This window comes from Humitalea rosea (genome assembly GCF_003253705.1).
Taxonomy (GTDB): domain Bacteria; phylum Pseudomonadota; class Alphaproteobacteria; order Acetobacterales; family Acetobacteraceae; genus Humitalea; species Humitalea rosea.
On sequence record NZ_QKYU01000028.1, the window covers coordinates 1 to 57189 of the forward strand.

50 protein-coding genes and 4 pseudogenes (1 of these 54 only partly in view) are annotated in these 57189 nt (G+C 67.5%); 21 read left to right on the forward strand and 33 right to left on the reverse strand.

All coding sequences use genetic code 11. From position 1 onward, the window contains the following. Positions 1-95: 95 nt before the first annotated feature. The 4 genes and pseudogenes from C8P66_RS24525 to C8P66_RS19600 form a co-directional block, all read left to right on the forward strand. A pseudogene (locus C8P66_RS24525) lies at positions 96-500 on the forward strand (molybdopterin cofactor-binding domain-containing protein); the annotation flags it as partial. A gap of 358 nt (positions 501-858) precedes the next feature. Continuing rightward, the gene (locus C8P66_RS24150) at positions 859-2211 is read left to right on the forward strand and encodes a molybdopterin cofactor-binding domain-containing protein (protein WP_211314208.1); all 1353 of its coding nucleotides are present in this window, start codon (positions 859-861) and stop codon (positions 2209-2211) included. 11 nt (positions 2212-2222) lie between these two features. Beyond that, on the forward strand, positions 2223-3149 hold the full coding sequence (locus tag C8P66_RS19595) for a tripartite tricarboxylate transporter substrate-binding protein (RefSeq protein ID WP_111399982.1): 927 nt from the start codon (positions 2223-2225) through the stop codon (positions 3147-3149). Positions 3150-3168: 19 nt separating this feature from the next. Next, positions 3169-4152 (forward strand): Bug family tripartite tricarboxylate transporter substrate binding protein, encoded by a 984-nt coding sequence (locus C8P66_RS19600; protein WP_111399983.1) that lies wholly within the window; start codon positions 3169-3171, stop codon positions 4150-4152. Between the two features lie 29 nt (positions 4153-4181). On the opposite strand, the gene C8P66_RS19605 is transcribed toward C8P66_RS19600, so the two are convergent. Then, positions 4182-4634, reverse strand: coding sequence for a MarR family winged helix-turn-helix transcriptional regulator (locus tag C8P66_RS19605; protein ID WP_245903686.1), 453 nt, complete (start codon positions 4632-4634; stop codon positions 4182-4184). Positions 4635-4903: 269 nt separating this feature from the next. Between C8P66_RS19605 and hmgA the strand changes: the two genes are divergently transcribed. Together hmgA and fahA are read left to right on the forward strand one after the other, a co-directional pair. Beyond that, positions 4904-6241: a homogentisate 1,2-dioxygenase gene (hmgA, locus tag C8P66_RS19610; RefSeq protein WP_111399985.1), complete on the forward strand. Its 1338-nt coding sequence runs from the start codon at positions 4904-4906 to the stop codon at positions 6239-6241. Positions 6242-6246: 5 nt separating this feature from the next. Beyond that, positions 6247-7530 carry a fumarylacetoacetase gene (gene fahA / locus C8P66_RS19615; RefSeq protein ID WP_211314209.1) on the forward strand — a complete coding sequence of 428 codons (1284 nt, stop codon included), beginning with the start codon at positions 6247-6249 and terminating at the stop codon, positions 7528-7530. A gap of 8 nt (positions 7531-7538) precedes the next feature. On the opposite strand, the gene C8P66_RS19620 is transcribed toward fahA, so the two are convergent. Next, a complete protein-coding gene (locus C8P66_RS19620; RefSeq protein WP_245903687.1) occupies positions 7539-8546 on the reverse strand; it encodes an asparaginase in 1008 nt (335 codons plus the stop codon). 391 nt (positions 8547-8937) lie between these two features. On the opposite strand from C8P66_RS19620, the gene C8P66_RS19625 reads away from it, so the two are divergent. The 4 genes from C8P66_RS19625 to C8P66_RS19640 all read left to right on the forward strand — a co-directional run bounded on the left by C8P66_RS19625 (position 8938) and on the right by C8P66_RS19640 (position 13220). After that, positions 8938-9354: an OsmC family protein gene (locus tag C8P66_RS19625; protein ID WP_111399987.1), complete on the forward strand. Its 417-nt coding sequence runs from the start codon at positions 8938-8940 to the stop codon at positions 9352-9354. 131 nt (positions 9355-9485) lie between these two features. Then, positions 9486-10529 carry a permease gene (locus C8P66_RS19630; protein ID WP_111399988.1) on the forward strand — a complete coding sequence of 348 codons (1044 nt, stop codon included), beginning with the start codon at positions 9486-9488 and terminating at the stop codon, positions 10527-10529. A 12-nt stretch (positions 10530-10541) separates the two neighbouring features. Further along, the gene (locus C8P66_RS19635) at positions 10542-10778 is read left to right on the forward strand and encodes a thioredoxin family protein (protein ID WP_111399989.1); all 237 of its coding nucleotides are present in this window, start codon (positions 10542-10544) and stop codon (positions 10776-10778) included. A gap of 21 nt (positions 10779-10799) precedes the next feature. Continuing rightward, a complete protein-coding gene (locus tag C8P66_RS19640; RefSeq protein ID WP_111399990.1) occupies positions 10800-13220 on the forward strand; it encodes a heavy metal translocating P-type ATPase in 2421 nt (806 codons plus the stop codon). A gap of 167 nt (positions 13221-13387) precedes the next feature. Here the strand turns inward: C8P66_RS19640 and C8P66_RS19645 are convergent, their stop codons facing one another. The 6 genes and pseudogenes from C8P66_RS19645 to C8P66_RS19670 form a co-directional block, all read right to left on the reverse strand. Beyond that, the gene (locus C8P66_RS19645) at positions 13388-15643 is read right to left on the reverse strand and encodes an alginate O-acetyltransferase AlgX-related protein (RefSeq protein ID WP_146422979.1); all 2256 of its coding nucleotides are present in this window, start codon (positions 15641-15643) and stop codon (positions 13388-13390) included. A gap of 263 nt (positions 15644-15906) precedes the next feature. Next, on the reverse strand, positions 15907-16845 hold the full coding sequence (locus C8P66_RS19650) for an FkbM family methyltransferase (RefSeq protein WP_111399992.1): 939 nt from the start codon (positions 16843-16845) through the stop codon (positions 15907-15909). Then, a complete protein-coding gene (locus C8P66_RS19655; protein ID WP_111399993.1) occupies positions 16842-17666 on the reverse strand; it encodes a hypothetical protein in 825 nt (274 codons plus the stop codon). Before C8P66_RS19655 ends, C8P66_RS19650 begins: the two co-directional genes overlap by 4 nt. A 13-nt stretch (positions 17667-17679) precedes the next feature. Further along, on the reverse strand, positions 17680-18615 hold the full coding sequence (locus tag C8P66_RS19660) for a class I SAM-dependent methyltransferase (RefSeq protein WP_111399994.1): 936 nt from the start codon (positions 18613-18615) through the stop codon (positions 17680-17682). Positions 18616-18617: 2 nt separating this feature from the next. Next, positions 18618-21641, reverse strand: a complete 3024-nt coding sequence (locus tag C8P66_RS19665) for a glycosyltransferase (RefSeq protein ID WP_111399995.1) — start codon at positions 21639-21641, stop codon at positions 18618-18620. A gap of 383 nt (positions 21642-22024) precedes the next feature. Beyond that, a pseudogene (locus C8P66_RS19670) lies at positions 22025-22306 on the reverse strand (IS3 family transposase); the annotation flags it as partial. Here C8P66_RS19670 and C8P66_RS19675 point away from each other — a divergent pair. Beyond that, positions 22268-22417, forward strand: a pseudogene (locus C8P66_RS19675) (transposase); the annotation flags it as partial. The pseudogenes C8P66_RS19670 and C8P66_RS19675 sit on opposite strands and share 39 nt — an antisense overlap. 213 nt (positions 22418-22630) lie before the next feature. Here C8P66_RS19675 and C8P66_RS19680 read toward each other — a convergent pair. The 6 genes from C8P66_RS19680 to C8P66_RS19705 all read right to left on the reverse strand — a co-directional run bounded on the left by C8P66_RS19680 (position 22631) and on the right by C8P66_RS19705 (position 29444). Next, entirely contained in the window at positions 22631-24280 is a 1650-nt protein-coding gene (locus tag C8P66_RS19680; protein ID WP_111399996.1) for an ABC transporter substrate-binding protein, read from the reverse strand. A gap of 95 nt (positions 24281-24375) precedes the next feature. Further along, on the reverse strand, positions 24376-25419 hold the full coding sequence (locus C8P66_RS19685; protein ID WP_111399997.1) for an ABC transporter ATP-binding protein: 1044 nt from the start codon (positions 25417-25419) through the stop codon (positions 24376-24378). After that, the gene (locus tag C8P66_RS19690) at positions 25416-26216 is read right to left on the reverse strand and encodes an ABC transporter ATP-binding protein (protein WP_158537324.1); all 801 of its coding nucleotides are present in this window, start codon (positions 26214-26216) and stop codon (positions 25416-25418) included. The genes C8P66_RS19685 and C8P66_RS19690 overlap by 4 nt, the downstream gene beginning before the upstream one ends. Then, a complete protein-coding gene (locus C8P66_RS19695; protein WP_111399999.1) occupies positions 26213-27136 on the reverse strand; it encodes an ABC transporter permease in 924 nt (307 codons plus the stop codon). Before C8P66_RS19695 ends, C8P66_RS19690 begins: the two co-directional genes overlap by 4 nt. Then, complete coding sequence (locus C8P66_RS19700; RefSeq protein ID WP_245903688.1) at positions 27133-28149, reverse strand: ABC transporter permease; 1017 nt, start codon at positions 28147-28149, stop codon at positions 27133-27135. The genes C8P66_RS19695 and C8P66_RS19700 overlap by 4 nt, the downstream gene beginning before the upstream one ends. Before the next feature lie 2 nt (positions 28150-28151). Beyond that, positions 28152-29444 (reverse strand): NtaA/DmoA family FMN-dependent monooxygenase, encoded by a 1293-nt coding sequence (locus C8P66_RS19705; protein WP_111400000.1) that lies wholly within the window; start codon positions 29442-29444, stop codon positions 28152-28154. A gap of 232 nt (positions 29445-29676) precedes the next feature. On the opposite strand from C8P66_RS19705, the gene C8P66_RS19710 reads away from it, so the two are divergent. The 3 genes from C8P66_RS19710 (at position 29677) to C8P66_RS19720 (ending at position 31465) form a co-directional block, all read left to right on the forward strand. Continuing rightward, a complete protein-coding gene (locus C8P66_RS19710) occupies positions 29677-30642 on the forward strand; it encodes an allantoinase PuuE (RefSeq protein WP_111400001.1) in 966 nt (321 codons plus the stop codon). After that, complete coding sequence (locus C8P66_RS19715) at positions 30639-31115, forward strand: ureidoglycolate lyase (protein WP_111400002.1); 477 nt, start codon at positions 30639-30641, stop codon at positions 31113-31115. The genes C8P66_RS19710 and C8P66_RS19715 overlap by 4 nt, the downstream gene beginning before the upstream one ends. 116 nt (positions 31116-31231) lie before the next feature. Next, positions 31232-31465, forward strand: a complete 234-nt coding sequence (locus C8P66_RS19720; RefSeq protein WP_111400003.1) for a hypothetical protein — start codon at positions 31232-31234, stop codon at positions 31463-31465. A 34-nt stretch (positions 31466-31499) separates the two neighbouring features. Here the strand turns inward: C8P66_RS19720 and C8P66_RS19725 are convergent, their stop codons facing one another. The 15 genes from C8P66_RS19725 to C8P66_RS19795 all read right to left on the reverse strand — a co-directional run bounded on the left by C8P66_RS19725 (position 31500) and on the right by C8P66_RS19795 (position 46805). After that, positions 31500-32825: an MFS transporter gene (locus C8P66_RS19725; protein WP_111400004.1), complete on the reverse strand. Its 1326-nt coding sequence runs from the start codon at positions 32823-32825 to the stop codon at positions 31500-31502. A gap of 22 nt (positions 32826-32847) precedes the next feature. Continuing rightward, on the reverse strand, positions 32848-35139 hold the full coding sequence (locus C8P66_RS19730) for a heavy metal translocating P-type ATPase (RefSeq protein ID WP_281271364.1): 2292 nt from the start codon (positions 35137-35139) through the stop codon (positions 32848-32850). 92 nt (positions 35140-35231) lie between these two features. Beyond that, positions 35232-35669, reverse strand: a complete 438-nt coding sequence (locus C8P66_RS19735) for a hypothetical protein (protein WP_211314210.1) — start codon at positions 35667-35669, stop codon at positions 35232-35234. Between the two features lie 29 nt (positions 35670-35698). Beyond that, a complete protein-coding gene (locus tag C8P66_RS19740; protein WP_111400007.1) occupies positions 35699-35980 on the reverse strand; it encodes a DUF2933 domain-containing protein in 282 nt (93 codons plus the stop codon). A 1-nt stretch (position 35981) separates the two neighbouring features. Further along, the gene (gene copM, locus C8P66_RS19745; protein ID WP_245903689.1) at positions 35982-36527 is read right to left on the reverse strand and encodes a CopM family metallochaperone; all 546 of its coding nucleotides are present in this window, start codon (positions 36525-36527) and stop codon (positions 35982-35984) included. Between the two features lie 92 nt (positions 36528-36619). After that, positions 36620-36823 (reverse strand): heavy-metal-associated domain-containing protein, encoded by a 204-nt coding sequence (locus C8P66_RS19750; protein ID WP_111400008.1) that lies wholly within the window; start codon positions 36821-36823, stop codon positions 36620-36622. Between the two features lie 94 nt (positions 36824-36917). Next, positions 36918-37250: a DUF411 domain-containing protein gene (locus tag C8P66_RS19755; RefSeq protein WP_245903690.1), complete on the reverse strand. Its 333-nt coding sequence runs from the start codon at positions 37248-37250 to the stop codon at positions 36918-36920. Positions 37251-37402: 152 nt separating this feature from the next. After that, on the reverse strand, positions 37403-38749 hold the full coding sequence (locus tag C8P66_RS19760; protein WP_111400009.1) for an ATP-binding protein: 1347 nt from the start codon (positions 38747-38749) through the stop codon (positions 37403-37405). Then, a complete protein-coding gene (locus C8P66_RS19765; RefSeq protein ID WP_456303651.1) occupies positions 38746-39501 on the reverse strand; it encodes a response regulator transcription factor in 756 nt (251 codons plus the stop codon). Before C8P66_RS19765 ends, C8P66_RS19760 begins: the two co-directional genes overlap by 4 nt. Beyond that, positions 39494-40027, reverse strand: a complete 534-nt coding sequence (locus tag C8P66_RS19770) for a hypothetical protein (protein ID WP_146422981.1) — start codon at positions 40025-40027, stop codon at positions 39494-39496. Before C8P66_RS19770 ends, C8P66_RS19765 begins: the two co-directional genes overlap by 8 nt. 10 nt (positions 40028-40037) lie before the next feature. Beyond that, the gene (locus C8P66_RS19775; protein ID WP_111400011.1) at positions 40038-40430 is read right to left on the reverse strand and encodes a hypothetical protein; all 393 of its coding nucleotides are present in this window, start codon (positions 40428-40430) and stop codon (positions 40038-40040) included. Positions 40431-40448: 18 nt separating this feature from the next. Next, a complete protein-coding gene (locus tag C8P66_RS19780; protein WP_111400012.1) occupies positions 40449-43562 on the reverse strand; it encodes an efflux RND transporter permease subunit in 3114 nt (1037 codons plus the stop codon). Position 43563: 1 nt separating this feature from the next. Beyond that, a complete protein-coding gene (locus C8P66_RS19785) occupies positions 43564-45261 on the reverse strand; it encodes an efflux RND transporter periplasmic adaptor subunit (protein WP_146422983.1) in 1698 nt (565 codons plus the stop codon). 22 nt (positions 45262-45283) lie between these two features. Next, positions 45284-45526 carry a hypothetical protein gene (locus tag C8P66_RS24530; protein ID WP_245903691.1) on the reverse strand — a complete coding sequence of 81 codons (243 nt, stop codon included), beginning with the start codon at positions 45524-45526 and terminating at the stop codon, positions 45284-45286. Positions 45527-46529: 1003 nt separating this feature from the next. Beyond that, positions 46530-46805 carry a PepSY domain-containing protein gene (locus C8P66_RS19795; protein WP_111400014.1) on the reverse strand — a complete coding sequence of 92 codons (276 nt, stop codon included), beginning with the start codon at positions 46803-46805 and terminating at the stop codon, positions 46530-46532. Positions 46806-46950: 145 nt separating this feature from the next. Between C8P66_RS19795 and C8P66_RS19800 the strand changes: the two genes are divergently transcribed. Genes C8P66_RS19800 through C8P66_RS19820 form a run of 5 tightly spaced genes read left to right on the forward strand, consistent with a single transcriptional unit; the run spans position 46951 to position 52703 of the window. Continuing rightward, the gene (locus tag C8P66_RS19800; protein WP_111400015.1) at positions 46951-47625 is read left to right on the forward strand and encodes a response regulator transcription factor; all 675 of its coding nucleotides are present in this window, start codon (positions 46951-46953) and stop codon (positions 47623-47625) included. A gap of 56 nt (positions 47626-47681) precedes the next feature. Then, complete coding sequence (locus C8P66_RS19805) at positions 47682-49079, forward strand: histidine kinase dimerization/phospho-acceptor domain-containing protein (RefSeq protein WP_211314212.1); 1398 nt, start codon at positions 47682-47684, stop codon at positions 49077-49079. Then, positions 49076-49561: a DUF2271 domain-containing protein gene (locus C8P66_RS19810; RefSeq protein WP_111400016.1), complete on the forward strand. Its 486-nt coding sequence runs from the start codon at positions 49076-49078 to the stop codon at positions 49559-49561. Before C8P66_RS19805 ends, C8P66_RS19810 begins: the two co-directional genes overlap by 4 nt. Positions 49562-49582: 21 nt before the next feature. Then, positions 49583-51781 carry a PepSY domain-containing protein gene (locus C8P66_RS19815; protein WP_111400017.1) on the forward strand — a complete coding sequence of 733 codons (2199 nt, stop codon included), beginning with the start codon at positions 49583-49585 and terminating at the stop codon, positions 51779-51781. Between the two features lie 40 nt (positions 51782-51821). Further along, on the forward strand, positions 51822-52703 hold the full coding sequence (locus C8P66_RS19820) for an FAD:protein FMN transferase (RefSeq protein WP_211314213.1): 882 nt from the start codon (positions 51822-51824) through the stop codon (positions 52701-52703). Positions 52704-52729: 26 nt separating this feature from the next. Here the strand turns inward: C8P66_RS19820 and C8P66_RS19825 are convergent, their stop codons facing one another. The 4 genes and pseudogenes from C8P66_RS19825 to C8P66_RS19840 form a co-directional block, all read right to left on the reverse strand. Then, on the reverse strand, positions 52730-53431 hold the full coding sequence (locus C8P66_RS19825; protein ID WP_111400019.1) for a VIT1/CCC1 transporter family protein: 702 nt from the start codon (positions 53429-53431) through the stop codon (positions 52730-52732). 69 nt (positions 53432-53500) lie between these two features. Then, positions 53501-54082: a cytochrome b/b6 domain-containing protein gene (locus C8P66_RS19830; RefSeq protein ID WP_111400020.1), complete on the reverse strand. Its 582-nt coding sequence runs from the start codon at positions 54080-54082 to the stop codon at positions 53501-53503. 225 nt (positions 54083-54307) lie between these two features. Further along, a pseudogene (locus C8P66_RS19835) lies at positions 54308-54619 on the reverse strand (IS256 family transposase); the annotation flags it as partial. Positions 54620-55099: 480 nt separating this feature from the next. Beyond that, a complete protein-coding gene (locus C8P66_RS19840) occupies positions 55100-55888 on the reverse strand; it encodes an NUDIX hydrolase (RefSeq protein WP_111400021.1) in 789 nt (262 codons plus the stop codon). 228 nt (positions 55889-56116) lie between these two features. On the opposite strand from C8P66_RS19840, the gene C8P66_RS19845 reads away from it, so the two are divergent. After that, a complete protein-coding gene (locus C8P66_RS19845) occupies positions 56117-56611 on the forward strand; it encodes a MarR family transcriptional regulator (RefSeq protein WP_111400022.1) in 495 nt (164 codons plus the stop codon). Between the two features lie 53 nt (positions 56612-56664). Continuing rightward, positions 56665-57189 carry the start of an HlyD family secretion protein gene (locus tag C8P66_RS19850; RefSeq protein WP_245903692.1) on the forward strand. It continues 561 nt past the right edge of the window, so only the first 525 of its 1086 coding nucleotides appear in the window; it begins with the start codon at positions 56665-56667; its stop codon lies off the right edge, out of view.

Sequence of the window (57189 nt, forward strand, 5' to 3'; positions counted from 1 at the left end):
AAAACCATCCCGACACCGCCGCCGCGCCGTGATCCTGGCATGCCAGGATCACGGCGTCAGGCACTGCAGAAGCAGCATCTGAACGGTAGGGCAGCATGACCGCGCCGGCAGGGCTGCCGGCGAGCCTGAATGCGAACCGCCGCCTCTCGCAATGGCTGCGCCTGCGGGCCGATGGCCGCGTCATCGTGACACCCGGCAAGGTGGAGATCGGCCAGGGTATCCTGACGGCGCTGGCGCAGATCGTCGCCGATGAGCTGGATGTGGCCTGGGAGCGGGTCGCGGTCGAGGCGGCCAGCACCGACACCAGCCCGAACGAGGGCGTCACCTCCGGCAGCCGCTCGGTCCAGGACAGCGGCCTGGCGCTGCGTCATGCCTGCGCCGCCGCCCGCGCCATCCATGTCGCCGTCATCGCCCAACGCAGCGGTGTGCCGCGAGAGGCCCTTCGCATCGAGGATGGGCGCTTCCTGGCGCCCGACGGGCGCATGGTCGGCTCCTACTGGGCGGAAGCTGCCTCGGGCCTGCTCGACTGCGATATCCCGGCGGAGGTAACGCCGAAGGCGCCCGCGGCCCGCCGCATCGCGGGCTGGGCGGCGCCGCGGCTGGACCTGCCGGACAAGGTCTTCGGCGCCCCGCGCTACATCCATGACCTGCGGCTGCCGGGCATGCGGTTCGCCCGCATGCTGCGACCGCCATCACGCGGCGCGCGGCTGGCGGCGGTGCCGGCCGCGCCGCCCGGGGCGCGGCTTGTGGTCGATGGCGACTTCCTCGCGATCGTCTGCGACAGCGAGGCGGCCGTCGCTGCGGCCGCCAGCCGCCTCGCGCCACGCATCGCCTGGCAGGAGCGGGACACGCTGCCCGATGCGGCGCGGCTCCCGGAGCGGTTCAAGGCCGGCCCGATCGAAACCGCCAACATCGCATCCCCCCCCCCCGCTCACCGACGCCCCGCCCGCGCGTCGCCTGAGCGCCGCGTTCTTCCGGCCCTATCTCGCCCATGCCTCGATCGGCCCAAGCTGCGCCGTGGCGCGCTGGTCGGAGCATGGCGGGCCCGGTCTGGAGGTGTGGTCGCACTCCCAGAGCATCTTTGGTCTGCGCCGCGATCTCGCCATGACCCTTGGCCTGGAGCCCGCGCAAGTGATCGTGCATCACCGCGAAGGCGCAGGCTGCTACGGCCACAATGGGGCCGATGACGTGGCACTGGATGCCGCTTTGGTGGCGCGCGCCCTACCCGGCACGCCGGTGCGCCTGCAATGGAACCGGGAGGATGAGCTCGGCTGGGCGCCCTTCGCGCCGGCAATGCTGATCGAGGTCGAGGCCAAGGTGGCCGCGGATGGCAGCTTGCTGGGCTGGCGGCAGGACATCTACGGCAATGGCCATCTCAGCCGCCCTGGCTTTGCCGCTCAGCCCTCGCTGCTGGCGGCGAGCCAGCTCGCGACGCCCTTCGCCGTGCCGCCCGCGCTGAACCCGCCGCATGCGGGCGGCGGCGGTGCCGATCGCAACGCGGTGCCGGCCTATGCGACCGGCGGCCTTTCCGTGCAGGTGCATCGCTGGCTGGAGATGCCGCTGCGGACGTCCTCCCTCCGCGCGCTCGGCGCCATGGCCAATGTGCTGGCCATCGAGAGCGTCATGGATGAGTTGGCCCTGTCCGCCGGCCGTGATCCGGTGGAATACCGGCTCGCCCATTTGGCCGATCCGCGTGGGCGCGCGGTGATCGAGGCGGTGGTGGCCATGGCCGATGCCGTGCCGAGGGTCCCGCATGAGGGCATCGGCCGCGGCCTGGCTTTCGCGCGGTACAAGGGCAGCGGTGCCTGGTGCGCCATCATCGCCGAGATCGAGGCCGAGGCCGAGGTCCGGGTGCGCCATCTGTGGATCGCCGCCGATGCCGGCGAGGTCGTGAACCCGGAAGGCGCCGCGCATCAGATCGAAGGCGGTGCGGTGCAGGCCGTCAGCTTCGCGCTGAAGGAGGCGGTGACCTTCGATGCGCGCAGCATCACCAGCAACGGCTGGGAGGCCTATCCGATCCTGCGCTTCTCCGAGGTTCCGGCGGTTCGCGTCCAGCTCATGCCGCGGGCCGAGCAGCCCCCGCTCGGTGTCGGCGAATGCGCGACCGGGCCGACTGTCGCGGCCATCGCCAATGCGATCCATGACGCGCTCGGCGTCCGCGTCCGCAGCCTGCCCTTCACCGCCGACGCCATCGCCGCGTCGATAGCCTGAGCGGAGACCAAATGGCCCAAACAACCTGGCACCCTGAACGGGACATTGTGCTGCTGGCCGGAACCCCGGCCGGTGGCGGGCAGGACCGGCCTGCGCGCGCGCTGCTCGGCATCCTGCGGGAGCAGGGGCTGGTGCCGACGCCGATGACCCTGGTCAACATCCCCGGCCGCGGCGGCGGCAATGCCTGGGACGACCTTGCACGCCACGGCGGCGACGCACACCGGCTGGCCATCAACTCACCGACCATCCTGAGCAACCACGCGCTTGGCGTCAGCGCCCTGGAGTGGACCGCGCTCACGCCGCTTTGCAATCTCTACACGGAGTACCTCGCCTTCATCGTGCGGCCGGACTCGTCCATCCGCGATGCGGATGTGCTGCTGCGCAGGCTGGGTGACGACACGGCCGGGCTGCCGATCGCGCTGGCCACGGCCATCGGCAACGCCAACCACATCGCGCTGTCGGAGATCACCCGCCATGCGGGCGGCGCGGTTGCGGCGCTGGATATCGCGGTGTTCGACAGCGCGCGCGACGCGACGGCGCATGTGCTGTCCGGCAAGGCCGAGCTTGGCGTCATCACCGCCGCGAGCCCGGTGCCCGAGATGGCCGCGGGCACGGTGCGCTGCGTGGCGGTCTCGGCGCCGGCGCGGTTGGATGGCGTCTATGCGAGCAGCCCGACCTGGCGTGAGCATGCGGTGGACTGCGTCGCCGGTCCCTGGCGCGGCGTCATCGGTCCGGCCGCGCTCGACACGGCGCAGATCGGCTTCTGGGAAGAGGCGCTGCGCGCCGCGACGCGGACGCCGGCCTGGCGCGAGGAACTCGCCCGGCAATACTGGTCCGATACCTATGCGTCGGGCGAGGCGCTGCACGCATTCCTGCGCCACGAGGAGGCGACGATGGCCGCGGCACTCCGCGCCCTGGGATTGCTGCCATCGAGTTGAGACTTTTGGGGAGGGAACAATGAAGAACAACATTCTGACGCGTCGCGCCGGGCTCGGCGCGCTTTGCGGCCTCGCGGCCATGCCGGCGCTGGCGCAGCCGGCCGCCTATCCGAACCGTCCTGTCCGGATCGTCGTGCCCTTTCCGCCTGGTGGCACATCCGACATCCTCGCCCGTCTCGCGGCGGCGCAGTTGAGCGCGGAGTTGGGGCAGCCCTTCGTGGTCGACAACCGGGCCGGCGGTGCCGCCAACATCGGTGCCGACGTTGTCGCCAAGGCGGCGCCCGATGGCTACACGCTGCTGCTGATCTCCACCGTGCATTTCATCAACGCGAGCCTGTTCGAGGGGCGGCTAAGCTATGACGTGTTGCGGGACTTCGCGCCGATCGGCCTGATCGCCGGGGTGTCGCAAGTGCTGCTGGTCAACCCCGCGCTGCCGGTCCACAGCCTCCCGGAGCTGATTGACTATGTGAAGGCGCGGCCCGGCCAGCTCAACTACAGCTCGCCCGGAAATGGCAGCCAGCCGCATCTGACGGCGGAGCTGTTCGCGACCAGGACTGGAACCCGGATGGTGCATGTGCCCTACCGCGGCGCACCACAGGCGGTCATGGATGTGGTCAGCGGCCAGGTACAACTGACCTTCGCCACCTCACCAACGGCCGTGCCGCTGGTGCGGGGTGGGCAGGTTCGGGCGCTGGCGGTCACCTCCGCCGATCGTATCGCAGCACTTCCGGAGGTGCCGACCGCCTCGGAAAGCGGCCTCCCCGGCTTCGAGAGCGTCGGCGGCAACGGCCTGGCCGCCCCGGCGGGGACGCCCGCCGCGATCATCGACCGGCTCGGCGATGTGGTGATGCGCATGCTGGCGCAGCCCGCGATGCGACGCGCGCTGACCGAACAAGGCGCCGATGCGAAGGCGACGACGCCCGCCGAATTCGCCGCCTATATCCGCGCAGAGGTAGCCGGCTGGGGCGAAGCTGTGCGGCTTTCGGGCGCGCGGCCGGACTGAGCGCCCCGCCGCCTTGAAGTGATCATGCGTCAGCGGGGCGCCGGCGCAACGCCCGACATCTCCAGCGCCCGCTGTCCGATCTTGGTGAGGATGCCGTCGAGCTGGGCAACCTCGGCGGCCGTCAACGCGCTGGCCAGCGCCGCCTGCATCTCACGCGCCAGCGGCACGATCTGCTGATAGACGGCTTGGCCACTGCGTGTGAGCTGCAGGATCTGGGCGCGATGGTCGCGATGATGGACCATGCGGTCCAGCAACCCCTTGTCGGCCAGCCGGATCACGGCGCGGCTGACGCGCACGCGGTCCATACCCGTGCGCTCGATCACCTGCTGCGTCGTCTGGGAGGTGTTCTCGCCCACCACCGCCATTACGCGCCATTCGGGAATGGTCAGGCCGAACCGCTCCTGATACCGCGCGGCGAAGAGGTTGCTCACCGCCTCCGCCACCACGGAGATGCGGTAGGGCAGGAACTCGTGCAGCGCCAACGGCGGCTCGGCCGGGGCGGGCCGGGATGCAACCCTTCGCCGGGGGGTCACCGTGCTTATCGACTTCACTCTCATCTGCGATGTGATTGATCCTGTGCCACCCGCGCCGGGCAGCTTCCCCTGATGTTCCTAGAGCATATCGGTGTCGGCTGGAATCACCTCAATTACGGCTTCCGCCCGGCGTGAGGCCTTGACTTGATTTCATATGAGACGATTTATGTCGTGACGACGACGGCGCGGAGCCGCTCGCCTTCGGCCAGGAGCCAGCGATGAACGAACACGCCCCGCTCTCCCTGCGCACGGCCGCGCCCGGTTATATGTCGGGGTTCGGCAATGGTTTCGAAACCGAGGCGCTCCCCGGCGCCCTGCCGGTCGGGCGCAATTCGCCGCAACGCTGCGCCTATGGGCTTTATGCCGAACAGCTGAGCGGCTCGCCCTTCACCGCGCCGCGCGCAAGCAATGAACGCTCCTGGCTCTATCGCATCCGCCCGACGGTGCAGCACTGGGGCCGGTTCGAGAAGGTGGATGCCGGCTCCTGGCGCAGCGCGCCCTGCGCCGAGATCGAAATGCCGATCGCCCCGCTGCGCTGGGATCCGCTGCCGATGCCGGAGCGTAGCCTGTCCTTCCTGGACGGCATCTTCACCATCACCACCGCGGGCGACGCGGCCGCGCAATCTGGCATGGCGGCGAGCATCTATCTCATCACCCGCAGCATGGTCAATGAGGCCTTCTACAACGCCGATGCGGAGATGATGTTCCTTCCGCAAGAGGGCGCGCTGCGTCTGGTCACCGAATTCGGCGTCATCGATATCGCTCCCGGCGAGATCGCCGTGATCCCGCGCGGCGTGAAGCTGCGCGTGGAACTCGCGGGCATCTCGGCGCGCGGCTACCTCTGCGAGAATTACGGCGGCGGCTTCACCTTGCCTGAACGTGGCCCGATTGGTGCCAACTGCCTCGCGAACCAGCGCGACTTCCTCACCCCCAACGCGCAGTATGAGGATCGCGACGAGCCCTGCGCGATGTATGTGAAATGGGGCGGAACCCTGTGGCGCACCGAGCTTGGGCATTCGCCGCTGGATGTCGTCGCCTGGCACGGCAATTACGCGCCGTACAAATATGATCTGCGCCGCTTCTCGCCGGTCGGGCCGCTGTTGTTCGACCATGCCGATCCGTCGATCTTCACCGTGCTGACCTCGCCGACCGAGGCGCCCGGCACCGCCAACATCGACTTCGCCATCTTCCCGGATCGGTGGGCCGTGGCCGAGAACACCTTCCGCCCGCCATGGTACCACATGAACATCATGAGCGAGTTCATGGGCCTCATCTACGGGCGATACGATGCCAAGCCCGAGGGCTTCCAGCCCGGCGGTTTCAGCCTGCACAATTGCATGCTGCCGCATGGGCCGGATACGCTGGCCTTCACCGGCGCCAGCACCGCCACGCTACAGCCACGAAAGCTGGAGGGCACCATGGCGTTCATGTTCGAAACGCGACTTCCCCAGCGTGTCACCGCCTTTGCCGCGGGCCTCGCGCAGTTGCAGCACGATTATGCGGATTGCTGGGCAGGACTGCAGAAACGCTTCGACCCTACCAATCGGGACGCCTGATCTCCATGCTCGATCACACCCATGCGCCAGGTCTCCGCAGCTTTGTCACCTCGGCCAATGGGCATGAGGATTTTCCCATCCAGAACCTGCCGCTCGGTGTCTTCTCCACCGAGGCCGGGGCGCCCCGCCTCGGGGTCGCCATCGGTGACATGGTGCTGGATCTGGCCAGGCTCTCGAGCACCGGGCTGATCAACAGGGCGGCAACCGGGGGCGCGGCGTTGAACGCGTTCTTCGCGCTTGGTTCAGGGCCACGGCGGATGCTACGGGCGACGCTGTCCGACCTGCTGGCGGAGCACAGCCCGCATCAGCAGGCCGTGCAGGACTGTCTGCACCCGGCCGCGGACTGCGACATGCATCTGCCGGCGCATATCGGCGACTACACCGATTTCTACGCGGGCATTCAGCACGCGGAAAATGTCGGGCGGCAGTTCCGCCCCGACAACCCTCTGCTACCCAACTACAAATATGTCCCCATCGGCTATCACGGCCGCGCGTCGTCGATCGTGCCAAGCGGCACCGCGTTGCACCGGCCCAATGGCCAGCGCAAGCCCGCGACAGAGACGGTGCCGAGCCTAGGCCCAAGCCGCAACCTCGACTACGAACTTGAACTCGGCATCTGGATCGGGCCGGGCAATGCCCTCGGCGAGACCATCCCGATCGCCAACGCCGCCGATCACATTGCCGGCTATTGCCTGCTGAACGACTGGTCGGCGCGGGATATCCAGGGCTGGGAGTACCAGCCGCTGGGCCCGTTCCTGGCGAAGAATTTCGGCTCATCCATCTCGCCCTGGGTCATCACGCCCGAGGCTCTGGCGCCCTTCCGTATCGCCCAGGCAAAGCGCCCGAGCGGCGACCCGGCCCCCCTGCCCTATTTGTGGGACGAGGCGGACCAGGCCGAGGGCGCGCTCTCCATCCGGCTCGACGTGCTGCTGATGACGCCGGGGCTGCGCGAGAAGGGGCTGCCGCCACACCGCCTCGGCCGCAGCGATGCACGGCATCTGTATTGGACCCCGGCGCAACTCGTCACGCATCACGCCAGCGGCGGCTGCAATCTGCGCCCCGGCGATCTGTTCGGCACGGGCACCATCTCCGGCCCGATCGAGACCAGCTTCGGCAGCCTGTTGGAGGTGACCAACGGCGGCCGCCGCCCGGTCACGTTGGAGTCCGGTGAAACCCGGCGTTTCCTTGAGGACGGCGACGAAATCACACTGATCGCGCGGGCCGAACGCGAGGGTGCCGTGAGCATCGGCTTCGGACCGTGCCAGGGGAGCATCCTCCCGGCACGGTGACGCGCCGGTCAGTAGGTAAGGAACATCCGCGCGATCTCATCCGGATCGGATGTCTGTGTCAGGGCAAGGGCCAAAAGCAGCCGCGCCTTCTGCGGATTGAGGTTGTCGCCGGCGATGATCCCGGCCTCAACCAGACGCTTGCCGCGGAAGATGCGGCCCGATCCGGCGCGCGAGGACTGCACCACGATGATCCCCTGCGCCGCGGCCTCCGTCAGCGCCTTGAGGTCGCCGGGCGGCGGCGATCCCGGCGCAAATCCGGCCGAGACGATGCCCCTCGCGCCCGCCGCGATGAAGGCCCGCACAGCCGCGCCATCAGCGCCGGCATAGGCATAGGCGATATCGACGCGAGGCAGGGTCGCGACTTCAGTCAGGTCGAACTCGGTGTCGGGCATGTGGCGGCGTTCGGGCTTGCGGTAGTAAGCGATGCGGTCTGCATCCGCGTGGCCCAGGATGCCGAAATCGGGCGTGCGAAAGGTCTGCATCCGCCAGTTCGAGGTTTTGGTGACCTCCCGCGCCGCCTGGATCTCGTCGTTCAGCAGCACCAGCACGCCGCGCCCGCGGCTGTCCGGATGGCCTGCCGTCCGCACCGCGTTCACGAGGTTCATGCCCGCATCGGTCGATAGCCCCGAGGCCGGCCGCTGCGAGCCGACCATGACGACCGGAATGGAAACCTTCAGCACGAGGTTCATGACATAGGCCGTCTCCTCCAGCGTCGCCGTGCCATGGCCGATGACGATGCCGTCCAGGTCGAGATGCTTCTCCACCAAATCGCTGCACAGCGCGGCCAACTCCTTCCACTCCGGGAAGTAGACCTCGGTTGACGGCACGTTGCGGAAGTCGACGGGGATGATCTCGGCGACCTCGTTCACCTCCGGGAAGCGGGCGACGATCTGGCTGGCGTGCATGCGGTTGTCGTGCACACCATAGTCCTGGATCTCCAGCGGGTGGATGCCGAGAGAGGCGATGGTGCCCCCCGTGCCGATGAAGGCGACCTTGGGCTTGGATGTGGTGCTCACCGGCAGGGTCCTCGCGCAGGGATTGCGATCTCGTCGGCAGCTTGCACGCAAGACCTGTGCCGGACCAGAGGTGCCGCTTGGGCGATGGGTGGTCCCCGAGAGGCAGGGATGCCGTGGGGCCATGGCCCACGGCACTCGTGAAACACCCCCCCCCTGTGGCCGCCCGTCGCAAACACGCTGCACAATCCGGAGCCTCCCGATGTGACCCTCGCATGAGGCGCGCGTTGACCCTCGCGGAGCACTGGGCCGATCGGCTGCGCGGGAGCGTGCCGGCTTGACCCGGATCAACGCGCCGCTGTCGGCAGGCGCGCATAGAGATCACAAGGCCCCCCAGGACCACGTCGCGATCCTGACTCTGGCGGGTGCCTGACCCTCGACGGAAGGCAAACCGATGCAGGCCTATTCGGTCACGGCGACACGGCTGGACGGCCATGGCACGCGCATGACCTGCAAATCGGCGGCGTTCGTCGCCGACACCGATCCTGCCGGCCGTGCCGACGCCTTCAATCCGGCAGAGCTGCTGCTCGCGGCGGTCGCCGCTTGCATGCTCAAGGGTATCGAGCGCGTCACCCCGATGCTGGGCTTCGCGCTGCGCGGCGTGACGATCCACATGGCCGGGGAGCGGCAGGACGCCCCGCCACGCATGACCCGCATCGACTACGAGATCCTGGTGGACACCGACGAGACCGATCGCCGGCTCGCGTTGCTGCACGAGAACGTCCGCAAATACGGCACGATCTCCAACACCATCGCCCTTGCCGTGCCGTTGAACGGCAGGCTGGAGCGCGCGCCCGCCACGGCGGGCTGACCCCACCGAAGCGAAAGGCACGTCAACATGGCCCAGCGCGCGATCATCCTCGGCTCCCCGGCGCGCACAGCGATGCCCCCGGCTGCACGCCGTCCTCTGGAGCTTCCCCTCCGCCAGGAAAGCCCTGCCGCATGAGTGCCTCCACCCTCCGCCAGCCCTCATCGACCCCTTGGCTGGCCGGCACCCTGGCCGGGCTTCTGGTCTGGGCCGCGCTCTACAGCCAGCTGATCCCCTTCTCCGACTGGGCGGTGTCGCTGCTGCCGGTTGCTCCGCAGAGCCACCTCGGCCAGTCGCTGGCCTTCTTCCTCTATGACACGCCGAAGGTGCTGCTGCTGCTGACCCTGGTGGTCTTCGCCATGGGCGTGGTGCGGTCCTTCTTCTCACCGGAACGCACCCGCGCCCTGCTCGCCGGGCGGCGCGAGGGTGTGGGCAATGCGATGGCGGCCTCGCTCGGCATCCTCACGCCCTTCTGCTCCTGCTCCGCGATCCCGCTGTTCATCGGCTTCGTCTCGGCTGGCGTGCCGCTCGGCGTGACCTTCTCCTTCCTGATCGCGGCACCGATGGTGAATGAGGTCGCGCTTGGCCTGCTCTTCGCGCTGCTCGGCTGGAAGGTGGCGCTGACCTACCTCGGCTTCGGGCTTGCCATCGCCATCACGGCGGGCTGGGTCATCGGCCAGCTCAGGTTGGAGAGCTGGCTGGAGCCCTGGGTGCTGAAGATCCATGCCGGCACCGCCGATATCCCGGAGGTGGCGGTCACCTGGCCCGACCGCATCCGTGCGGGCCTGGACTCGGTGAGGGATATCGTCGGCCGGGTCTGGTACTGGATCATCGCGGGCATCGCGATGGGAGCGCTGATCCATGGCTATGCGCCGGAGGATCTGCTCGCTTCCATCATGGGCAAGGACGCCTGGTGGTCGGTCCCGGCCGCCGTGCTGATCGGCATCCCGATGTATTCCAACGCCGCCGGCATCATTCCCGTGGTCGAGGCGTTGTTGGGCAAGGGCGCGGCGCTTGGCACCGTGCTGGCCTTCATGATGTCCGTGACCGCACTGTCGCTGCCGGAGATGATCATCCTGCGGAAGGTGCTGTCGGTGAAGCTGATCGCCGTCTTTGTCAGCGTGGTGGCGACCGGCATCCTTGCCGTGGGCTTTTTGTTCAACCTGCTTTTTTCCTGAGGGGCCGCTGCCATGAAAAACGTGAAGGTACTCGGACCGGGCTGCAAACGCTGCGAAGCCATGGCGCAGATGGTCAATGACGCCGCCGCCAAACTCGGTGTCGAGGTTTCGGTGGAGAAGGTCAGCGACTATGCCGAGATCGCCGGCTTCGGCGTCGTCTCGACGCCGGGGCTGGTGGTGGATGGCAAGGTCGTCCACGCCGGCGGCCTGCCGAAGCCTGAGGATGTGGCACGCTGGATCGGCGCCTAGCGAAGCCGGCGCACATAACCGGTGCCGCGCCTCAAACTCGATCTCGGCATCCTGCTGCCCGACGCTCCCGGCGAGGCTGATGCCTGCGTCTGGCGGCTGATCAACGACCTCAACGGCCGTGACGGCATTGGGCAGGTGCATGTCCTGCCCGCATCCGGCGACAAGCCCGCGCAGCTTTGCATCCACTACGACCCCGCCGTGGCCAGCCTTGTCCGCGTCCGCGAGATCGCCGAGGCCGCCGGCGCACAGCTGACCGAACGCTTCGGCCATGTGCTGTGGGAGGTCGAAGGGCTGCAGGATGCACGACGCGCCCGCACTGTCACCGACCTGCTGTCCCGGCTGCCCGGGGTCATGGAGGCGGATGCCTCGGTGGCCGGGCTGGTTCGCATCGAGTTCGATCGGGCAGCGACATCCGAAGCCGCCCTGCGCAGCGCGCTCGGCGACATGGGCGTGGGGCTGCGCGGCGAGGCGCATGAAGAGGCCGGACATGAGCATGGCGGCCCCTTCGGCGCCAACTCGGAGCTGATCTTCGCGCTGCTCAGCGGTGCGCTGCTGGTCGCGGGCTTTTTGGTCTCCTGGCTGGCCGCGGCCCCTGCCTGGCTGCCTGTGGCGCTGTATGTCGGCGCCTATTGCTTCGGCGGCTACTACACGCTGCGCGAGGCGGTCGACACCATCCGCCTCGGCCGCTTCGAGATCGATACGCTGATGCTGGTCGCGGCCGCGGGTGCCGCCGCACTGGACAAATGGGCCGAGGGCGCACTGCTGCTTTTCCTGTTCAGCATTGGCCATGCACTGGAACACTACGCCATGGGCCGCGCCCGGCGGGCGATCGAAGCGCTGGGCGAGCTTGCCCCGCCAACCGCGGAGCTCCGTCGTGACGGTGTCGTGCGCGAGGTTCCGGTCGCCGAACTGGTGGTTGGCGATACCATCCTGGTGCGGCCAAACACACGCATCCCGGCCGATGGCTTCGTGATCCTCGGCGAAAGCAGCGTGGACCAGGCGGCCATCACCGGCGAGAGCGTGCCGGTGGACAAGCGCGCGGTCGAGGACTCCGCCCGGGCGGCGCTGCGCCCGGAGGGGCTATTGGCGGAGAACCGCGTCTATGCCGGCACCATCAATGGTGCCGGTGCGCTGGAGGTGCAGGTCATCCGGCTGGCCGCCGATACCTCGCTCGCGCGGCTGGTACGGATGGTGAATGAGGCGGAGGCCCAGAAGTCCCCCACGCAACGCTTCACCGATCGGTTTGAGCGTGTCTTCGTGCCGGTCGTGCTGGCCTCGGTCGTCGTGCTGCTGTTCGCCTGGATCATCATCGATGAGAGTTTTGGCGTGAGCTTCTACCGCGCCATGGCGGTGCTGGTTGCCGCCAGCCCCTGCGCGCTGGCGATCTCGACACCGAGCGCGGTGCTGTCAGGCGTCGCGCGTGCCGCACGCGGGGGCGTGCTGGTGAAGGGCGGCGGCCCCTTGGAGAACCTCGGCAAGCTGGGCGCCATCGCCTTCGACAAGACCGGCACGCTGACGGAGGGCAAGCCGCGGGTGACGGAGGTGCTGCCGGCGTCCGGTGTTGAGGAGCGCGATCTGCTGCTCGTCGCCATCGCCGTCGAGGCGCTGAGCGACCACCCGCTCGCCGCCGCCGTGGCGCGTGATGGGCAGGCGCGGCTGGGCGAGGGCATCGCGGTGCCGGAGGCCACGGAGTTGCAGAGCATTACCGGCCGCGGCCTGTCCGCCAGGATCGGTGCCGATCCGGTCTTCGTCGGCAAGGCGGCGCTGTTCGCGGAAATCGATGGGCCGCCGCTGACGGCGGAACTCCAGGCCATGATCGCCGATCTTGAGGCGCGTGGCCGCACCACCATGATCGTGCGGCGGGGCGGGCAGTATCTCGGCGCGATAGGCCTGATGGACACGCCGCGCGAGGCGGCCTCAGGGGTGATCCTGCGCCTGCGCAAGCTCGGCATTTCCCGCATGGTGATGATGTCGGGCGACAACCGTCGCGTTGCCGAGGCGGTGGCGCAGCAGGTCGGGCTGGACGAGGCCTGGGGTGACCTGATGCCCGAGGACAAGGTCGCGGCGATCCAGCGCTTCCGGGCCGAGCAGGAGGTCGCCATGGTCGGCGATGGCGTGAACGACGCGCCCGCCATGGCCCATGCCACCGTTGGCATCGCCATGGGTGCCGCGGGATCGGATGTGGCGCTGGAGACCGCCGATGTGGCCTTGATGGGAGACGACCTGACGCACCTGCCCTTCGTGATCGGGCTGAGCCGTGGCACCAACCGGATCATCCGGCAGAACCTTTGGATCAGCCTGGGCATGGTGGCCTTGCTGGTGCCGGCGACACTGTTCGGCCTGCAACTCGGCGCGGCGGTGGTCTTCCATGAAGGGTCCACCCTGCTGGTCGTGGCCAATGCCTTGCGGCTCCTGGCCTACCGCGATCCGACGGAGACGTAAGCGCGTATCTGTGAGTTGTTCGCCCTATCGGGCAGCATGGCGACGTGCACGCCCCTCTCGCTCGGGCCGCTCGGTCATGGCCGGGCATCGGTAAAGCAGATCAGAAGCGGGTTGGAACGACGCATTCCCGCCGCCGGTTAAGAGCCGACCGGCGAAACAGTATCTCCTTATTCAGCCAGCCTGATCGACGCGCGTTCAAATCCAAGGCGGAAGCGGCAGCCATTGGCTTGCGTGCCGTCGAACACGGCAACAAGCATCATTTCGACGCTGCCCAAAGTGGCGGAGGGCGCCAGTAGACGCGGCGTGCGGAGGACCAGGCGCTGTACGGTCCCGACTGGCCAAAACCCCACCTCGGGCGGATCGAAGGCATGGGCGACGGATAGCGGCGAGGCATCGCCCGGCGAGCAGACCAGACGCGCATCGACGCCGCGCAGCCCGCCTGTGGCCGCCTGCACCAGTACGCTCACCCTGCCCTGGATAAGGCGCCCGGCGAGGCCCGCGGGCGGACGAAGCCTGACGCGTATCCCTGCTATGGCATGGGTCCGGTCCGATCGCACCGAATCAGCAAGAACCCAGGTCGCCATTCCGATGCCATCCACGGACGCCGCCGTCTCCAGGCGCATCGAGCCTGCCTGGAGCGTGCCGCCAAAGATGCACGTCCAGCCCGGCGGAATGTTTCCCTGCCAGGGTGGGTTGGCCACTTCCGTGGGATCGCCCTTCATCAGCCCATTCGGGATGATGTTTCCGTAGATATTGGACTCGGGGGCGTAGAAGTCTCGTTCGTCCGTCAGCAAGGCCGCTTGGGGCAGGTTGGGGCGAATGGCATCCGCCAATCGCTCTCCGATCCGCCAGGCGTTCCATGGCACGACGGCTGCGTCCTCAGAGGACTGCGGCGCGGTCCGCTCACCGGTGTCCACAAGATGGACACGCTGATGCTCCGCCGCATAGGCCGTGGCGAACAGCCGAAACCTATCTGACCGGGCAGCCAGAACTTCAGCGGCAGTTTGGCCAGGCGGCGTCCAATCCTCGACAATGAAAAGATGCAGGCCAGCATCGCGCAACGCATCCCATGTCTGGCGCATGGCCGTCTCGGTATCTTCAACCGAGAGAGGGGAGTCGCCTGACGCCGGATCGATCAAACTGGCTGAATAGATGCAGGCCCAATAGCATTGTCGCGCCAGCAACGCCGGTACCTTGCCCAACAGGTCCTGCGCCAGGCCGGTTTCGTCACCGAAATTATCCTCGGCCTCGAACTCCAGCGCACCATCCAGGAGCATGTCAGCCCATGTCGCGAAGCCCTTCCCCGAATGATATTTCTGCACCGGGCCGCTGCCTGCCGCCGAGCTAACACGGGTGGACGCCGCAAGTCCGCGGTTACCCAATAGGGCAACGCGTGGGCCAGGATTTGGCCAAGGGATGGGCTTGCTGGCCACGGGCGCAATTATGCGGGCGAAGGGACGCAGATCCAGAGTGCGGCCGCCCGACAAGGCATTGGCCAGGGCCAGCGCCTCCTCCTGCGACGGGGCCGGCGTTCGCCCGAGCATCTGTGCCATCAACAGGAAGGGAGGCGCCCCCACATCCGGGAAGACATAGCTGAGGTAACGCTCGGCCTGTTGGGTGACCACCACATCCGGACGCGCCATCGCCACGAGTTCCTCATGGAACCAACGGGTACGGCAGAAGATGACGCGTCGGAAAAAGAAGGACAGTACGGGTAGGGTTTGATGCAGGTAGCTGTCGCCAAAAATGAGCAGCGTGCCGCGTGCCAGGGGCGCCGCACTTTCCACCAGCACCATGCGACCATCGTTCACCGGCCGAACATAATCATGCGGCAAGCCGTTCTCGAAGGTCTGGATCCGGTGCGCCAGCCTGAAGGTGACCGTCGGCTCCGACTGCTTGGGATCGAGCTTGCGGCCGAGGTCACCGCAGAACTCTTCTGGTGCCGGTATCAGGCAGGCGCGGGCGGCGGCTTCCGCCTCCGCGACGTCTGCGGCACTTCGGCCGCTGGCCAAAGCCAAAAGGCGCGAGGCCACGATCTTGCCGAAAGGCGCCCAATGCGTGTCAGTGCGGTAATAGGTGGGACCTGCCGTCTCGGCGCGAAGTTCCGCGATGGGATCGATCATCCCTTCGCATCCGCCCTCAGCGTATTGCTGCGCCAGGCCGCCCGTATCGCGCAGCGGGAATTGCTCCGACACCACGCGATATTTTTCAGGCGCAATCATATGCACGAAGGAAAAACCCATGCGTGCGGCGGCGTCGCGGCGAAATTCGAGATTATCGCGCATGTTCGCGATGGAATCCGGGCGGATGACCGTCTCGCCGGTCGCAAAGCGCAACACGCCATGGTTGCCGCCGGCAAGATACAACTCGCCTTCAAGACCAAACAGGACGTCATTTTCGACGCGGAGGTGACTGAGGTCCAAAGGGTATTGTTTCTTTCAGATTGACGTCTCGAAAGCTACCGTTGGGGGGCGGGCGAGGCAAGCCGCAGGCAAGCCCGCCCCCTCCCTCCCATGCGCCACACCTGCGACCATGGAAACCGCATTCAAAGCCCTTCCCCAAGCGACTGCCTCGCCTGGAAGGGCGGAAGATGACGCTTGGCAGGCGAAGCAAGGCCTATGCGAGCAGCCACCTCGGCGTCACCGAAGAGATGACTGCGACCCCGCGATGCCTGGAGCAAGTTGACCTAGTCCACCCGGGTCGCAAAAACGCAGCTCGACGCCGCCTGATGCGCATGCCGAAGGGGGCGAAAGCTGTGCTGGCGCTCCGACCACGCCGAGCGGCCTACGTGGAACCCGAACCCCTGTTCAGCCAAGCTGTTCAGCACCGGCAGCAGCGTACCGCCGCCGGCTGTGCTGGCCGCCATGTGGCACTCCACGAAGATGAACCGGCAACGCCGAAGCAATGCGCCTGCTTCCGGCAAGGCCTCGGCTTCGGCACCCTCGATATCGATCTTCAGCAGATCGATGGCCGGCTCCTGCTCCAGTATCTGGGACAGTGGGATCACGTCGACCGGCAAGCCCGCGCTGCCCTCCGCCCCTCGCGCAAGGTGGCCCGCCATGGAAGCATCCGGCCGGGACATGAAGACGTCCTGGCGCAGGCTGCCGCCGACGGCCGCCTGATGCAGATGCACATCCTCGAAACGATTGCGCCGGACATTCGCCTGGAGCGTTGCAAACAGTCCTGGGTCGGGCTCGAAAGCGATGACTCGCGCCTTCGGGTATCGGCGCTTCGTGAAATAGGTGGCCAGGCCGATATTGGCGCCGCAATCCACGATGACCGGCACCTCGGGCAGCGGCGGCGGAATGAAATACTCCTCCCGCACCACGATCTCATCCAGCATGACCTGCAAGCTGGCCCGGTCCTTGAAGGCCCAGTGCCGGTTCAGGACGATATCTCGGCCCTCGCAGAGCGCGTCGAGAACCACGTCCCAGGCGTCCCATTCCGACGTCAGCATCCCCGCGCGCAACCGCGCCACGACAGCGGATTGCAGCGCAGCGGGCACAAAAAGATCGAGAGCCCGAAGGATCCGCGTGAACTCCGCCGCACGTGGCGACGCATTCAAGCCTTCGGCAGACAGGAAATCCTGAATCTCGGACAAGGGAGAGTCCTTCTGGACGGTCATACTTCATTCTCGATGCGGGTGCGCGGGATGGTATCGGCCGCCAGGGACTTGTGAGACACGACCTTGAGCTCAATGCCCTTGCCGTTGAGCCACCCTTGCCAATCGGCCGAGACAGAGGCGCAGTCATCGACCTCCTCAGGGATGATCCGCGGCCGATTGTAGACAACACCACGATCATGCAGGAAGCGGTTGCGCTCGGCCACATCCTCGATGTCGCGCGACTGCCGGATGATGCGCACCACCTCGGGTGAGGTCGTGTCGTAGAAATGCGGCATCTGCGGCGTGTTGCGGACCCCCACATCCCAACCGAGGGTGACCACTTCGCTGACCTTGAAGTGCTCGGCCATATAAAACCCAACCTCGTAGAGCACACCAGGACCCCAGGGTCGCTCGAGGGTTTTGGAGAACATGTAATCGTCGAAGCGCTTGGACAGCGCCAGTTGGTCGTCGCGGCTGGATGGCCGCGGAATCTGCAACTCGATGTCACCGTCGAGGAAGACCGGCGGATCATTCTTGCCGGATTCGCGGATCACAACAGGCCGTGCATCGCCAAAGCTGTAGCGCCGGAAATTCCAGGAGTTCAACACCAGGTAGTCGCCCTGGGTCGGCACATAGTCCAACGCCTGCTTGAGCGCCACGACCAGCTTGCCCGTCAGCAGCTCGTCCAATTGAGCCGGCGTATATTCCGCAAGCGATGGTCCACAGCCGAGAATGAACATCTTCTCGCCCTCATAGGCGGAGGCGAGACGTTCGAATTTCTCGGCTAGAGGCACGGAGGGGTCCGTCAGGAGCGGCTGAAGCGCCAGGGTCGTCTTGTGCATGCGGCGTGTCGCCTCAGTTCAAGGTGGGGATGGGTGTGCCGACAAGGTTCGCCAGGCGCAGGGCCCAATCGGCACGCTGCGCCTCCGAAACCCGGTCGCCAACCGCGATGCGAATGCCGGAACGAAGGAGAACGGGACCGCGCGGCCCATTCAGGGATGCCCCTGGCTGAATCGCGAAGACCGAACGAAAACCGGCCTGGGCCAGGGCGCCATCGAGCGCCGTGGCGTCAGCGGAATTGAGACCCGGACAGACGACCATCCCCGTACGTGCGGCACGCAATCCCGCATCGCCGATCATGCGATGGGGGGACCCGTTCAGCCGGATATGGATGAAGTCGAAGGCGGGCTCGCTTTCAGCGATCTCCGCAATGGGAGACGCCGCCACCCGAGCCACGAACGACCGGTCCTTGGTCGGAACAGGAAGCCATTCGGGCAGGCCGGCCAGGGCTGACGAGGTGTGAAACGCAGCCCAATCGTCGGATACCGTGTAGGCACCAAGATGAGACTGCGAGGCAAATTTGAACCAGGCGTGATGCCCAGCCGGGGTCACGGCCACGGGCATGATGCGATGGCAGTCACCACGCAGTCCGTTGGTCGCATAATGGCGGCGCATGTAGTCCAGCAGCGTCGGCATGGGTTCGACGGCGACACTGCGCAGCGGCACGCGAAGCTGCCGGGCCATCGCCGCGGCGCGCGCGGTCCAGACGCCCCAGGCGGCACCGAGTTCAAGAACGACGCAGCCGGGCCGGTTTGCTGAAACGGCCAGGAGGCAGGCGGCGTATTCCACGAGCAGTTCGCTCGTCCCTGGCAGGCTGGTACGCAGGCGTCCCGCCTTGGCCGGCCGCAGGCCAGGGAAGAATCCGGCGCTAGTCCTGACCCCCAGGAAATCCACGTGGAAGCGGCCGTTGGTGTACCCCGACCAGGGTGTGATCTCGCCGATGTCCATCATGGCTAGGAGTACATCTTGAGTTCGATGGTGTTGAATAGCTCACGAAACACAACCTCCGGAGAAAGTTCCGTGTCAGCAAACCGGAGGGCCGCCGCTTCAAGCTGAGAGCGTTGTGCGGGAGAGGTCAGGGTCTCGATAATCACATCGGCCATCTCGGGGATTTCGGCGACGACCACGGCGGCCTCGGCTCCCGCCAAGCCTCGGATGCCGACCGCGGTCGTGACGGTAGCACGGCCGTTGCATAGGGCCTCGATCAATTTGATCGATACCCCGGTGCCGAGGTCCACGGGATTGATCACGACCGCTACCTGATCATAGATCGCCTGCAGATCATCCACCAGGCCGAGGATCTCGACCCCGGGGGCCGTATCGGTCAGCGCATCGCCCACCGTTCCCACGATCAGAAGCCGCGCCGTCGGCACCCGTTCATGCACCCGTGGCCAAGCCTCGCGGATGAAGCGCGTGATCCCGTCGATATTGGGGCCATAACGGTTGCCGACGAACAGCACGCTGTGATCGGGTTCGGCATCACGCACCACCGGGTTCGTTGTAACGCCATGCCCGCAAAGCACCACGTTGTTGCGGCCGGACGTTTCGATGATCTCCAGCCTCTCCTCAGGCTGGATCGCAATCAGATAGTCAGCCTTCGCCCAGGCGGCGATCTCGTTGCTTCGATCGGCGCGCAGGCTGTCGTCACCGAACATGGCCGCATGCATTTCACCGCGGCGATACTGAATGTCGATCGTATCCAGGATGCGCACCATCGAGGCGGGCAGCAGAGACAGGAGACCGGCAGTCCAGGCGAAATGGGTGATGACGACATCGGGCTTGAGCACCGCCATCAGAAAGGCGGCGGCGGCATCAAACCGGTAATCGGTGCGCCGCGAGATCAGATCCGCCTGGTCGTCGGGTTTGGTCTGGATGGCAGCCTGCTTCAACGCCTCTGAAATCCCGACGCTGGTGTCCCCGAGACTCGCCTCATCGAGACACAGGTTGCAGATCTCGTCGAGATTCTGGCCGGGCAGGCCGAGGCGCATATCGAAGCTCTCTGCGAGTGCTTCCGTACGTTCCACTGTCGGGGTCTCGCCGCCCGACCGGTCGACCAGGACCGAGCGGAACCCCATGGCCCGGAAGTATCGCCCGATAGCCAACAGCCGGGTCGGCCCCCCACCAAAGGCCGTCGCCATATCGCCCGGAAAAACAAAGGCAATCGTCGGATCCAATGACGTCTGCCGGGCCTCGCTCAGCAAAACGTCAAAACTGCTGCGCAGGGGCGACACATGATAGGACGGCGCGAGCGGACCTTCGACCAGCGGAATTTTGGCGATCTGATAACGCGCCGACGTTTCGGCAAAAGTCGTGACACCATCCGAGACACGCGCTTCGACAAGAAGAGCGCCATCCACGGGCATGCTGACAGCATCGCACCAAGACCAGCGGGAAAAAGGAGCGTCGCTTGCCGCTTCGATAGGCTCAAGCTGATTGTCGGACGGCATGACCGAGGCGCTGCGACGCTGACGTTCCCCGTTGATCGTGAGCTGGACCCGCGCGGCGCCGAAATGGCCGAAGAACGAGCCGCTGACCTCGAGGTTCTGATTGTCTGGCGCGTAGCGGATTCCGGTTATCTGACCAAGCCCCCGGCTCGTTGCAGTTGAGGGAAGCTTGAAGGAGCTGGTATATTGGCAATCGGAGCCGGGCCTTCGAAACACGAACTTAAGCTCGGACCCGGGCCCTGCGAAAAGCTGAAACGTCGACTCCCCGACCTGCTGCTTCAAGGGAAGAATCAGGTCGAGCCGCTGCCGGGTCCGAGGACGTGTCTTGCTGGCCGGTATCGTCATATCGGCCTTATCGAGCGCCAGCGGAAAGCCATCGACGGTCACGCCGTGCAGTTCGGGCTCCCCGGCCCCCAACAGCACCCCCTGCACATGGAGGTGCTGCCCAAACCATGCCAGGGATACCTGCTCAACCTGAAAATCGGAGTCGAAGCTGGGCGTGCTGGGCGTTACGGCGAACTCCGTGATGATGGACTTGCCGCCAACACGCTGGCAGACTAGCTTGCCCTTGAGCGGCAACTCTTCATTTGGCGCTGGCAGACTTACGGAGAATTCCGCAGTCGAGGCTTGGTACAGGGCCGCGGAGGTCACATCCGGCAGTAAGCCCGCCCGGCCTGGCACGTCCCAGACCACACTCGGCCGGGTCAAATCAGAAGCATTCGCAATAGATCCCGCGACGAAGACTTCTTTCCGTATCCTATTATATAGAATGGTGGTGACTATGACCTGCGGGGCATTGTTTTTGACCGGCAAGTACAACTCTTCCGGATTTATACTGGTGGTAACTGGAATGGAATACGCGCGTCTTGGTATAATAAAACGAATTTCTAAGGGGAGTTTGTAATTTACGGATTTTTCAGCGAGCCCCGATTCGGCATTGATCGAAATCGCAGATGCGCGATATTTAAATTTTACCGAATAGGCGCGCCGGTCAACTGAATCAGGCGTATCCGCACGCATTATTTCCGGCGAAATGACAGCTTCCGTCGCGTATACAATATGGCTTTCGAGATCAATTGATGAAAATACAAAATCACAGCCGCCTGACAACAGCTCTCCAAGCACGGTAATCGTGCTATTTTCAGCATCGACCGAGACGGACAGAATGACGGCATCTGCCGCAATCCTCTGGATCTCGGCACCAACGCGCACGCTCAACCGCCGCGTGGACCCATCGCGCAAAATGGCCGCGACACGCACGCGGCCAGCCAAGTCATCGATATTGATCTCGGGCAGAAAAAACTCGAATCCGCAGGCTGGTTCGATGCCAGGAAAGGTCCTCAACAGGTCGCGCCGCCCCATGGCGCTTAATCGAGGTGGAAGCGGCGGACGATCGCCAAATTCTATCCCTAGGCTGGAAATCCCAAGAGCAAAGAAAGCATACCCTCTTACATATAAATGTTGCTGCATCGGATTGAATAGAGCTTCGCTCAATCCAAAAGCATTGTCTCTCTCAAGCTGTGTCTGCACCATTAACTCCGCAGTCTTGTGGAGAAAAACGCAACAGTCCGCTGAGTTTTCAACACGCGGCTAGAATAGCACCGATGTGCGGACCGGGAAATAACTTAACTCAACGTAAAAGTCAAGAAATCCAATCATCCACCCATGCGCGACCATGAGCCGCTGCTATGGAATCTGGAGGGGCGCGAGCTCCCAACGTAGCCCTTCCCTATTTTTGGAGACTTCGGGCGCTCTGGAAAGAATTTTCCGACATCATTCCGCCGTCAAACCATCAAACCTTGAGCAGCTGAGGACGGTCGTGTCCCCGGCCGCGGTGCAGGAGGCCGCCGCCGTGATGCTGGCGGCCATCGTGACGGACCTTGACGTGCTCCCCCGAATGTATCCAGCCAGCCGAAGGCGCCGGAGACGAAGTCCAGCGACCACCGCTGGTTCGGGCCCTGCGGCAACGTCATCGGCGCCCTGGTGCCCAAGGCCCGCTTCCGACCGCCACGGCGACGCACCTTGAGCCCGTCGATCCGCTTTGCGGCTCAACCGCGATAGATCCTCAGCAGCTTCTTGTGGTTCGGCGCCATCCCCTCCCGCGCCAGCAGATAGCCCAGGCGCCGATGCCCGAAACGCCGCCGCCGCTCGGCAGCCAGTTGCGCGACCTCGTGCGGGATTATGTCGTCGAGACGTTGGCGGCGGATGATGCTGTTCTGGTGATCGATGAGACCGGCTTTCTCAAGCAGGGTCGCGCATCCTGTGGTGTGGGGCGGCAATACACCGGCTCGGCGTCGCAGATCGTCAGTCCGTCGGATCGCGCCACCGCCGCTGCCCGATATGGCGGCGCTGTTCTGGCTCAGCCGCAGGATAGGGGCGCCGCGGGTGTTAGCGGGGTCAGAAGTGCAGATACGCGACCGACTCGCCCGTTGTGTCGCTCATTGGAACTCTCGATCACGCGCAGCGGGCGATGGCGGCCTGCATGCCGCCAGCTGCACCCGCCGCGCGCTTGCCTGCGGAAGCTACACTTTCGGCTTGATATATGCGTAGCGCGCGTAAGGGTCCTGCGAGAAGGTGATGCCGGTGATGTTCGGGCTGGCCACGATGGTGCGCCCCAGCACGATCAGCGGGTTCGCCGTCGCGGCCGAATCCGCCAGCTTGTCCTGGATGCGCTGATAAGCCGCCTTGCGCGCCGGGGCGTCGGCCGAGTTGCGGAAGCGGGCATGCAGCGCATCCGTTTCCGCGTCGCTGTATCGTGCCCAGTTGGTGACGCCGGCCGTCGCCGATTTGGTCGCGACCGCGAGGTTGGTCAGCGTGGACGGATCGTTCAGCCAGATCACGCCTTCCGACAGATACATCCCCGTCATGCCGCCCTCGCCGCCGTTGATGCGGGCGCGCACGGCGTCCAGCAGTTGCAGGGCGGGCGTCGGCTTCAGGTTTGCCGTGACGCCGATCTGCTTCAGGCTGTCGGCGATCAGGATAGCGATGTCGTTGTTGTAGGGCAGCGCCGTACTGTACCAGAAGTCGAAGGTGAAATTCTCCGTCCCGGCCTCGCGCAGCAGGGCGCGCGCGCGGTCATGGTTCAGTGAGTACCGGGCAAAGCTGTTGTTGGAGGTGATGTCGTCCGGGTTGTAGAAGCCCAGCGGCCGCGACCCGCGATTGGACAGCGCTGTGCGCAGGATACGGTCGTGCGGCATGCAGTAGAGCATCGCCTGGCGCACGCGCGCGTCGGTGAACGGCTCCTTGTCCATGGCCATGGCGACCCGCAGGATCGACGGCGTGTTGCCGTGCATCACCGGGAAGCCCGCGGCGGCAAGCGAGTCATATTGCCGCCCGGTCAGCCCCTCGGCGGCATAGTCCACCACGCCGCCGCGGATCAGCGCCACCAGATCGGCCTGTCCGCGCACGCGCAGAATCACCGTCTCAAAGGCGGGCTGGGTGCCGGACCAGTGGTCCGGCACCGCCTTCAGCTCCAACTGCTGCCCGAGGATGCGGTTGGCGATGTAATAAGGCCCGGTGGTGGCGATGTTCTTGATCAGCCAGGCATTGGCCCAGGGATCCTCGGGCGTGACATGCTTCTTCACCTCGACCGAATCGAGGATGGCGAACTGCTGGAATTTCATGGACGTCAGCGCCACGGGAATGGCCGTCGGCGTGCCCATGTTGTCGGTGAAGGTGATGCGCAGCGTCATCGGGTCCACCGCGACGATCTGGTCCGCGGTGAAGATCCCGGCAACGCTCGCCTGATTTTTGCCGTTACCGACGATTCTTGTCAGGCGTTCGAAGCTGTAGCGCACGTCCTCCGAGGTCATCGGGTTGCCGGTTGGGTAGAACTTTACCCCGGCGCGCAGCTTGAAGGTGATGACCGGGCCTTCGACGGTCCAGGATTCGGCAAGCTGCGGCACGACCTCTTCAGGCTCGGCCTGCAAGGTCCCGTTCGGCATCTGGTTGAACTTGAAGGTCACCAGCCGCTCGTAGATGTTGCAGCCGATCTCCTGGTCCTGCTGCCCGCGGATGTCGGCGGGGTCCAGGCTGGCGATGTCGGACGGGATGGCATGCACCAGCGGTTTCGTGGCGGCGCGTGGCTGCGCGGATGCCCGCTGCGTGCCGGCCGCAAGCGCGGCACCACCGGCGATGGCCATGCGGCCCAGGCTGCGACGATCTGTGAGCATGAGTTCGATCTCCGTCGGATTGGCATAAAGCCTCGCCCCCTTTGGGGCGGAGGGCCGGGTGAGGGGGGTGCGCGCGGAGCACTCCTGCCGCGTCTTCACAGCCTCGCCCCCGTCGCCCCACCCTCTCCCCCCGAGCGGCGGGAGAGGGCTTCGGCACCTGGGATGGCTTCGCGCTCGTGGCCCAGGACCACCGGGCAGGCGGCGCTGTGCTCTGCATCCACCGCCAGCAGCGGCGGCCGTTTGCGTGAGCAGGACGGCTGTTCCAGCGGGCAGCGCCCGACCAGCCGGCAGGCATCGGGCGGATCGATCGGGGAGGAAATTTCGCCGATCAGCCGCAGCCGCACCCGCTTCACCCCCCATTGCGCCACCGGCGCCGCCGACAGCAGCGCACGCGTGTAAGGATGGGTCGGCCGCGCAAACACGGCCTCGGCCGGCCCGGTCTCGACGATGCCGCCGAGATACATCACGGCCACGCGGTCGGCGACGTGCCGCACAACCTGCAGATCATGGCTGATGAACAGATAGGCGAGCTTCAACTCCGCCTGCAGCCGCAGCAGCAGGTCGAGGATCTGCCCCCGCACCGAGACATCCAGCGACGAGGTCGGCTCGTCCAGGATCACCACATTCGGCTCGGCGGCGATCGCGCGGGCGATCCCGACACGCTGCCGCTGGCCGCCCGACAGCTCGTGCGGATAGCGGTCGAGATGCGCCGCCGGCAGGCCCACCATGTCCACCAGCGCCAGCGCCCGCTTCTCCCGCTGGCTGCGTTCCATCGCGAGGTGCAGCCGCAGCGGCTCGTGCAGCACCTGGCGCACCGTCATGCGCGGGTTCAGCGAGGCGGTCGGATCCTGGAACACCATCTGCACCTCACGGTACAGGCTCGCCAGGCTCACCGAGCCAAGCTGCATGATCGATCGGCCATTGACCTCGATGTCGCCGCCGGTGGGCTCCACCAGGCGCAGGACGCAGCGCGCGACGGTGGATTTTCCGGACCCGCTTTCGCCGACGATGGCCAGCGTCTCGCCGGCATGCAGCGCGATATCGACACCATCGACCGCAACCAGATTGCGGCCGCCGGCCACGCGGTAGGTCTTGCGGAGCGCCTGCGTGCGCAGGACGACGTAGTCCGAGGCCCTCATGCCGGCACCAGCAGGCTGGCGGCCAGCAATTTACGCGTGTAGGCGTGCTGAGGCGCTGTGAAGATGGCTTCGGCCGTGCCGGTCTCGACCACCCGTCCGGCGTTCATCACCACGACGGCGTCGCAGGTCTCGGCCACCACGCCGAGATCGTGTGTGATCAGGCAAGCGGTCAAACCTGCGCTGCGACCCAGCTCGACGATCAGTTCCATGATCTCCGACTGGATGGTGACGTCGAGGCCGGTGGTCGGCTCGTCCAGGATCAGCAGCGTCGGTCGGCAGATCAGCGCCGCCATGGCGATCATCGCCCGCTGCGCCATGCCGCCGGAAAACTCGTGCGGATACTGCCGGGCCCGCCGTTCCGGCTCGGGAATGGAGACGCGGCGCAGGGCGTCGATCGCCTTGGCCATGGCGGCGTCGCGGCTGCCGCCGTGTTGCAGGCGAAAGACCTCCGCCAGTTGCTGGCCGACGGTGAACACCGGGTTCATCGCCGCGCGAGCGTCCTGGAACACCATGCTGATCCGCCTGCCACGGATCGCGCGCAGCGCCGTGGCGCCCAGCGTCAGCAGGTCGCGCCCCTCGAACAGGATGCGGCCGGACGTGCGCACGAAGGTGGCCGGCTGGATGCCGAGGATGGACAGCGCGGTCAGCGACTTGCCGCTGCCGGTCTCGCCCACCACCGCGGTGATGGCGCCGGTGCGCAGCGCGAAGTTGACGTCATGCAGCACCGGGGTCAGCCGCCCGTCGGCCGCGCGGAACGCCCCCGAAAAATTCTCGACCGAGAGCAGCACGTCGCTCATCGCCGCCGGCGCGGGTCGGTGAGGTCGGAGAGCGCGTCGCCCAGCAGGTAGAACGCCCCGGTCATGCCGAGGATGGCGAGGCCCGGAAAGAAGGACAGCCACCATTCGCCGGTCATCACGCCATCCTGCCCGCGCGCGATCATGCTGCCCCATTCGGGCGTGTTCGGGTCCAGCCCCAACCCAAGGAAGCCGAGGCTGGCGGTCACCAGCGCGACGAAGGCCGCGTTGATCGAGGTGAAGGCCAGCAGCGGCCCGGCGCTGTTCGGCAGCAGGTGCCGGAAGGCCACCTGCCAGGACCGGTTGCCGACCATCCGCGCCGCCTCGGCATAGGGCCAGTTCCGGCGGGAGCGGATTTCCGCGCGCGATAGGCGCAGGTAGTCGGGGATGCCGATGAACGACATCACCAGGATGATGTTCAGCACGCCCGGCCCCACCGCCTTGACCACCAGCATGGCAAACAGCAGCCCGGGAAACGCCTGGAACACCTCGACGCAGCGCGAGATGACGATATCGACGGTACCGCCGTAATAGCCGGCGATGGTGCCGAGGATGGTGCCCACCACCAGCGCGATCGTCACCGCGACCAGCGTGATACCGAGGTCGTAGCGCGCGCCCGCCATGATGCGCGACAGGATGTCGCTGCCCAGCCGATCGGTGCCCAGCAGGAATTCGCGCGACGGCGGCATGTATCCCTCGCCGACGCCGGGCGACAGCGGGTCGAAGGGCGTCCAGACCAGCGACAGCAAGGCCACGGCGCAATAGAACACCAGCACGGCGAGCCCGATGCGCATGGACCAGGACAGCGGCGCGCGGCGGCGGGTCGGCACCGCCACCTGCACGGCCGGCGAAGGCGGCGCCGTGGGCGTGTCTGCCGTGGCGTCATGGCCGGCGACGCTTTCCAAGATGTGTGGCGCGCTCATGGCGTACGCATCCGCGGGTCGATCAGCATGTACAGGACATCGACCGCGAGGAATGCCAGCACGTAGAGCAGCGACGCGTAGATGACGAAGCCCTGCAGGGCGGCAAAGTCAGACCGCTCGATCGCCTGCAAGGCGTACTGCCCAAGCCCCGGCCAGCCGAAGATGGATTCCAGCAGCACGGCGCCGCCGAACACATGGCCGGCGACGCCGCCGATCAAGGTCACCACCGGCAGCAGCGCGTTGCGCAGGCAGTAGCGGAACCACACCACACGCCGGCCATGGCCCATGGCGATGGCGGTACGGATGTAGTCGGATTGCAGCGCCTCCACCATTGAGGCACGCGTCACCCGCGCCACCGGCGCCAAGGTGGTCAGCCCCAGCGTCAGCGCCGGCAGCGCGAGTTGGCGCAGCGCCAGCCGAAATTTTTCCCCGTCGCCTGCGAGGGCGGTGTCGATCAGCAGGAACCCTGTGAGGAGAGGTGGTGGGTTCACCCCGATCGGCAGCCGCCCGACCGGCCCCGGCAGCCAGCCGAGTGTGACGAAGAATATCCAGATCAGCACGAGCCCGATCCAGAATTGCGGCAGCGCCATGCCGCCCAGCGTCACCCCGCGGACGAGAAAATCCGGCCAGCGTTCACGGTTGACCGCGGCGATGACGCCGAGCGGCACGCCCGCCAGCACGCCGAACACCATGCCGACGAGGCCGAGTTCCAGCGTCGCCGGCAGCCGGTCCGACAGGTCGGCGCCGACGTTCAGCCCGGTGGTGAAGGACATGCCGAAATCGCCGCGCAGCAGGTCCGACAGATACTTGCCGTATTGCACCCAAAGCGGGTCCGCCAGGCCGAGCCTCTCGCGGATCTGCGCCCGCAGTTCATCCGTCGCCTCGGGCGGCGTGTAGAGCTCCGTCGGGTCGCCCGTGAACACCCGGGCGGCGAAGAAGGTGATGGTGACCACGCCGAGCGCCACCGGGATAATCCAGAACAGCCGGCGCAGGATCATCAGGGCCAAGGGCATGGCTAGAACTCCAGCAGGTTGTCGCGGAACTGCGGGTGCGCATAGGCGGTGCGCACCACGCCCCGCTTCTGCAAGGCCGGCACCAGCCCGTCGGCAATCTCCGCCACGTAGCGGCGCGTCAGCGGCCCGGTGAACATGAAGCCGTCGCCGCCAACCTCCTGCATCATGTCGGCCATCTGCCCCGCGACATGGTCGGGCGAGCCCACCAGATCGTCGACGCCGTAGCGGTAGTTCCGGGCAATCTCGCGCAGCGTGGCCCCCTGCTTGAGGAAGTGCCTCAGCGTGCCCTGCTGGCCGTTGGTGGTCAGCTCGGCGATGGGCGCGTCGAGGTCGAAGGTCGAGAAGTCGATGTCGGTCAGCGACGCCATGCCGGCCAGCGTCACCTCGGCCGCAGCGGCCCGGTGCGCCTGCTTGCGGGCATGGCGGTCCTGCGCCTCGGCGGTGGTCTCGCCCAGCGTTGGCGAGGCGACGAACAGGATTTTGCAGCCGTCCGGGTCCCGCCCGCGCGCCGCCACGCGCTCGCGCATGTCCGCCCGGAACGCCTTCATGTCGGGCACCGTGCTGTAGGCCGCGATCACGCAATCCATGTCGCGCGAAGCGAAATGCCGCCCCTGCGGGGAGCTGCCCGCCTGCACCAGCACCGGCCGCCCCTGCGGCGGCCGCGCCGTGTTCAGCGGCCCGCGCGAGGTGAAGAAGTGTCCCTTGAAGTCGATCGGCCGCACCTTCGTGTGGTCGGTGAAGACGTCGCCTTCCATGACCACCGCATCCGCGTCCCAGGACGCCCAGAGCTGCGTCACCAGATCGACGAACTCCTCCGCCATCTCGTAGCGCGTGTCATGCTCGATATGCGCGTCGAGCCCGAAATTTTGCGCTGCCCGCGCCGCGGTGGAGGTGACGAAGTTGCACCCGACGCGCCCCTTCGACATCAGGTCCAGCGTCGCCATCAGCCGTGCCAGGAGATAGGGCGGATAGAACGAGGTGGAGATGGTGGGCACGATGCCGAGATGGGTCGTCGCCTGGGCGATCAGGGGCACCAGTGGCAGCGGGTCGTTCTTCGGGGCGCGCAGCGCGCGGGCCAGGTAGAATTCCATCGACGCGCCGTAGTTGTCCGGCACGAAAACCGAATCCTCCATCAGCAGGAAGTCGAAGCAGGCGCGCTCCAGCGACCGCGCCAGGTCGATATGCAGGTCGGGCAGCGACCAGTCCCGGGCGCTCGTGCCGCCCCACTGCTGGTTCCAGCCATGCACGCCGAAACTGTTGCCGAGGAACCAGCCGAGATGGAACGGTTGCTGCACTGCGCGGAAGCTCCAAGCAGAACTCAGCTTCCAAAACCTACCGCACCGCAGCAAGCGTTGATCTGCCCCAACTGCGGGCAAATAGAATAGTTCCAGACAAAAAGTGCATATTGGTTCGGCGGCATGATCCGGTTTTATGCGTTTTTTTGCGAGGCATGCCTACTGTACCCCGGAACCAGTCCGCTAGGATCGCCGCAGCGGGATCTATGTCCCGCACCATCGGAGAGCCTTGATGCCGGCGTCGGACACCAAAGCCTACCCGCGAGACCTCATTGGTTACGGCGCCACCCCGCCGCATCCGCAGTGGCCGGGCGGCGCCCGCATCGCGGTAAATTTCGTGATGAACTACGAGGAAGGGTCGGAGTATTCCTTCACCGACGGCGACGGCCGCTCCGAGGCCAGCCTGACCGAATCCGGCGTCTCGCCGGTGCCGAACGGCCAGCGCGACCTGGCTGGGGAGGGCATGTTCGAATTCGGCTCGCGCGTCGGCTTCTGGCGTCTGATGCGGCTGTTCGCCGAACGCAACATCCCAATGACGGTCTTCGCCTGCGCGCTGGCGCTCGAACGCCACCCGCCCGCCGCGGCGGCCATCCGCGCCGCCGGCCACGACTTCTGCTGCCACGGCTGGCGCTGGATCGAACACTACAAGCTGACCGTCGAGGAGGAGCGCGAGCACATCCGCCTGGCGATCGAGAGCCTGCAAAAGACGCTGGGGTCTCGCCCGCTCGGCTGGTACTGCCGCTACGGACCAGGCGTGAACACCCGCATGCTGCTCGTAGAGGAAGGCGGCTTCCTCTACGACAGCGACTGCTACAACGACGAGCTGCCGTACTGGGTCTTGCAGGACGGCAAGCCGCAGCTCTGCGTGCCCTATTCGCTGGTGACCAATGACAGCAAATATGGCCGCGGCGTTTTCGGTACCTCGGACGACTACTTCACCTTCCTGCGCGACCAATTCGACATGCTGTATGCCGAAGGCGCGACGCAGCCAAAGATGATGTCCTGCGGCCTGCACATGCGGGTCATCGGCCATCCGGCGCGCGCCGCCGGCCTGGCGCGCTTCATGGATTACATCCTTGGCCACAAGGATGTCTGGGTGGCGCGCCGCATCGAGATCGCCGAGCACTGGCGGAAGACCTTCCCTTACCAGCCAGGCATGGAGCAGATCGCCCGCGTCGGTGCGGCGGGGGGCATATGACCCGCACGCTGCGGCTGGAGCCGCTGACCGCCGAGGCCTTCGCGCCGTTCGGCGACGTGGTCGGCGCGATCGAGCCGGGCGGCGGCGCGAAGCTCAGCGAGACCCTGGTCGCGCTGCCCGGCGCCGCCACCCCGCGGCTCGGCTTCAACAACGCCAAGGCGTGGGATCTGCCGCTGACCGCCACCGAGATGGAACGGCACAACCTGTCCTCGCAGTGCTTCGTGCCGCTCGACGTCTCGCGCTGGGTTATGGTCGTGGCACCCGATCTGGATGGCAGGCCGGACCCCGCGGCATTGCGCGCCTTCGTCGCGACCGGCGACCAGGCGGTGAACTACCATGTCGGGACCTGGCACCATCCGCTGCGCGTGCTGGACCGCCCGGGTCGCTTCGCCGTGTTGATGTGGACCACCGGCCACAAGCCGGACGACGAGGAATGGTCCACCCTGCCGGAACCCCTTCAGATCGAGGCCTGAGCCGCCGGGCCCAGCCCTACCAGTAGCGCGTCCAGCCGCGCCACCCTGAGGCGAGGCGCAGCCGACACGATGCGTCCCATCGCATCGGCACCGCTCGCTTTGGCACAGGGGATTGGATGCTGGATACCTCCCAGGCCAAGGAGTTCGCGCTGGCGCATTGGCTGACGGCCGGGGCTTCAGGTCGGCGGCTGTTCGTGCGGGTGTTCGACGGCGCAGGGAATGTGCGGGAGGACATCGCGGGTGATGGCGCGGAACATCTCCGGCGCGACGTTCGATCTGGCGGCGGCGACGCTGCCGGTGGGGGTGACGAAGCGGCGGGTGCCGTGAGCACCTTCGCCATTCTCCCGTAGTCCTCACGACGGTGCGGTGCGTCCCAGCCGGAGACTAGCGGGGCCAGCGCTGGTGAAGCTCATCGATCACGAAGGCATGGCGGTGGCGGAGCACGCCTGTCGGATCCGGGCGCGCATCCCCCAGATGCGCATGCCCAGGCGGCAGACGATCGTGGATGTGCTCGACCTCCTCCGCATCATCCCTCGGCCACAGCACCATGGCCGCGACCAGCCCCATGGCGCCGAGTGCCGCAAGCACCAGGAAGGTGGCCTCCATCCCTGCCGAGGCGCCGAACCGCCCCGCCACCGGATAGGCGACGAGCCAGCACGCATGGCTGAGCGCGAATTGCGCGGCAAACAGCGCGGGCCGGTCACCGGCATGGGCCGAGCGCCGCAGCAGGCGCCCGCTTGGCGTCAGCACCAGGCCGTTGCCAAGGCCCAGCAGCATCCACAGCGGCAGCAGCATTGGCCAGGTCGGTATCAGCAGCCCGAACAGCAGGCCGGCCACGAGCAGCCCAGCACCGGCCATCATGGCCGTGCGGTCCGTCATCACGCCGTCAAGCAGCCGCGGCACAGCGAGCGCCGCCACCATCGACCCCGCGCCATAGGCCGCCAGCGTCCAGCCCAATTCCGCCGCGCCCAGGCCAAAGCCAGCGCGCACCAGCACCACCGTGTTCACGATCACCATCGCACCGGCCATGGCGACCGTGACGTTCAGCGCCAGCAGACCGCGCAGCCGCGGCGTGGCGAGGTAGATGCGCGCACCGCGCGTGATGCGGCCCCAGGCCCCCTCCTGCGTCGCCGGCGGCTTGGGCGAGGGCAGCACCACGGTCAACACCAGCGCAGCCGAGGCCAGGAAGCCCAGCGCATTGCCGGCGAACAGCCAATGGAAGCCGACCAGCCCCAGCAGGGCCGCGGCGATCGCCGGGCTCGCCAGCGCCTCCAGATCGTAGGCCAGGCGCGAGAGGGACAGCGCCTTGGTATACTCCGCCTCCTCCGGAAGAATGTCGGGGATGGTCGCCTGGAAGGTCGGCGTGAAAGCGGCTGAGCCGGTTTGCAGCACGAAGATCAGCACATAGACCTGCCAGATCTCGGTCACGAAGGGCAGCGCCAGCGCGACCACGGCGCGCAGCAGATCGAGCGCCACCAGCAGGCTGCGGCGGGGCACCAGATGCACGAAGGCGCCCGCGACGGGAGCGACGCCGACATAGGCCACCATCTTGATGGCGAGCGCCGTGCCCAGCACCGCACCGGCATTCGCCCCCGCCAGATCGAAAGCCAGCAGCCCGAGTGCCACGGTCGCGAGGCCCGTCCCGAGCAGGGACAGCACCTGCGCCGCGAACAGGTGGCGATAGGTCAGGTTGGCAAGCGGACTGAGCATGCGGTTTCCCCTTTGGCGACTCTCAATCCAACCGCGTCGTTCGCAGCCGAAGCGCATTCCCGACCACGCTCACCGAAGACAGCGCCATCGCTGCCGCCGCGATGATCGGCGACAGAAGAATGCCGAACATCGGATACAGCACGCCCGCGGCGATCGGCACGCCCGCCGCGTTGTAGGCAAAGGCGAAGAACAGGTTCTGCCGGATGTTGCCCATTACGGCCTGGGACAGCTTGCGCGCGCGCAGGATGCCGGTCAGGTCGCCCCCCAGCAGCGTCACCCCTGCGCTCTCGATTGCAACCGCGGTTCCGGTGCCCATGGCGATGCCGACCTCGGCCGCCGCCAGCGCCGGCGCGTCGTTCACGCCATCACCCGCCATCGCCACGCGACGTCCCTCGGCCTTCAGCTTCTCGATGATGCGCTGCTTGTCCTCGGGCAGGACCTCCGCCTCCACCTCGGTGATGCCGAGCCGCCGCGCCACGGCCTCGGCCGTCGTGCGGTTGTCGCCGGTCAGCATCACCACCCGCACGCCCTCCTTCGCGAGGCCAGCGAGGGCAGCCGCCGTCGTCTCCTTCACCGGGTCGGCCACGGCGACGATGCCGAAGGCGCGGCTATCGACAGCGATGAAGAACACGGTCGCGCCATCGCCACGCAGACGCTCAGCCTCCGCCGACAGGGCGCCGACATCCACCTGGGTCTCGTCCATCAGGCGGGCGTTGCCGACCGCGACCTGGCGGCCCTCCACGGTGCCGGTCACGCCGCGACCGGTGGGCGCGTCGAAGCCCTCGACCACCGGCACGGCGATGCCGCGCTTCTCCGCCGCTCGCACGACGGCTTCGGCCAATGGATGCTGGCTTGGCCGCTCCAGGCCCGCAGCCAGGCGCAACACGTCCTCCTCGGCCACGCCCGCCACCGGGATCACCGCCACAACGTCCGGCCTACCCTTCGTGAGCGTGCCCGTCTTGTCCACCACAAGCGTGTCGATCCGCTCCATGCGCTCCAGCGCCTCGGCGTTCTTGATCAGCACGCCGGCCTGCGCGCCACGGCCCACGCCAACCATGATGGACATCGGCGTGGCAAGGCCCAGCGCACAGGGGCAGGCGATGATCAGCACCGTCACGGCCGCGACCAGCGCGAAGGCAAGTCGCGGCTCCGGCCCCCACACCGCCCAGGCCACGAAGGCCACCAGCGCGATTGCCACCACCGCCGGCACGAACCAGCCGGCGACCTGATCGGCCAGACGCTGGATCGGGGCGCGCGAACGCTGCGCGCCCGCCACCATGCGCACGATCTGCGCCAGCACCGTGTCCTGTCCCACGCGGTCGGCGCGCATGATGAAACTGCCCTGGCCGTTCAACGTGCCGCCCACGACCTGATCGCCCACCGTCTTGGTGACCGGCACCGCCTCACCCGTCACCAGGCTCTCATCGACGTTGGAGGCGCCCTCCAGCACCGCGCCGTCGAGCGGCACCTTGTCACCGGGACGGACGCGCAGCCGATCGCCGACCACGATGGCGGCCAGCGGGACTTCCTCATCCGAGCCGTCGTCGCGCAGCCGTCGCGCCTGGGCCGGCGCGAGATCGAGCAGCGCCCGGATGGCGCCGCCCGTCTGCTCGCGCGCCCGCAGCTCCAGCACCTGCCCGAGCAGCACCAGCACCACGATCACGGCTGCCGCCTCGAAATACACCGCCACCGAGCCATCGGCCGCGCGGAAGGCCGCGGGAAAGATCCCGGGGGCGAGGGTCGCCACAACGCTGAACACCCAGGCGACCCCGGTGCCAAGCGCGATGAGGGTGAACATGTTGAGGCTGCGGTTCAGGAGGCTCTGCCAGCCACGGACGAAGAAAGGCCAACCGGCCCAGAGCACCACGGGCGTCGCCAGCGCCAACTGGATCCAGTTGCCGACGCGCGGTCCACCGACCAGGTGCATCATCCCCGTCAGGTGGCCGCCCATTTCCAGCAGGAAGACCGGCAGCGTGAGGACCAGGCCGATCCAGAAGCGGCGGGTGAAGGCCACCAGCTCCGGATTGGGGCCGGCCTCGGCGGAGGGCGTCTCCGGCTCCAGCGCCATGCCGCAGATCGGGCAACTGCCGGGGCCCGGCTGCCGGATCTGCGGGTGCATCGGACAGGTGTAGATCGTGCCCGGCGCCACGGCGTCCGCACGCAGCGGCGCACGCTCCTGCAGATACTTGCCCGGTTCGGCGATGAACTTGGTGCGGCACCCGGCCGAGCAGAAATGGTAGGCATGGCCGGCATGTTCGGCGTGGTGCGCGGTCTTTGCCGGGTCCACCGTCATGCCGCAGACCGGATCCTTCACGGTTCCCGATGCCGCTGCATCCCCATGATGGTGCGGATCGTGCTTGCCGTGGGATGTGTGGGTGCCGTGGTGTTCCATGTCCGCTCAACTCCTCAGCGCGCGAAAGGTCGCGCGGTCGGCCGCGCTGCCAGCATCGCCACAGGCGGCAACAGCAGCCATTGGAGGAAAGGGGCGAGCCCGGTTCCCCACGGCGGAAGGCGCGGCATGGCGGCCGTATAGGTCCAGGATTGGCGCAGATCGACATTCAGCCACTCGCTGAACACCGTATAGCCAAGGCCCGCCAGAGTCGCGGCTATGGTGACGCGCCCCCATCCCTGGATGGGCCAGTCCCAGGATCGTGTCAGCAGCAACGCGATCGCCAGCGCGGCCGCGGCGATCATCGCGTCCCCGCCAGTGCAATGAAGGATGGCGAAGGCGATCTCGCCTGAAGTTCCCTCCGCCCACAGCGTGTAGAGGGGGAGCTGCGCAATCTCCCAGACCAGGTTCATGGCAAGCATGGCCGCGAGGTACCGCGCCGCGGGGGCAGCCAAGCCAGCCCACCCTCGCGGCGCATCGGGGATCACTTGGCTCCGTCGCCACGATCTGAACCGGCGTGCGGCCCGCCTCCGCCGTGGCCATGCCCATGCCCATGATGCATGAACAGGTGCATCAGCGGGCAGGCAAGGAGAAGGAGGTAGGGAAGCGCGCCGAGCGTGTGACCGTAGTGCTCTCTCAACAGGTAGAACGCCCCGATCAGGAGGAACCCGATCGCGACGAGACCGCCCCGCGTCCACCACCAGCCGCCCCTGTCACGTTGGGCGGGGTGCCTGGCATGCGAGCCCGGAGTGGTCTCGTCGACCATATCAGCGCGGCCGCGCCAGGAAGGCGCGCAGCGTGGCGATCTCGCTTTCCTGCGCGCGGATCACGGCTTCGGCCAGGCTGCGCATCCCCGGATCCCGACCATGCGCCAACTGGACCCGCGCCATCGCGATCGCGCCCTCATGATGGGGGATCATGGAGGCTGCGAAATCGCGGTCCGCGTCGCCTGTGAAGGTGATGGCCATGTCGCGGTGCATCTTCTCGTTCGCGGCCATGAAGGCGGCGGTCGAGGCGGGTTGCGCCGCGGTCCCCGGGGGCGTGGCGCCGGGATGATGCGGGTCAGCCGCAGCCGGAGCCTGTGCGGCACCGCCCGCCGGCGCCTGCGCAGCACCATTCCCCGGCGCCTGCGCGCCAGGCATCATCCGCTGCTGCATCTGCTGCATCTGCTGCTGCATGCCGGGCATCTGGCCCATCATGCCAGGCTGGGCGGGCTGAGGCTGCGGCATGGTGCCCTGGGCAATGGCGAGGCCTGCCGCAGCCAGCGTGGCAAGGCCGGCAGCAAGGGCAAGTGTGGGCGCGAGGCGGGTCATGTGCTGGTTTCCTTTGGTTCGATGTTATGAAGGCTGGCCCCCCGGCATGTCGCCAGCATCACGCCGTCATGACAAAGCATGTCAGCGCGGGGTCAGGCGGGGATGCGCTCGGCCTGCCAACCAGCATCGCGCAACGCCTGCTCCAGGCGCGCTGGGTCCACGGCCGACGTCACGGCCGCTTCACCCGTGTCCAGCGCGATGTCGATCTGCGCCAGCGGGTCCGCCTGCCGCAGCGTCGCCGTGACGCCCTTCGCGCAGCCGCCGCAGTTCATGTTCGCGATTCGGAAGCGATGCATCACGCCCTCCTCTTGGGGTCTGGTCCAACCGGAGAGGTGGTGCTTGCCCCCATGGGAGGGTCAAGGGCCATACGCGGCCCTTTTCCGGACCTATTCACACCGGTGTGCCGCCGCGGAAACGCATGAAGGCAGTGCGGCCGCCACGCGCATCGAAGGCCAGCACGTCATAGCTGTCAGGCGCCAGGCCAGGGACGTCCATGCCGGGCGAGCCCACCGGCATGCCCGGCACGGCGAGGCCGCGGATTCCGGCAGGGCGCTCCGACAGCAGCCGGGTCACCGCCGCCGCCGGAACATGGCCCTCAAGCGCATAACCACCGATCAGCCCCGCATGGCAGGACAGCAGATCGGACGGCGTGCCGAGCATCCGCCGTGCGGCTGCCAGCGAGCGCACGACATTGTCCTCGATCGGAAATCCCGCTGCCCGCATATGGTCGACCCACCCGGCGCAGCATCCGCAACTCTCATCACGCCAGACCTGCAGGCGTGGCAGTGCCTCCGCCCAGGCCGGTGCCGGCAGGGCCAGCGCGGCAAGGCTGGCTGTTATGAAAATCCTTCGAACCATCATCACCGCATGCTCCCTCAGTTCTGGGGTTTCGGCAGGCGAACGGAGCCCAGCAATCCGCCGCCTGGCCGGTTGCTTAGATGCAAATTACCGCCGTGCTGTTCGACTGCGCGTCGGGCAATGGTGAGGCCGAGCCCGCTCCCACCCGTGCCGCGATTGCGCGAGGTCTCAAGGCGGCGGAACGGCTCGAACACGGACTGCATGTCAGCTTCGGGAATGCCGGGGCCGTCATCCTCGATCCGCACCAGAAGCTCGCGCCCCTTGTCTTCGAGGACGACGCGCGCGCCGCCCCCATACTTCACGGCGTTGTCGATCAGATTCGAGAAGGCACGTTTCAGCGTCACCGGGCTGCAGACCAACCTAGCCTGCGAAGGGCCGGCATAGGTCACGGCCGCGCCCGCATCGGCGGCCGCGTCACACAGGGTCTCGATCATCGCCACGAGATCGGCCGGCTTGCGGGGCTCGCTCTCGGTCTCGCCGCGCAGATAGGCGAGGGTGGAATCGATCATCGCCTCCATCTCGTCCAGATCGGCATCGATGGCGCGCGCCGCCTCGCCATCCTCGACGAAGCCGGCGCGAAGGCGCAGCCGGGAGATGGGCGTGCGCAGATCATGGCTGACGGCAGCCAGGGCCTGGGTGCGGTCGGCGATCAGCCGATCGATGCGGCCCTGCATGCGGTTGAAGGCCTGAGCGGCATGGCGCACCTCGCGTGGGCCTTCCTCGGGCACGGGCACCACGGGACCAGGACCACCGAAGCGATCGGCGGCTTCGGACAGCGCGCGTAGCGGCCGACCGATCAGCCGCACCACTAGCAGCCCGAGCAGCAGGATCCCCACCGCCATCGCCGTGGTGGAGAGCAGCGTGGCGTGTTCCGGTGCCGGCGGGCGGAACAGTGCGGCGGAGAAGTTGAGCCAGCTGCCATCCGGCAGCGGCAGGGCGCCGAGCAGCAGGTGCCGCGACGCCTCGCCATCCGCCACGCCATCCTCCCCGTAGCCCAGACGCAGGCCCGTGACATCAAGTTCCGGCACCAGCTCGCCGAGCCGGCTGCGCAGCGCATCGGTGCGGGTGCTGCTTGCCTGCACCGGCTGCACGGTGGGCGCAGGCGTCCAATGCATGTCGAGGCTCGCGGTGGAGAGCGCATGCGCGGTGCGGTCGCGTTCCTCGACGGGCAATTCGGCCACCGCGCGTTTCGCCGCCACCAACCGCTCCGCGAGCTGCGCCTCACGCGTGGTGCCCAGGACCGCCTCGGTGCCGATCTGGTGCAGCCAGAGGCTGCCGAGATGGAAGGCCATCAGGCCGACCAGCAGCACGAGCACGATCCGCCCACCCAAGGTGTCCGGCAGCAGGTGGCGAAGCCAGTTCATGTCGCGCGCTTCACCGTGGGCACCAGCATGTATCCCGCGCCGCGCACCGTCTTGATGATGGCGGGGCTGTCCTCCGTCGGCTCCAGCTTGCGTCGCAGCCGGCTCACCATGACATCGACCGAGCGTTCGGTGCCGTTGAAGGCCATCCGGTTGCGGGCGAGATCCAGCAGCTGGTCGCGGCTCAGCACGCGCTGCGCGTGTTCGCAGAAGGCGAGCAGCAAATCATACTCACCGCCGGAGAGGTCGACCGCCGTGCCATCCGGCGCGCTGAGTTCGCGCCGCCGCGTGTCGAGTGTCCAATCGGCGAAGACGATGCGCTCGCCTGCCTGGCCTCCCACCGGGTCCCCGGCATCGCCACGCGACCGTCGCAGCAGCGCGCGCACGCGGGCCAGCAATTCGGCCCGGCCGAAGGGCTTCGGGATGTAGTCGTCGGCGCCGAGTTCGAGGCCGAGCACACGGTCCGTCTCCTCGCCGCGCGCCGTCACCATGATGATCGGCACGCCCGACTTGGCGCGCAGCGCGCGGCACAGGTCAAGGCCGGAGGTGCCTGGCAGCATCACGTCGAGCAGCACAAGATCGACCGGCGCGCCCGCCAGCACCTCCCACATCTCGCGCCCATCGCGCGCGCCGGTAACGCGAAAGCCGTTCTGGCGCAGGAACTTGGCGATCAGCGTGCGCATCTCCCCATCATCCTCGACAACGAGGATGTGGGCTTCCTGCGGCAGGCTGTCGGGCGCCATCACGTCAATGATGCCTGTGGCCGCCCTGCGGCGTGCCGCCGGCATAGCCGCGCAGGCGCCCATAGGCGTCGATCTGCTCTGTGTTCAGCAGCGCCGCCTGCGTCAGATGCGCGCGCAGATGCACATCCCGAATCTCCCCCTGCAATGCCGCGATGCGGGCCGTGCGGGCCGAGAGATCGGACGGCGTGATGCTGCGGTCCCGGAAGGCGGCATCGAGCGCGCGCTCCTCCTCGATCAGCCGGGCGCCGAGGGCGCTGGCCGCCGCCTGCATCTCCGTCATCAGGCGTTGCGCCGCGGCAAGCTGCGCCGGTGTCAGCCGCAACGCCCCAGCCAGTTCGATGACATGGACGGGCCCCGGCCAGCCATTCAGCTCCGCCGCCAGCGCCAGGCCCATGCCGCGGCCGGCGAGCAGATCCGCCTGCTGCTCGGCCGACAGCGCGCGGATCGGACGGTCCGTCATGCCGGCATAGGGCGAGGGAGCATTGGCCCAAGCGGGAAGCGCGAGAAGGAGGGCCAAGGCGGTTAATGTCGAGCGCATCACGCCCTCCTCAGTTCTGATCCATTGGCGTGAATCGCGCCTGCGCTGGACGTTGGCCGGGCAGCGTCAGCGTGACAACCGCGCGCATGCCGCGCGCTGCCACGAAGTCGCCGGTACCGGCCAGCACAGTGTCGCCGGTGGGGGCGAGGGCGATGGTGGCCTGACGCCCGCCGGCGAGGATGACGACCTGCGCCGTGACGCCGGCCACGGGAATGGGCCGGTCGGCGCCGTCGAACAGGAACAGCCGCAACGTATTGCCCTCGGCCACCAGCTCGGCGTGGTTGCTGCCAATATCCACCTTCTGGCCGCCATTCGGCCCACGGCGCGGCTCATGCGCGCGCCCGGCGACAGGGGCGAGGACGAAGCCGGTGAGCAGCGCGGCGAGGTGGCGGCGTGGGGTCATGGTTGGGTTCCTCATGGATCAATAGGCCTCTGCCACCTTCAGCTCCTGCTGGACGGTGCGCAGGCGCTCCAGGGCGGGGCGGCCGAAGCGGTGGAACAGCAGCGGCGTCAGGAAGGTATCGAGCAGCGTCGCGGTGATTAGCCCGCCGAAGATGGTGACAGCGACCGGGTGCAGGATCTCCTTGCCCGGCTCGCTGGCGCCAATCATCAACGGGATGAGTGCGAAGCCAGCCGAAAGCGCCGTCATCAGCACCGGTGTCAGGCGTTCCAGGCTGCCGCGGATCACCAGCGCCAGCCCCCAGCGCTCGCCTTCGAGCAGGGCGAGGTTCAGGTAGTGGCTCACCTTCAGGATGCCGTTGCGGGTTGCGATGCCGGCCAGCGTGATGAAGCCGATCATCGACGCCACCGACAGCGGCTGCCCCGCGATCCATAGCGCCGCGATCGCGCCCACCAGCGCCAGCGGCACATTGCCCATGATGATCAGCGCCAGCACCGCCGATTTGTAGCGGCTGTAGAGCACCATGAAGATCAGCGACAGGGACACCAGCGACAGCCCGGCGATCAGCCGCGCGGCTTCCTCCTGCGCCTGGAAGGTCCCCTCCAGCGTGAAGAAGTAGCCGGGCGGCAGCGCGGCCGTCTCGATCTCGGCGCGGATGCGGGCGACGATGGCGGCCATGTCGCTGCCATCGGTGTTGGCCAGCACCACGATCCGCCGCCGACCATTCTCCCGCAGGATCTGGTTCGGGCCATCGGTGTCGCGGAGTTCTGCTAGCAGCGACAAGGGCACCCGGCCGCCCGGTGTCTCGATCATCACGGCCGCAAGCCCGGCGCCGGTGCGATCGCTGTCGCCGAGGCGCAGCACAACGTCGAACCGACGCGCCCCATCCACCACCTGGCTGACGACCTGGCCGCCCGACAGGGATTGCAGGGTCTCCGCGACGGATGCGGCCGACACGCCATACAGCGCCGCGCGTTCATGGTTCACCGCCACCTGAAGCTGCGGCACGCGCACCTGGCGCTCCACCTGCAAGTCGGTCAGGCCGGGGATCGACGCCAGGCGCCGCTGCATGCCCTCGGCCAGAGTGCGCAGGGTGTCCAAATCGTCGCCGGTGATCTTCAGCGCGATCTCGGCGCGCACGCCGGACAGCATGTGGTCGAGCCGGTGCCCAATGGGCTGGCCGACATTGGCGCTGCCGGGCAGTACCGCAAGGCGCGCGCGGATATCGGCCGAGATCGCCTGCTTGCCGCGCGCGGAAGCGTGGAGGGAAACGTCGATCTCGGCGGAATGCACGCCCTCGGCATGCTCATCCAGCTCGGCGCGGCCGGTCCGGCGCCCCACGGTGCGAACCTCCGGCACCTGCATGATCAACTGCTCTGCCTGGCGGCCGAGCCGGTTGGCTTCGGTCAGGCTGATGCCGGGCTGGAACTGTAGGCTGATGGTCAGCGTACCCTCGTTGAAGGGCGGCAGGAAGGAGCGCGGCAGCAAGGGCACAGTGGCGAGCGCGCCCGCCACACCCACGCCGGCCAACAGATACACGAGCCGTGCGCGGGCAAAGGCCCAGAGCAGCGCGCGCTCGTTCCAGCGCTTGAGCACCCGGACCAACGCGCTGTCGCCGTGCTCCATCCGCTTCATGCGCGGCAACAGGTAGTAGCAGAGCACCGGCGTGACCGTGATGGAGACGACAAGGCTCGCCAGGATCGAGACGATATAGGCGACGCCAAGCGGCGCGAACAACCGCCCCTCGATACCGGTCAGCGCGAACAGCGGCACGAAGACGAGGATCACGATCATCGTCGCATAGACGATGCCCGAGCGGACTTCCTGGCTCGCCCGCGCCACGACGGTGATCGCGGGCAACGGATCTGGCCGCGCGCGGTTCTCCCGGAGACGGCGGAACACGTTCTCCACATCCACCACCGCGTCATCCACCAACTCACCGATGGCGATCGCAAGGCCGCCCAGCGTCATGGTATTGATCGACAGGCCAAGCAACTGGAACACCACCACGGTGATCAACACCGACAGCGGAATGGCGGTGAGCGAGATGAAGGTCGTGCGGCTGTTCAGCAGGAACAGGAACAGCACCACGGCAACGACGGCGACCGCTTCCAGCAGAACGATCTGCACATTGCCAATCGAGGCGCCGATGAAGTCGGCCTGGCGGAACTGCACGTTGTTCGCGAGCACGCCCGGCGGCATGGCGCGCTGCAATTCGGCCAGCGCGGCCTCCACCTGGGCGGTCAGGGCCACCGTATCGGCCGAGGGCTGCTTCTGGATGGACAGGATGACCGCCGGCTGGCCCATGCTGCCGGCCTCGCCGCGTTTGAGCCGTGCGGCGAAATCGACCGTCGCGACCTGTCGCAGTGGAATCGGCTGGCCGGCCCGCACTGCCACGGGTGTATTGGCCAGATCCTCGAGGCGCGTGGTGCGGCCGATGTTGCGGATCAGGTATTCGCGCCCCGCCTGATCCACATAGCCGCCGCCGGTATTGCCGCCGAATTGCCGAAGGGCGGCGTGCACCTGCTCCTGGGTGACATCCAGCGCATGCATCCGCGCGACATCCGGCGTCACGCGATACTGCCGAACCTCACCGCCGATCGGGATCACCTGCGAGATGCCGGGGATGGTCAGCAGCCGCGGTCGCACCACCCAATCGGCCAATTCCCGCAATTCCATGGGGCTGGCGCGGCCATCGGTGGACATCGCCACCAGCATGATCTCGCCCATGATGGAGGAGATGGGCGCCATCTGCGGCGCGACATTGGCAGGCAGTTGCGCCCGCACGAGCGAGAGGCGCTCCGCCACCTGCTGACGGTTCACCCAGATGTCGGTGCCCCAGTCGAACTCCACGAAGACGATCGAAAGACCGACACCCGAGACGGAGCGCACACGCGTCACGCCCGGCATGCCGTTCATCGCCGTCTCGATCGGGTAGGAGACGAGAAGCTCCACCTCCTCCGGCGCCAGGCCCTCGGCCTCCGTCATCAGGGTGATGACCGGCTTGTTAAGGTCGGGGAAGACATCCACCGGCAGGCGTTGCAGCGCCAGTGCGCCGTAGACCACCAGGATCGCCGCCGCGACCAACACGAACAGCCGGTTCCGCAGGCTGGCGGTGACGAGGATGTTGAACACGCTAGCGGACCTGCGCGATCAGCCCGGCGCCACTGGTCACCACGCGGGCCCCGCGCTCCAGCCCGGCCGTGACAAGCACGCGCTGTCCGTCGAGGGGCTGGGCGCGCACCGGCCGCGGCAGGAAGCGCTCGGCGCTCGGCATCTCATAGACCACCTGGCCGCCCTCGGGGTTGCGCACCACCGCTTCGGCGGGCAGCACGATGCCAGCGGTGCGGCGCGGCGTCTCCACCAGGACGGTCACGGGTTGCCCCACGGCGAGGCCGGGGGCACCGCCCTCGATGCGGAAATGAAGTGGCAGGCCCTGTTGGCGCAGTGTCATGCCCCGCCCGACGAAGCCGAGCCGCAGCGCCTGACCACCGGCCGTCATGGCCGAGGCGGCCGAGACCTCCGCCACCGCGGCGGGGTCGAAGGCGATGGCCTCGACCCAGAGCCGGGCGGGATCGACAATATCGAACAGGGGTTCCTGCGCCTGGATCACCTGACCGGCGGCCACACGGACCACGCTGATCACGCCGGCGGAGGGTGCCACGATCGGCTCCCGCCCCGTCACGGCCGGCAGGTTCGCCGCGCGGCGCTGCCGCAGGCCTTCGAGGTCGGCGCGGGCATCGCTGATCTCGCGTGCCGCGACGGTGCCGGCCAGTGCGGTCAGCCGGCGGACCCGCGCCTCGCCTATGACGATAAGCGCATCGAGCTCGGCAATACTTGCGCGCACGCCGACCCGATCCTGCGCCGCCATGATAGGCACGACGAAGCCGAGAACCTCGCCGCGAGCCACGCGCTGGCCAAGCGCCGGGAAGCCGCCTTCCGGAGGCTCGATGCGGCCGGCTTCGGACGCCTGGACGCGGCCGGAGGCATTGGGGTCCGCGACCACCTGTCCCGTGAGGTGCACGGGAACGAAAGCCTCGCCAGGTTCAGCGGGGCCGGTTCGGAGGCCGAGGAGGCGTTGCGAGGGCTTGGGCACGAAGATGCTGCCGTCCGGTTGCCGCCGGGGCGCGTCCAAGGGCTGTGCCCAGGCGATCATCGGTACCAGGAGGATCGCCGCCAGGGCCATCACAGCCGGCGCGGCGGCGACGCGCTCGGGCATCGGCGCGCTGGACGGCAAAGCATGTGGGCGCGTGCCCGTTGCTGACGGTTCGACGACGACAAGTGGAGGCAATGGCCGCGGCGCCGCTGCACGGCCGATGGCGACGCCGACCAGCAACAGGAATAGCCCCGCCGCCCACACGTAAGGCTCGCGCAACGCCGTCGAGACCAGATCGGCGGGCCCTGGCGCAGAGGTCGCGGCGGCAACGCCGGCGGGAATCACAAGCGTCGCCGGCAGCAGGTCCATGTCTTCGCCGGCCGTGATGGTGAAGACCATGTTCCGCTGGCCTGGGCGTTCCAGGATAGGATTCGTGAGCACATAGACCGCGTCGCTTGCGCGGGTGGCCGTTCCAATGTCCTCGCCATCAACGGTAACCTGCACCGTGGCGCCGTCGATCGGCTCCGACGTTGCGTGTCGGTCGAGGTAGAGCCAGAGCCGCCGGTCCGGTCCCAGCACTGCAACGATCTCGAACAGGTCGGAATACGCCTCGGCGCGCGGTGCGGCCGCCGCAGGCTGCGCGGGTTCGTCGCCATGGGAATGGCCTTCATGGCTGAATGCGGGGCGGAAGCCAACTGCGGCTAGCAACGTGACAAGCAACAACATACGAATCAGCACGCGCGCGCCCCCTTAGACCCAATCACCGCCTTCCCAAACTGACGGCGCAGGACGTCGCGGGCGTTGCCCAATCATGACAAAACATTGCAATGGAGACAGCGGGCACTTGGCGGGGGGCGAGCGCCTTAACCAAGAAGGCGAAGGCCAGGCCGCGGGCCATGTCGGGGTCGAGATCGGCCTCCGAGGCCCGCAACGCGCCGAGGCGGCGGGTTGAGCCGGCCTGGACGGCGGCCATCACGGCGGTGGTGGCGGGGCGGATTTCCACGCGGACGCCGCGCGGCAGGTCGAGGGTGCGGACAGCGATGGCCGGCCCGAAGGCCGGGACCTGGTTTGACCATGAAGCGAACACCGGCGGCGGCGGCGTGGACCTGATTAAGCGCGAGCTTCGCCTGGAGCCCGGCGAGGTCGCGGAGCGGCTCCAGCGGGAAGTGGGCATGGAACGACCCGCCGCACGGCCGCACCCGTCCCCGTCTGACCACGCTTCGCCTGGAGATTTTACCTACCCCACGCTCATGGCATGGGAAGGCGCCTATGGCGTCGTCCCCACGGTATGCGATGGCACCGTCGTATCGCCCGAGTTCCCTGTTTTCGCGGTGAATACTGACCGGATCATGCCAGACATCCTTACCGTCCATTTCAGCGATCCGCGGACGTGGGAGCGACTTTCGGGAGCCAGCACCGGCACGAACGCCCGCAGGCGCCGGCTTCATCCGAACAACCTGCTTGCCTACGAGATACCAGTTCCATCGCTGCGGGTACAAAGGCTCATCCGGGGCTCCGGGTTGGCGGTTGAAGGCTTCGCAACCACAGCCTCTCAACCCAGCCCCGGAGGGACAACCTCCATAGCAATGACACCTAGCTTGATCGATGCTGAACGTCGGCATGGAACGGCGCCGCGCGGAGAACGTTCCGCGATGCCTAGCGGCTTGTAGGTTGCTGCGAAATTTCGGAGCGAATGCGCGTTGGCGACCGGTAGGGATGCTGAAAAGCCCCGAGCCCGCTTCGACGAATCATGCGTGATTTCAGTCGTTTGAAGCTTGTAGGGTAAATCGCCCCACCCCCGAGCTTCGGAGACTTTGGAGCCTCCGGAGAGGAGTTCCCGGGCTTGCTGCGTTCTCCAACCCTCAAGCCAGCCCGGCAAAACCCAAGGAAACCTGCGGTTCACGGCGCAACAGCCATGGTGAGTTTGCATTAAGATAGGAAAAAATGGAGCAGCGGTGGGAACCCGAATCCAACCTTCTCTGGGCGAACGCCTCCTCACGCCCTGCTCAGTCGTACTCGATCTCCACCTTCAGGACCCGCAGCGTGCCCGGGTGGAACGTCCCCTCATAGCGCTCGCCTCGGTCGTTCGTGCCGTGAACCCGGTAGCAGCCATCCTTGGTCCTGATCCGGGTCACCCGCCACCCTTGGGCCTCGACCTGCTGCTGCAATGCGGCACGCGGCTGCCAATCCGCCAGCGGCACGTTGCAACGCTGGTCGGCCATGGCCGCCCCGGTGCCAAGAGCGCAGAATGCAAGCGCGATCGCTGGAAGTAGTCGGGTCATGGCATCGCATCCTGTCAGTTGAACGATAGGATGACAAAGCCATGCCAACCTGACAGCAGACTGAATGCCGCGGCTTCCAGGTTCAGCTTGCTGTCAGGCGCCGGCACTACGACCAGGAGCGGCCGGCGACGCGAAGGACCAACGGATGCGAGTTCTATTGATCGAGGACGACGCCATCCTGGGCGCTGCGGTGCGGGACCAGATCGCGGCGGACGGTCATACGGTGGATTGGGCAACGCGGCTCGACACGGCGCGGGATTGCGTCGGCACGGTGACCTATGAGCTCATCCTGCTAGATCTGATGCTGCCGGATGGCAGGGGGCTGGATTTCCTCAAGGCGCGCCGCGCGGCGGGTGATGCCACGCCAGTGATCATCCTGACCGCGCGCGACCAGATTTCCGATCGCATTGCCGGGCTGAACACCGGTGCGGATGACTACCTCGTCAAGCCGTTCGACCTGGCCGAGCTGTCGGCCCGCATCGGTGCCGTGGCGCGTCGATATGCCGGCAATCCCAATCCACAGGTCGAGATCGGCGACCTCACCATCGACCTGGCGCAACGGCTGATCCAGCGGGCCGGGCAACCGATCACCCTGACAGCGCGCGAATGGGTGCTGTTCGAGACCTTCGTGCAGCGCCCCCGCGCGCTGGTCACCAAGGCGCAGATGGAGGAGCGGCTCTACTCCTTCGATGCCGAGGTCGAGAGCAACACCATCGAGGTCTATATCGGCCGGATCCGCAAGAAGCTCGGCCACGACATCATCGAGACGATCCGCGGCATGGGCTACCGGCTTGGCCAGCCGAAGCGCGCGGCATCCTAGTGGCGTCGCGGCCGCAGAGCCTGCAGCGCCGCCTCGGCCTTGGCCTCGCGCTGGGGATGGTCCTGCTATGGCTTGCGGGCAGCGTGGCGGCGGGGCTGATCCTGCGGAGCGAAATCGACGAGGTCTTCGACAGCGCGTTGCAGGAAGTCGCACAACGCATCCTGCCCCTGGCCTACAGCGAAATCCTGAACAGCGATCCGCCGGCCGAGGGCGATAGCCCCATCCAGCGATTGCCGTCGGTGCTGCCGCACCAGGAGCAGATCACCTATATCGTGCGCGACGGCGACGGCCGCGTCCTGCTGCAATCCCACGACGCCGACCCGGCGGCATTCCCGGTGCTGACGACACCAGGGTTCCAGGACATGGGCGGCCTGCGCCTCTACACCGAGGCGGCTGTGCGGGGCACCTTCTTCGTCACCACCGCCGAGCCGATCAGCCATCGTCGCAAGGCCGTGATCGATGCGGTTGCCATGCTGCTGTGGCCGCTGGCTGTTCTTTTGCCGCTCAGCCAGATCGGTGTTTGGGCGCTGGTGCGCTTCGCGCTGCGGCCAGTCCAGGCCTTCGAACGGGAGATCGAGGCGCGTGGCCATGGTGATCTGTCGCCGGTCAACGCGACAGCGCTTCCGCGTGAACTCGCGCCTGTCGCGGGCTCGGTCAATCGGCTGATCGCGCGGCTGCAACGGGCGCTGGAGGCGGAGCGAGGCTTTACCGCCAGCAGCGCGCACGAATTGCGGACGCCTGTCGCGGCGGCGCTGGCGCAGACGCAGCGCCTGATTGCCGAGGTGCCGGAGGGCGCCGCGCGCGAACGCGCTAGGACCGTGGAGGCGGCGCTGCGGCAGTTGGCGCGTCTGTCGGAGAAGCTGCTGCAGCTGGCCAAGGCCGAGGGGGCGGGCCTGCTGGCGGAGACCCCGCAGGATCTGGCGCAGGTGCTGGGCTTCGTCCTCGATGAGTTCAGGGACGATCCGGGCGCTGCCCGGCTGGCCATCACGCTGCCCATGACCGGCGTCCTGCTGTCCCGCATGGACGCCGACGCCTTCGCCATCCTGGCCCGCAACCTCATCGAGAATGCGCTGAAGCACGGCGCGGCCGATCAGCCGGTATCGGTCGCGCTGAGCGACGATGGCCTGCTGCGTGTATCCAACGGCGGCGCCGTGGTCACGACGGAGACGATGGCCCGCCTCAAGCGGCCTTTCGAGCGAGGGGCAGCCCCGCGACCGGCTCGGGTCTCGGTCTGGCGATTGCCGAGGCGATCGTGGCCGGGGCCGGCACCAGCCTGGAACTGTTCTCGCCCGTGCCGGGCCGATCTTCGGGGTTCGAGGCGCGCGTCCGGCTACCTGGAGTTCCTGCGTCACGCTGAACCGCGGATGAACGGTTTGCCCGTTCGGGTTCAGGCCGGCGTCAGATTGAACGTCCATCTCTCCCGCATCGCAGTTCCTGCTGGAGAGATTCGATGAACAAGATCGTCGCCACACTCGGCCTCGCCGCCACGCTCGCCCTGCCGGCCATGGCCTTCGCGCCGCCGGCCGAGGCGCGCAGCCTCACGCTCACGACGCAGCTGCGCCCCTATGGCGGCAATGGCGCCTACCTTGCGATCTACCTAGTGGATGCGCAGGGCCGCTTCCATTCCACGCTGCGCGTCGCGGGGGGCAAGGCCAAGTACCACTCGCATCTGAGCGCCTGGGCGCGTGGACGAGCCGCCGAGACCGCACGCATCGACGGCATCACCGGGGCGAGCGTCGGCAGCGGCCAGACGCTTCGTGTCACCGTCGACATCGCCGATGCCCTGATCGATGCCGGCTACCAGATCCGCGTCGATACTGCAGTCGAGGACGGGCGTGACAACCCTGGTGAGATCACCGCGCCGCTGACGACCGCGGCCAATGGCCGTGCCGTCTCGGGTCGCGGCTATGTCGCGTCCTTCAAGTTCGACATGTGACGACGACGCTGGATCGCTGACATGCTCCGCCGCCTCCACTCCCTGCCGGGCCTCTTCGCCGCGCTGCTGATCGCGGCGCTGGCGTTGACGGGCGCCTTCCTCGCCTTCGACTCGATTGTCGATCGCAGCGGCTCCACCATTCCTGCGACCGGTCAGGTCAGCGTGGCCGCCATCGCCGAGGCCGTGCAAGCGCGGCATGCGGAGGTGGAGCGCATTGTGCGGACGGCCTCCGGCACGGTCATCGCCTACTATTTTGAGGCCGACCTGCCAGGTGCCGAGCTGGTCGATCCGCTCACGGGCCAGGCGATCGGGCCGCATGAGCCATCGAACCTGACGCGCACCGTCACGAACCTGCATCGCTCCTTCCTGATGGGTGATGCAGGGCGCGTGGCGGCAGGGCTGGGGGCGGCGGCGATGCTGGTGCTGTGCGTCTCGGGCGCCATGCTGCTGGCCGCGCGGCTCGGCGGGTGGGTGGCGATCCTGCGGCCCAGCCGCGGGTCTCTCTCGCAGCGGCTGCATTGCGAGCTCGGACGCTTTGCGGTGATCGGCCTCACGCTGTCGGCGCTGACCGGCTGCTGGATGTCGCTCGCGACTTTCGGCGTGCTGCCTGATGGCGCGGCGGCCGAGGTCGCGGCGCTCGTGCCACCGAGCGGTGCAGCGCGGCTTCCGCCAGGGCAGCTGGCGGCGCTGCAAGCCGTGGATCTGTCGGCGCTGCGCGAACTCACCTTTCCCTATGGCGCGGACCTGACCGACACCTACACGCTGACCACGGCTCAGGACATCGCCCATGTGGATGCCGCGACCGGGCAGGTGCTGGACTTCACGCCGAACGGCCTAGCGCGGCAGGTGCACGAGACCATCGTCATGCTGCATACCGGCCGCGGCGTCTGGCCGTTGGCGCTGCTGCTCGGCCTGGCCGCCCTCACCGCGCCCGTTCTGGCTGGCGCCGGTGGCGTGATCTGGTGGCGCCGGCGCGCTGCGCTGCCGACGATCCGGCAGAATGTCGGCGCGCAATCCGCCGACACGATCATCCTCGTCGGCAGCGAGGGCAACAGCACCTGGGGCTTCGCCGTCACGCTGCACGCGGCACTGACCAAGGCCGGGCATCGTGTGCATGCCGGGCCGATGAACAGCCTGGCGCCGCGCTATGCCCAGGCGAAGCGCCTGCTGATCCTGACCGCGACCTATGGCGATGGCGATGCGCCGGAATCCGCGAAGCTGTTCCTGCAGCGCCTGGAACGGGCGAGTGGCGCGCTTCCCGTCGCGGTGCTCGGCTTCGGCGACCGCAGCTTTCCGAAGTTCTGCGGCTTTGCCGAACAGGTGACCGAAGCGCTCCGCGCGAAGGGCTGGCCCGTGCTGTTCGATACGTGGCAGGTGGATCGGAAATCGGCGCAGACCTTCGCCGATTGGGGCAAGGTACTGGGCGAGGAGATCGGCACAAAGCTCGAACTGGCCCATGTCGCCGCCCGTCCCAAGACCACTGCGCTGGAGCTGTCCGGGCGCGTCGAGTACGGCGCGGAATCGCAAACACCTACTGCCATCCTGAGCTTTGCGCTGCCTGCCTCCGGTGGGTTCTGGCGGCGTCGCCGCCTGCCGCGCTTCGAGGCTGGCGACCTTGTTGGTATTCTGGCCCCCGGCTCTGACCTGCCACGCTTCTACTCGCTTGCTTCTGCCTCGACCGACGGCGTGCTGGAAATCTGCGTGCGCAAGCAGCCGGGCGGCCTGTGCTCGGGCTTCCTGCATGAGTTGCCGCCGGGCGGACGTATCGAGGCCTTCATCCGGCCAAACCCGTCCTTCCGCCCGAGCCGCGGCAAGGCGCCCGTGATCCTGATCGGGGCCGGCACTGGGATTGGTCCGCTTGCGGGCTTCATTCGCCACAACACGCGGCACCGGCCGATGCACCTCTACTGGGGCGGCCGGCATCCCGGCTCGGACTTCCTGTATGGCCCGCAATTACACCAATACGTGGAGGATGGCCGCCTCGCACGGTTGAACACGGCCTTCTCCCGCGTACCGGGCGGTGGCTACGTCCAGGACCGGCTGGCGGCGGATTCCGCGGGGGTGCGCGACCTGATGCAGCAGGGCGCGCAAGTGCTGGTCTGCGGCGGGCGCGACATGGCGGGCGGCGTGGCCCGCGCTTTCGAGGCGATCCTGCACCCACTGGGCCTCGACCTCGCAACGCTAAAATCGGAGGGCCGCTACCGTGAAGACGTCTATTGAGGCCGTGCCAATGACGCGCCACGCTCTCCACGGCCCCACCATGGGCACACGCTACGCCGCGGTGTTCTTCGCGCCGGACGGCATGGCAACGGCGGCGCTGGCCGCTGCGTTTTTCGAAGCTGTGGATCGCGTGGACCGGCAGATGTCCACATGGAAGCCCGACTCCGACCTCAACCGCCTGAATGCGGCGCCGGTCGGCGAATGGGTGAAGATCCCGCGCGAATTGATGACGGTGCTGGCCGAGGCGCTGAAGATCGGCCGGGCCACCCAGGGCGCCTTCGATATCGGGGTGGGCGCGCTGGTGTCGGCCTGGGGCTTCGGGCCTGGCACGCGGCAGCCGGATCAACTCCGCATCGCGGCCGCGTCCGAACGGCCGCGCGCCGCCACGACGAAGGCCTTGCAGCTGGATGTCACCACGTCCCGCGCGCGGAAGGCGGCACCGCTCACCCTCGATCTTTCAGGCATCGCCAAGGGCTTCGGTGTGGATGAGATGGCGCGGGTGATGGACGCCTTCGGGATTCGGTCCTGGCTTGTGGGCATCGACGGGGAGATGCGGGCGCGCGGCCTGAAGCCGGATGGCACGCCCTGGACGGTGGCGCATGAGCGTCCGGATCGGCACAGCAGAGAGGCGATGGGGGTGATCGAACTGACGGACATGGCCGTCGCGACCTCCGGCAACTACCGGCACTGGGTGGAGGTGGATGGCAAGGTGCTGTCGCATACCATGGACCCCGGCACGCACCGGCCGATCGCCAATGGGATCGCGTCCGTCTCCGTCCTGGCCACTACGTGCATGGCGGCCGATGCCTGGGCAACGGCCTTCATGGTGCTAGGGGCGGAAGCGGCCAGCAAGCTCGCGGCTGACAGGGGGATGGGCACGATCTTCGTGTTCGACGATGGGACGGCCAGCTCCACGATCTGACCCACATCCGGGGATGGCCGCGCCGGCTACACCACCGTGCCGAACAGCGCACCGATTCCAGCAGTCAATGCCATCGCCAGCGCGCCCCAGAAGGTGACGCGGGCCGTGGCACGCAGCACATTGGCGCCGCCCGCCTGGGCGCCGATGGCACCGAGCAAAGCCAGAAAGGCGAGCGAGGCGCCGGAGACGACCCAGACAAGTAGGTGGGTCGGTGCGACGACCACCATCAGCAGGGGCATGGCGGCGCCAACCGCGAAGGTCGCGGCCGACGTCAGCGCCGCCTGGATGGGCCGCGCGGTGGTGATCTCTGACATCCCGAGTTCATCCTGCGCATGGGCGCCGAGCGCGTCCTTGGCCATCAACTGCTCGGCGACCTGCCGTGCCAGGTCGCGGTCCGCCCCACGCCGGACGTAGATATCGGCGAGCTCCTCATGCTCGAAGACGGGGTTGTCCCGCAATTCCTGGGTTTCCCGAGCGAGGTCGGCCTGTTCCGTGTCGGATTGGGAACTGACGGAGACGTACTCGCCAGCCGCCATCGACATGGCACCGGCAACCAGACCGGCCACGCCGGCGATCAGGATGTCGCTCTGCGTGGCTGCAGCGGCCGCGACGCCGACGATCAGGCTGGCGGTCGAGACGATACCATCATTCGCCCCCAGCACCGCGGCCCGCAGCCACCCGATGCGCGAGACCAGATGGCGTTCCGGGTGCAGGTGGAGGCGCGGCATGGGCTGTTCCTTCTGGGGGCTGGCGTCGCCCGCGGAGACCGGGGCCTGTTGCCGCGCGCGTGCCGCGGGTCAAGGAGCACGACCCGGTTCAACTTGCCGGGGCTTGGGTGCCGCGATGAACAGCATGAAGCGCGCCAGCGGGCGCTTGAACAGAAACAGGTAGGCGACGTGCAGCCCGACAATGATCATGAGCAGGTTCGACAGCCCCTCATGCAGTTCGCCGACGATGCCATTCTCCTGCTCTCCGCCGCGGGCTTCCGAGTCTCGCCGGCGTTCACGGCCGTCATCGCGCGCCTGCGCTTCGCTGATGACGACGCTGCTCGCCATACCGAGCGTCCTGCCGCGATCCATCGCAATCCCCGTCGCGGTGGCAAGGATCAGGCAGGCGGCGATGCCGGCCAACAGGGTCTTGCTGATGGCTGGGTGAGTAAAGGCATTGCCAAGCGTCAGTCCCTCAAACTGAGGGTAGAAGCGCGATAGGCCCAGTTGTCGTAGGCCCGAGAGGGCCGCGACAAGGCGACCACCGATGATGATCGCGATGGCGTAGCCTAGGACGGCGTGGATCGTGCCCAGGTCGCCTGTCAGAAAACCGGCAATGACCAGAAGGCCGAGAATGGCGTGATAGGCCCGTAGGCCCTGCATGATGGACATGATGATCCTTGCGCAACAGCCTGGGGATGCCGTGTTTGCCTAGGCTAAGCGTCATCGCCGCCGGTGTCCTTGATGAACGTCAATCTCTCAGCCCGAGGGGCGCAGTGAAACGGCGCTCGCAGCAACGTCGGGTGCTTCCCGTCGCCTTCCCCTGAACAACTGCTTACAGGGGGATGTCCCGGTCGATGTTGAAATGAGCGCGGCGGACGTCGCTGGTTGAGGAGGCTATGCAGCCTCGGAGACACGGTCAAGTTCGGCGCCGACGGCGCAGGCCTGATGGGCCAGGAGGGCCGCGCGAAGGCTGGGCAACCGCGTGTGGGCCTTCAGTCGGCGGAAGCCCTTGGCGGCTTCGATCATGGCGACCGCTCTCCAGCGCAGGGCCATGGCGGCATCACGCCACCGCTTCACGTTGCGACAGATCCGACGGATGGTGCCGTTCATGTTCTCGATGATGTTGGTGCAGGCCAACGAGCGCCGCAGTTCGCTCGGCAGCCGCAGGCGAGTGACGGTGAGGATCTCGTCGAGGCCCTCCAGGAGGCCGTCTGGAAGGACGAGATCGCGACCCGCCGCAATGACCATGGAGGATGCCTGCCTGCGCCGGCTTGCCTAGGCGGTCCCGCCGGACTGCCGGGTGACCATTCTGCGTGATGCCGTCGAGTGCGTTGGCGTCGATCTCCCGCCGCTTGATGTGCTCGCGCAGCGGACGGCGAAGCGTGCTTGATTCCTGACAGGCGAGCAGCGTCGCCTCGGGCCGTTCCGCGACGATCCGGCAATAGGTGTCCACCGCGGCGGCGAACCGCGCGAGCGGGTCGCGCAATCCGGCGAGCGCCGCCGGGGATCCGGGTGGCGTAGGCATAGAGCAGGCCGTCGAAGACCAGGAGCAGCAACCGGCCCCGCATGCGCCGATGGTCGGCCATGGTGCCATGCTGTACCACTCCCGCCCGCCCGCGCCGCCGAGCCGCCTGCGCCGGACCGCCCCTGAGAGGTTCAGTCATTGGAGAAGGCGGGGGCGCCCGCTCACGCCGGCAGATCGCGGGCGAGGAAGACCTCGCCGCCATAGCCGGCGGCGAGCGGGATGCGGAGTTCGCGCCCGCCCTCGACGGCGCGCACGAATTCCGGCTCGACGGTCACGATGGGTGCGCTGCGCGCCGCCCCGATCGAGGCCGCGGCGGTTGTCTCGCGCGCCAGCTTGAGCAGGTTCATGCGCGTCGGGAAGATCAGCTTGCGGCGCCCCGCGGCGGCTTCGCCCAGCGCGTCGTCCGGCCGGATCCAGACGGAATCGACCGCTTCGCCGCCGTCATGCAGCGCGAGATGGTCCTTCGGCGCGACGGCCAGGAAGAAGTGCGTGTCGAAGCGCTTGGGCTGCGTGCGCGGCGTCACCCAATGGGCGAAATGCACCAGCAGGTCGGTGGCGGGCACCAGGTCCTCGGCGGACAGGACTTCGACGAAGGTGGCCTCGCGCCGGCATAGCGCGGCGCGCGGCGCGTCGAGCCGCTGCAAGACCTCGGCGCTGACCAGCGCCTGCTCTCCCCGGCGTCGCGCCAGCAGCACGCCGCATTCCTCGAAGGTCTCGCGCACCGCCGCGACATGGATCGGCGTGGCGTCCGCACCGCCGCCGAGGCTCGCGGCGATCTCGGCATCGCCGGGATCGACGCGGCCGCCGGGAAAGACCAGCGCGCCGGAGGCGAAGTCGATCTCATGGTGACGGACCACCATGAACACCTCCATGCCCTGCGGGCGGTCGCGCAGCAGCACAACGGTCGCGGCGGGGCGGGCGGAAACCGGGGAAGCAGGGCTGGCGGGCATGGACCTCCCTAGCATTTTCTTTCGCTTGCGAGCGACCATCCGCTGAACGTGCGTTCAGTCTGAACAGCAGGCACGGCGATCGTCAACGGCACGCCTGTGCGGCGCGGCGGACCATCCCCGAGCCGCGCATCCGCGGACCCCCGCCTCGGGCAGAAGGGCGCGAACGTGGTTGCCGCCGATGAATTTCGATTGCATTGCACCGATTAGGCTGATAATAGTTCTCTGGCGATGAAATTGGATGCACTCACCTCCAGCCGCCAGGAGCAGTTCGGCGTGCTGCTGGGGCAGATCGCCCGTCATTGGCGGGCGCGCCTCGATCGGAGGCTGAGCGCCTTCGGGCTGACGGATGCCCGATGGGTGACCCTGCTGCACCTCGCGCGCAGTGGTGACGGCCTCACACAGAAGGATCTCGCGGCCCGGGTCGGGGTCGGGGGGCCGACGCTGGTCCGCACCCTCGATCACCTGGAGCGGGAAGGCCTCGTCATGCGTGTCGGGGACATGCAGGACCGTCGCTCCAAGACCGTTCACCTGACGGCCAAGGCAATGCCGGTACTCCGGCTGATCGAGGAGACCGCGGTCGCGGTGCGGTCGGAGCTGCTGGTCGGCATTTCAGAGGCGGATCTGGAGGTCTGCCTCGCGGTATTCGGGCGCGTGGCGGCCAATCTCGCCGGCGGGCCGACGACACCGGATCGCGAGAATGGACATAGGCGAGAATGGACATAGGGCAGCCTGCCGGCATCTCGGCGAACGCATCCGACCGGCCTTCGCGGTTGCGGGTGACGCGGCGGATCATCGGCCGGGCGGCCGCGGTCGTGATCGGCGGCGCCCTCCTCGTCGTCGCAGGGTCCTGGCTGATGAAGCAGTTCACGCATATCCACGTCGATGATGCGCGCATCGCGGCCGACATGGTCGTGCTGAGCAGCCGGATGCCGGGCTGGGTGACGGAGATCACCGTCGCCGAGGGCGATTCCGTCAGCCAGGGAACGGTGATCCTCACCATCGACCAGCGCATCGCCGCGCTCGACCTGCGCAACGTCGAGGCCCAACTCGCCGGCGTGGCAGCCCGCCGGGCGGAGCTCGAGGCGCGGATCGTCATGATCGACCACCAGACCGCGAGCCAGGGGGAGGCCCAGCGCGCCCGCGTCGAAGCGGCCGAGGCGGCGCTCGCCGGCGCGGAGGCGCAGTTCGAGCTGGCCCGGGCGGATTTCACGCGCGCCCAGGAGCTGGTGACCACGGGTGCCGGGACCAGGGCCCGCTTCGACCAGAGCCGCGCCGCCCTCGATTCCGGCCGGCAGGCGGTG

What these genes read in the sequence shown, in the direction of transcription:
- C8P66_RS24150 (WP_211314208.1), top strand. Translation starts at nt 859, where the DNA reads ATGCGGCGCGGCTCCCGGAGCGGTTCAAGGCCGGCCCGATCGAAACCG.
- C8P66_RS19595 (WP_111399982.1), top strand. Translation starts at nt 2,223, where the DNA reads ATGGCCCAAACAACCTGGCACCCTGAACGGGACATTGTGCTGCTGGCC.
- C8P66_RS19600 (WP_111399983.1), top strand. Translation starts at nt 3,169, where the DNA reads ATGAAGAACAACATTCTGACGCGTCGCGCCGGGCTCGGCGCGCTTTGC.
- hmgA (WP_111399985.1), top strand. Translation starts at nt 4,904, where the DNA reads ATGAACGAACACGCCCCGCTCTCCCTGCGCACGGCCGCGCCCGGTTAT.
- fahA (WP_211314209.1), top strand. Translation starts at nt 6,247, where the DNA reads ATGCTCGATCACACCCATGCGCCAGGTCTCCGCAGCTTTGTCACCTCG.
- C8P66_RS19625 (WP_111399987.1), top strand. Translation starts at nt 8,938, where the DNA reads ATGCAGGCCTATTCGGTCACGGCGACACGGCTGGACGGCCATGGCACG.
- C8P66_RS19630 (WP_111399988.1), top strand. Translation starts at nt 9,486, where the DNA reads ATGAGTGCCTCCACCCTCCGCCAGCCCTCATCGACCCCTTGGCTGGCC.
- C8P66_RS19635 (WP_111399989.1), top strand. Translation starts at nt 10,542, where the DNA reads ATGAAAAACGTGAAGGTACTCGGACCGGGCTGCAAACGCTGCGAAGCC.
- C8P66_RS19650 (WP_111399992.1), bottom strand. Translation starts at nt 16,845, where the DNA reads ATGACCGTCCAGAAGGACTCTCCCTTGTCCGAGATTCAGGATTTCCTG.
- C8P66_RS19655 (WP_111399993.1), bottom strand. Translation starts at nt 17,666, where the DNA reads ATGCACAAGACGACCCTGGCGCTTCAGCCGCTCCTGACGGACCCCTCC.
- C8P66_RS19660 (WP_111399994.1), bottom strand. Translation starts at nt 18,615, where the DNA reads ATGATGGACATCGGCGAGATCACACCCTGGTCGGGGTACACCAACGGC.
- C8P66_RS19665 (WP_111399995.1), bottom strand. Translation starts at nt 21,641, where the DNA reads ATGGTGCAGACACAGCTTGAGAGAGACAATGCTTTTGGATTGAGCGAA.
- C8P66_RS19680 (WP_111399996.1), bottom strand. Translation starts at nt 24,280, where the DNA reads ATGCTCACAGATCGTCGCAGCCTGGGCCGCATGGCCATCGCCGGTGGT.
- C8P66_RS19685 (WP_111399997.1), bottom strand. Translation starts at nt 25,419, where the DNA reads ATGAGGGCCTCGGACTACGTCGTCCTGCGCACGCAGGCGCTCCGCAAG.
- C8P66_RS19690 (WP_158537324.1), bottom strand. Translation starts at nt 26,216, where the DNA reads ATGAGCGACGTGCTGCTCTCGGTCGAGAATTTTTCGGGGGCGTTCCGC.
- C8P66_RS19695 (WP_111399999.1), bottom strand. Translation starts at nt 27,136, where the DNA reads ATGAGCGCGCCACACATCTTGGAAAGCGTCGCCGGCCATGACGCCACG.
- C8P66_RS19700 (WP_245903688.1), bottom strand. Translation starts at nt 28,149, where the DNA reads ATGCCCTTGGCCCTGATGATCCTGCGCCGGCTGTTCTGGATTATCCCG.
- C8P66_RS19710 (WP_111400001.1), top strand. Translation starts at nt 29,677, where the DNA reads ATGCCGGCGTCGGACACCAAAGCCTACCCGCGAGACCTCATTGGTTAC.
- C8P66_RS19715 (WP_111400002.1), top strand. Translation starts at nt 30,639, where the DNA reads ATGACCCGCACGCTGCGGCTGGAGCCGCTGACCGCCGAGGCCTTCGCG.
- C8P66_RS19720 (WP_111400003.1), top strand. Translation starts at nt 31,232, where the DNA reads ATGCTGGATACCTCCCAGGCCAAGGAGTTCGCGCTGGCGCATTGGCTG.
- C8P66_RS19725 (WP_111400004.1), bottom strand. Translation starts at nt 32,825, where the DNA reads ATGCTCAGTCCGCTTGCCAACCTGACCTATCGCCACCTGTTCGCGGCG.
- C8P66_RS19740 (WP_111400007.1), bottom strand. Translation starts at nt 35,980, where the DNA reads ATGGTCGACGAGACCACTCCGGGCTCGCATGCCAGGCACCCCGCCCAA.
- copM (WP_245903689.1), bottom strand. Translation starts at nt 36,527, where the DNA reads ATGACCCGCCTCGCGCCCACACTTGCCCTTGCTGCCGGCCTTGCCACG.
- C8P66_RS19750 (WP_111400008.1), bottom strand. Translation starts at nt 36,823, where the DNA reads ATGCATCGCTTCCGAATCGCGAACATGAACTGCGGCGGCTGCGCGAAG.
- C8P66_RS19755 (WP_245903690.1), bottom strand. Translation starts at nt 37,250, where the DNA reads ATGCGGGCAGCGGGATTTCCGATCGAGGACAATGTCGTGCGCTCGCTG.
- C8P66_RS19760 (WP_111400009.1), bottom strand. Translation starts at nt 38,749, where the DNA reads ATGAACTGGCTTCGCCACCTGCTGCCGGACACCTTGGGTGGGCGGATC.
- C8P66_RS19770 (WP_146422981.1), bottom strand. Translation starts at nt 40,027, where the DNA reads ATGCGCTCGACATTAACCGCCTTGGCCCTCCTTCTCGCGCTTCCCGCT.
- C8P66_RS19775 (WP_111400011.1), bottom strand. Translation starts at nt 40,430, where the DNA reads ATGACCCCACGCCGCCACCTCGCCGCGCTGCTCACCGGCTTCGTCCTC.
- C8P66_RS19795 (WP_111400014.1), bottom strand. Translation starts at nt 46,805, where the DNA reads ATGACCCGACTACTTCCAGCGATCGCGCTTGCATTCTGCGCTCTTGGC.
- C8P66_RS19800 (WP_111400015.1), top strand. Translation starts at nt 46,951, where the DNA reads ATGCGAGTTCTATTGATCGAGGACGACGCCATCCTGGGCGCTGCGGTG.
- C8P66_RS19805 (WP_211314212.1), top strand. Translation starts at nt 47,682, where the DNA reads ATGGTCCTGCTATGGCTTGCGGGCAGCGTGGCGGCGGGGCTGATCCTG.
- C8P66_RS19810 (WP_111400016.1), top strand. Translation starts at nt 49,076, where the DNA reads ATGAACAAGATCGTCGCCACACTCGGCCTCGCCGCCACGCTCGCCCTG.
- C8P66_RS19815 (WP_111400017.1), top strand. Translation starts at nt 49,583, where the DNA reads ATGCTCCGCCGCCTCCACTCCCTGCCGGGCCTCTTCGCCGCGCTGCTG.
- C8P66_RS19820 (WP_211314213.1), top strand. Translation starts at nt 51,822, where the DNA reads ATGGGCACACGCTACGCCGCGGTGTTCTTCGCGCCGGACGGCATGGCA.
- C8P66_RS19825 (WP_111400019.1), bottom strand. Translation starts at nt 53,431, where the DNA reads ATGCCGCGCCTCCACCTGCACCCGGAACGCCATCTGGTCTCGCGCATC.
- C8P66_RS19830 (WP_111400020.1), bottom strand. Translation starts at nt 54,082, where the DNA reads ATGTCCATCATGCAGGGCCTACGGGCCTATCACGCCATTCTCGGCCTT.
- C8P66_RS19840 (WP_111400021.1), bottom strand. Translation starts at nt 55,888, where the DNA reads ATGCCCGCCAGCCCTGCTTCCCCGGTTTCCGCCCGCCCCGCCGCGACC.
- C8P66_RS19845 (WP_111400022.1), top strand. Translation starts at nt 56,117, where the DNA reads ATGAAATTGGATGCACTCACCTCCAGCCGCCAGGAGCAGTTCGGCGTG.